A 53466-nucleotide genomic window follows, 5' to 3' on the forward strand; every position below is an offset into this window, starting at 1 on the left:
GGCCTGCACCTGCTTCTCGTCGGCGACGATGTCCTCGATCTGGTCGAGGAACCACGGGTCGATGAAGGACAGGCCGTAGACGTCATCGACGTTCATGCCGGCGCGGAAGGCGTCGCCGACGAAGAACAGGCGTTCCGGGCCGGGGGCCTTCAACTCGCGCTTGAGCGTGGTGATGTCGTCCTCGCTGGACAGGTCCAGCCCGGTCGGGTCCAACCCGATCTTGCCGGTTTCCAGCCCGCGCAGGGCCTTCTGCAGGGATTCCTTGAAGGTGCGGCCCATGGCCATCACCTCGCCCACCGACTTCATCTGCGTGGTCAGGCGCGCGTCGGCGGCCGGGAACTTCTCGAACGCAAACCGCGGAATCTTGGTGACGACGTAGTCGATGCTCGGCTCGAACGAGGCCGGGGTCAGGCCACCGGTGATCTCGTTCTTCAGTTCGTCCAGCGTGTAGCCCACCGCCAGCTTGGCCGCGACCTTGGCGATCGGGAAGCCGGTGGCCTTGGAGGCCAGCGCCGAGGAACGCGACACGCGCGGGTTCATCTCGATCACCACCACGCGGCCGGTGGTCGGGCTGATGCCGAACTGCACGTTGGAGCCGCCGGTGTCCACGCCGATCTTGCGCAGCACGGCGATGGAGGCATCGCGCAGGCGCTGGTATTCCTTGTCGGTCAGGGTCTGCGCCGGGGCGACGGTGATCGAGTCGCCGGTGTGCACGCCCATCGGGTCGAGGTTCTCGATCGAGCAGACGATGATGCAGTTGTCCGCGGTGTCGCGCACAACCTCCATCTCGAACTCCTTCCAGCCCAGCACCGATTCTTCCACCAGCACTTCGGTGGTCGGCGACAGTTCCAGGCCGCGGTTGACGATTTCGACCAGCTCCTCGCGGTTGTAGGCGATGCCGCCGCCGCTGCCGCCGAGGGTGAAGCTCGGGCGGATGATGGTCGGGTAGCCGACGCGGGTCTGGATTTCCAGCGCTTCTTCCAGCGTGTGGGCGACGGCGGCCTTCGGGCATTCCAGCCCGATCTCGCCCATCGCCACGCGGAACAGCTCGCGGTCCTCGGCCATGCGGATGGCCTCGCGCTTGGCGCCGATCAGCTCGACGCCGTACTTCTCCAGCACGCCGTTGTCGGCCAGGTCCAGCGCGCAGTTCAGCGCGGTCTGCCCGCCCATCGTCGGCAGCAGCGCGTCGGGCTTTTCCTTGGCGATGATCTTCTCGACCGTCTGCCAGTTGATCGGCTCGATGTAGACCGCGTCGGCCATCTCCGGGTCGGTCATGATCGTGGCCGGGTTGGAGTTGACCAGCACCACGCGGTAGCCCTCCTCGCGCAGCGCCTTGCACGCCTGCGCGCCGGAGTAGTCGAACTCGCAGGCCTGGCCGATGACGATCGGGCCGGCGCCGATGATGAGAATGGTCTTGAGGTCGCTACGCTTTGGCATGTCAGTTCTTCTCCATCAGCGCGACGAACCGATCGAACAGCGGCGCGACATCGTGGGGGCCGGGGGAAGCTTCAGGGTGACCCTGGAAGCTGAAAGCGGGGGCATCGGTACGCTCGATGCCCTGGATGGTCTGGTCGAACAACGAGCGATGGGTGACGCGGACGTTGGCCGGCAGCGTGGCCTCGTCGATGGCGAAGCCGTGGTTCTGCGAGGTGATCATCACCCGGCCGCTGTCGAGGTCCTGCACCGGATGGTTGGCGCCGTGGTGGCCGTGGCCCATCTTCATGGTGCGCGCGCCCGAGGCCAGGCCCAGCAGCTGGTGGCCGAGGCAGATGCCGAAGGTCGGGATCTTCTTCTCGACGAACGTCCTGATCGCGGCGATGGCATAGTCGCACGGCTCCGGGTCGCCGGGGCCGTTGGACAGGAACACGCCGTCGGGGTTCATCGCCAGCACCTCGGCGGCCGGGGTCTGCGCCGGCACCACGGTGAGTTCGCAGCCGCGCTCGGCGAGCATGCGCAGGATGTTGGTCTTCACGCCGAAGTCGTAGGCGACGACGTTGTATGTGCGTCCCGCACAAGAGCCCGCACTTCCATGTGCGGACTTCTCAATGCTTTTCGCGCCCAGACCGATGAACTCGTTCGTGTCGAGGTCAAGCTGGCCTTCACGCCACGGATAGGGCTTGTCGGTGCTGACCACCTTGGCCAGGTCCATGCCCTTCAGGCCGGGGAACTTGCGCGCCGCTTCCAGTGCCTTTTCCACGTCGATGTCGTCGCCGGCCATCAGCGCGCCGTTCTGCGCGCCACGCTCGCGCAGGAGGCGGGTCAGCTTGCGGGTATCGATGCCGGCGATGGCGACCACGCCGCGCTGGACCAGCCAGTCCGGCAGCGATTGCCGGTTGCGCCAGCTGCTCGGGCGGCGCGGCACGTCGCGCACGATCAGGCCGGCGGCCCAGACCCGCGACGCCTCGTTGTCCTGTTCGTTGGTACCGGTGTTGCCGATGTGCGGGTACGTCAGGGTGATCATCTGCCGCGTGTAGGACGAATCGGTCAGCATTTCCTGGTAACCGGTCATGGCGGTGTTGAACACCACCTCACCCACGGACAGGCCGGGCGCGCCTGCGGATTCGCCCTCGAATACGGTGCCGTCTTCGAGCACGAGGATTGCGGCTTGGGTCACGGGAATCTCACTTTGGCTACCGAGGGGGCTCCGAAGCCACGCCTGCGCTCACGGCAAAAACCGGTTGCAAAAAAGCGCGGACGGCGGTGTTAAACCGGTCCGGCTGACGTGATTCGGCGAGCGGGAATTGTAAAGGCAACGGCGGCCCCTGCGCCAGCGCCGCAATGCGGCGCATTCACTTCGTCATGCAACCATTTGAACCCGCGGGGGACGGCCGGCCGCTCAGGCGCCGACCAGGTCGCGCACCCGGTAGCGGCCGGGCGCACGGCCGGAGAGCTGGCGGGCCACGTGCAGCGCGCCGCGGGCGAAGATGTCGCGGTTGCTGGCGCGGTGGACCAGCTCCACCCGCTCGCCCAACCCGCTGAACTGGACGAAATGCTCGCCGATGATGTCGCCGGCGCGCAGGCTGGCGTAGCGCGGCTCGGCCCCGCCCTGCACCGCCGATTCGCCGAGGGTCAGCGCGGTGCCCGAAGGCGCGTCCTTCTTGTGCACGTGGTGCGATTCGACGATGTCGCAATCCCAGCCCGGCAGGCTGGCGGCCGCGCGTTCGACCAGCTCGGCCAGTACCGCCACGCCGAGGCTGAAGTTGGTCGCCCACACCAGCGGGATGCCGGCCGCCGCCGCGTCCAGCGCCGCCTGTCGGGAGGCGTCGATGCCGGTCGTGCCGGAGACGAAGCCGGCGCCGCGCGCCACGCACAACGCCAGCACCGGGTCGAAACCTTCCGGCAGGCTGAAATCGATGGCGACGTCGAACGGCGGCACGCCGGACAATTCGCTGGCGGCGAAATGCGGCACGCCGTCGATCACGCGCTGCGCGGGCGGCCTGCGCACCACCGCGGCCACCACCTGCAGCGACGGGTCTTCGGCCGCCAGCCGCAGCAGGGCCTGGCCCATGCGGCCGGAAGCACCGTGGATCAACAAACGCGTGGGGGTCTCGTCCATGCCCGGAACGCTACGTTCAAGCGCGCTGGAAAACAAGTAGTGCCGGCCGTTGGCCGGCATCCGCAAGGATGTCGGAAAGAAGGCCGGATATGCGGGGTTGCCGGCCAGCGGCCGGCACTACCGGGGCTTCGGTCCGCAGCCGTAGGCCGGGGTTACATCCCCGGCGCTTTGGATTCCCGCCGTCGGGGGGCGTAGCCCCGACCTGCCCATCGACGAGCCGCCGCCACGTCCCTCGGCGTCAATGCTGCTTGGGTGGACTCGGCCCGCAGCCGTCGCAGCCGCCGCAGGTGCTGTCGCCGCCCGATGCCGGCGGTGCCAGCCGCTGCCCAAGCGCCTGCAGGCGCGGCGAGCGCTGCGGTTTCAGCAGCCACAGCGCCAGCCTGCCGCGCAGGCGCCGCACCACACCGGGGAACTGCTTCTTCAGCACCACCCACGCACTGACCAGCACGGCCAGCGCGATGATCGCGTACTGCAGCAGCAGCCCCCGCTGCATCAGCCGCCTCCCAGCGCCACGGTCACCTGGTAGGTCACCAGCGAGGCCAGCCACGCCGCGGCGAACAGGTAGAAGGTGGCGAACGCCATCTGCTTCCACGAGTTGGTTTCGCGCTTGATGGTCGCCAACGTCGAGATGCACATCGGCGCGTAGATGTACCAGACCAGCAGCGACAGCGCGGTGGCCAGCGACCAGCCGTCGCTGATCAGCGGGGTCAGCGCCTGGGTGGCGGCATCGTCGTCGGCCGCCGACAGCGCGTACACCGTCGCCAGCGAGGCCACCGCCACTTCACGCGCGGCCAGACCGGGGATCAGCGCGATGCAGATCTGCCAGTTGAAGCCCAGCGGCGCGAAGAACACCGCCATCGCATGGCCGATCTGGCCGGCGAAGCTGTAGTCGATGGCCGGCAGCGTCGCGCTCTCCGGCGCGCCGGGGAACGACAGCAGGAACCACAGCAGGATGGTCAGCGCCAGGATGATGCCGCCCACGCGCTTGAGGAAGATCATGCCGCGCTCGTACAGGCCCACGGCCAGGTCGCGCGGGTGCGGCAGGCGGTAGGACGGCAGCTCCAGCAGCAGCGGGTGCTCGCTCTTGTCGCGGCGGAACTTCTTCATCGTCCACGACATCGCCAGCGCGCTGACGATGCCGGCCACGTACAGCCCGAACAGCACCAGCCCCTGCTGGTTGAACACGCCCCACACGGTCTTTTCCGGGATGAACGCGCCGATCAGCAGCGCATACACCGGCAGCCGCGCCGAACAGGTCATCAACGGCGCGACCAGGATCGTCGCCAGCCGGTCGCGCGGGTCCTGGATGCTGCGGGTGGACATGATGCCCGGCACCGCGCAGGCGAAGCTGGACAGCAGCGGGATGAACGAGCGCCCGGACAGGCCGGCGGCGGCCATCATCCTGTCCAGCAGGAACGCCGCGCGCGGCAGGTAGCCGGACTCCTCCAGCGCGAGGATGAAGAAGAACAGGATCAGGATCTGCGGCAGGAACACCACCACCCCGCCGACGCCGGCGATGATGCCGTCGGTGAGCAGGCTGGCCAGCGGCCCTTCCGGCAGGTGTTCGCCGACCATTTCGCCCAGCCAGCCGAACGCGGCCTCGATGCCGTCCATCAGCGGCGTGGCCCAGGCGTAGACCGCCTGGAAGATCAGGAACATCACCACCGCCAGGGTCAGCAGCCCGAACACCGGGTGCAGCAGCCAGCGGTCCAGCGCATCGTCGATCTTCGCCGTGCGGCTGGGCATCTTCACCGCGCTGGCGAGGATGTCGCGCACCTGCGCATGGTGGTCGGCGCCGGCCTCCACCGCCGGCGGTTGCATCGACGCCGGCTGCGGCATCAGCGCGTCGATGCGCCTGACCAGTTCGTTGGCGCCGTTGTAGCGCACCGCCACGGTTTCCACCACGGGCACGCCGAGCGCCTGTTCCAGCGCCGCCACGTCGATCTCGATGCCGCGGCGGCGCGCGGCGTCGACCATGTTCAGCGCCACGATCATTGGTTTTCCCAGCTCGCGCACTTCCAGCGCGAAACGCAGGTGCAGGCGCAGGTTGGTGGCGTCGATCACGCACACCAGCGCGTCCGGCGCGGCCTCGCCGGGGTAGAAGCCGCGGCACAGGTCGCGGGTGATGGCCTCGTCGAGGCTGGCCGGCTGCAGGCTGTAGGCGCCCGGCAGGTCGAGCACCGCGTATTCGCGGCCGGACGGCCCGCGCATGCGCCCTTCCTTGCGCTCCACGGTCACGCCGGCGTAGTTGGCCACCTTCTGGCGGCTGCCGGTGAGCTGGTTGAACAGCGCGGTCTTGCCGCAGTTCGGGTTGCCGACCAGGGCCAGCCGGGTCACCGCCGTCGCCGCGTTCATGCCGTGCCTCCGTTGCGTACCCGGATGCGCGCGGCCTCGCTGCGCCGGAGCGCGAAACGGGTGAAGCCGACCTGCACCAGCAGCGGTTCGCCGCCGAGCGGCCCCCGGGCCACCATGCGCACGTCCTCGCCACCGACGAAACCCAATTCGCGCAACCGCCGGGCGATCGCATCATTGGCATGCATGTCCTGCACTTCTTCCACCTGCGCGGCGGCGTGCAGCGGCAAATCCGACAACGTCACTGGATGGGCGCTCATGTTGCTAATCAAGAATGGTTATCAATAGTACCATCGCCGCGCCGCGTCATGGCGCCCGCCGGCCGCCCCGCTATCATTCGTTGCATTGCAAACAATCCGCGGAACTGCCTGATGAGCAATGCCTTGCGCGTGGACCACGACGGTGCGGTGGCCACGCTGCGCCTGAACCGGCCCGAGCTGCACAACGCCTTCGACGCCGGCCTGATCGCCAGCCTGACCGCCACCCTCGAAGCACTGGGCGCCGACCCGGCGGTGCGTGTGGTGGTGCTGGCCGGCGAAGGCCCCTCGTTCTCGGCCGGCGCCGACCTGCAATGGATGCGGGCAATGGCCAACGCCTCGCAGGAGGAGAACCGCCAGGACGCCCTCGCCCTTGCCCGGCTGATGCGCACCCTGGACGAATTGCCCAAGCCGACCCTCGCCCGCGTGCACGGCGCCGCGTTCGGCGGCGGCGTCGGGCTGGTGGCCTGCTGCGACATCGCCATCGCCGCCGAGGGCGCGCGCTTCGGGTTGACCGAAAGCCGCCTCGGCCTGCTGCCGGCGGTGATCTCGCCCTACGTCATCGCCGCCATCGGCCCGCGCCAGGCCCGGCGCTGGTTCGCCAGCGGCGAGCATTTCGACGCCGCCACCGCGCAGCGGATCGGGCTGGTGCACCAGGTGGTGGCCGCCGATGCGCTGGACGCGGCGGTGCAGGCGCAGCTGGCGCTGCTCGGCAAGGCCGGCCCGGTCGCCACGGCTTCGGCCAAGGCGCTGGTGCGTGACGTACTGGCGCTTGGTGCCGACCGCGATGCGCTGGACGGCGCCAACGCCGGCTTGATCGCCGCCCTGCGCGCTTCCGACGAGGGCCGCGAGGGTCTGTCGGCCTTCCTCGAAAAGCGCGCACCGCGCTGGATGGCGGCGCACTGACATGAGCGATTTCGTCCGCATTGTCGAGGTCGGCCCGCGCGACGGCCTGCAGAACGAGAAGCAGCAGGTCGCCACCGCCGACAAGATCACGCTGATCGACCGCCTCTCGGCCACCGGCCTGCGCAGCATCGAGGCCACCAGCTTCGTCAGCCCGAAATGGGTGCCGCAACTGGCCGACGCTGCCGAGGTCATGGCCGGCATCACCCGCCGCCCCGGCATCGCCTACCCGGTGCTGGTGCCCAACGAACAGGGCTACGCGCGCGCGGCGGCGGCCGGCGCCGACGAAGTGGCGGTATTCACCGCCGCCTCCGAGCAGTTCAACCGCACCAATACCAATGCCGGCATCGACGAATCGCTGCAGCGCTTCGCGCCGGTGCTGGAACGCGCCAAGGCCGATGGTGTCAAGGTGCGCGGCTATGTCTCCACCGTGCTGGGCTGCCCCTATCAGGGCGAGGTGCCGCTGGCCGACGTGGTGCGGGTGGCGCGTGCGCTGCATGAAAGCGGCTGCTACGAGATTTCGCTGGGCGACACCATCGGCGTCGGCACGCCGCTGAAGGCGCGCGCGATGCTGCGCGCGGTCGCCGCGGAAGTGCCGATGGCGGCGCTGGCGGTGCATTTCCACGACACCTGGGGGCAGGCGCTGGCGAACATCGCCGCCTGCCTGGAGGAAGGCGTGCGCGTTGTGGACTCGGCAGTTGGCGGCACCGGCGGTTGTCCGTATGCACGCGGCGCCAGTGGCAACGTTGCCAGCGAGGACGTGGTCTACATGCTGCATGGCATGGGCATGGACACCGGCATCGACCTGCCGGCGCTGGCGGAAACCGGGCGTTGGCTGGCCGCGGTGCTGGGGCGCGACAACGGCAGCAAGGTCGGCAAGGCGATGGCGGGGTGACGTGTCCTCCCCATTGCCACGGGGAGGAGAAGGTTTCTGGTAGGTCGGGGCTACGCCCCGACGGCTGTATGCATGAAGCGTCGGGGGCGTAGCCCCGACCTACGATCGGTAGCTCAGCATCACCGGCCCTCTCCGCGAAGGAGGGGGCTTTGAACCGCCATCGGCTAGAATTGCCGCTTTCATCCACCGCAGGATCGTCCCGATGCAGTTGTCCTCCGTCCGCGCCGTCGTCACCGGCGGTGTCTCCGGCCTCGGCCTTGGCGTGGCCCGCTTCCTCGTCGCCAATGGCGGCAAGGTCGCGCTGTTCGACCTCAACGAGGAGAAAGGCACGGCCGCGGTGGCCGAACTTGGCACGGGCAATGCCCGCTACTTCACCACCAACGTCACCGACGAGGCCGGCGTGGCCGCCAACTTGGCCGCCGCGCGCGAGTTCCTCGGCGGGCTGAACATGGTGATGAACTGCGCCGGCATCCTCGGCGCCGGCCGCGTGCTCGGCCGCGAGGCACCGATGCCGCTGGCCAATTTCCAGACCACGGTGATGGTCAACCTGGTCGGCAGCTTCAACGTCGCCAAGGCCGCCGCCGACCTGATGCAGCACAACGAGGCCAACGCCGACGGCGAGCGCGGGGTGATCGTCAACACCGCCTCGGTCGCCGCCTACGAGGGCCAGATCGGCCAGGCCGCCTACTCTGCCTCCAAGGGCGGCGTGGTCGGCATGACCCTGCCGATGGCGCGCGAACTGGCGCGCTTCGGCATCCGCATGATGACCATTGCGCCGGGCGTGTTCTGGACGCCGATGGTGGACGGCATGCCGGCCAACGTGCAGGAGTCGCTGGCCGCCTCGATCCCGTTCCCGTCGCGGCTGGGCCAGCCGGAGGACTTCGCCATGCTGGTCGGCCACATCATCTCCAACCCCTACCTCAACGGCGAAACCATCCGCCTGGATGGCGCCGTGCGCCTGGCGCCCAAGTAACCCACCCGCGGGCGCCCACAAGGCGCCCGTTTCAATTCACCCCTTACCCCAACCGACTTTCCAAGCATGAAAGCCTCCGACATCAAGAAAGGCAACGTCGTCGAATACAACAACGGCGTCTACCAGATCCGCGACATCGAGCGCAGCTCGCCACAAGGCCGCGGCGGCAACGTCCGCTTCCGTTTCATCATGTACAGCGTGCCGGGCGGCAACAAGCTCGACGCCAGTTTCGACGCCGACGACAACCTGCCGGAAGTCGAGCTGCTGCGCCGCCAGTCCACCTTCTCGTACATGGACGGCGACGCCTTCGTGTTCATGGACGACGAGGACTACACCCCGTACACGCTGGACGCGGACGTGGTCGGCGATGACGCCGGCTACATCACCGAGGGCCTGGCCGGGATCTACGTGCAGGTGATCGACGAGCAGCCGGTGGCGATCCAGTTGCCGCAGCACGTCACCCTGGAAGTGGTCGAGACCCCGCCGGAGCTGAAGGGCGGCACCGCGACCAAGCGCCCGAAGCCGGCCAAGCTCAATACCGGCATCGAGATCATGGTCCCGGAATACATCGCCAACGGCGAGCGCATCCTGGTCAACACCACCACCGGTGAGTTCGGCGGCCGCGCCGACTGATTTCCCGACGCAGGAAATCAAAGCCCCTCTCCCCTTGGGAGAGGGGTTGGGGAGAGGGTACGGGCGAAGCCTCGTGCAGCCCGATATCACTCACCTGCTCGCCCCGGCCGGGGGAAGAAGGAAGGACAGGCTGAAGGATTGCCCTTGCCCAGCCGATAAGCCGGCATGGCCCCGCCCCTCCGCCACCTGCTGCCGCTCCTGCTGGCCCCGGCCTTCGCCCCCGCCGTTGCCGCCGAGCCGCAGCCGGCGCAGGACCTGCGGCAGATGTTCGGCCAGGGCCGTGTGGACGCCAACCTGCGCGGCCTGTACTACGCTACCGGCAATGCCTTCTTCGCCGAAGGCGTCGATCGCGACACCGTCGCGGCCGGCGGCCGGCTCGGCTTCACCACCGCGCCGCTGCATGGCGTTTCGCTGCGCGCCAGCGGCTACCTGCAACGCAACCTGGTGCACGCCGGCACGGGCCGCGAACGCGACCTCGGCCGCAACCTCACCGTGATGGGCGAAACCTGGCTGCAATGGCAGGGCGAAAAACTGTCGCTGCGCGCCGGCAACCAAACCCTCGACGAGGTGCCCTTCACCGCCAGCTTCGATTTCCGCATCGTGCCGCAGCTCTATCAGGGCGTGCGCCTGCGCCTTGGCGAAGGTGGCAAGCATTTCACCGTGGTGCGCATGTTCCGCTACAAGTCGCGCATCGACGAATCGTTCTCGCGCAGCACCAACTACAACCGCCGCTTCTCGCTCCATCCGCCCAATGCCGGCGACGCCGCCACCGACGGCTTCTGGGCAATGGGCGGCGCAGGAAAGACCGCGCTGGGCGCGGTCGATGCCAGTGGCCAGATCTGGCTGATCCGCTACCTGGACTATGCCGACCTGTATTTCGGGCAGGCCGAGATGGCCGCCGGCCACGGTCTGCTGCGCCCGTTCGCGGCCGTGCAGTTCATTGCCCAGCACGAACAGGGCGCGGCCCTGCTGGGGCCGGTGGACAACCGCACCTATGGCCTGCGCGTGGGCGTGCGCAGCCCCCGGCTGACGGCCACGCTCAACCACAACCACATGCCGCACCGGGCCGGGGCCTTCCGCAATGGCGCGGTGGCGACGCCCTACGCCAGCTACCAGACCTCCGGGCCGCTGTTCGCCCAGCCTTACCTGACCAGCACCCAGGACCTGGGAACCGGCGATGCGTGGTCGCTGGACCTGGAGGTGGCGGCCAGCCGGCAACTGCGCTGGGGGGCACGCTGGTCGTACATGGACCTGAGCCCGGCCGCGGGCCAGCCGTCCATCGGCCAGCGCGAATACATGGTATTCGCCAGTTACCGCTTCGAGGGGGCATTGAAGGGCTGGAGCGTGCACAACGCCTTCGCGGTCCAGCAGCAACGCCGGCACCGTGTCGATTACCGGGAAAACCGGCTGACCCTTAACTACGACTATTGAGGCGGACCGCCCGGCGGCCCGCCTTTCACGCACGGCAAGCCGACCGCCGCAGGCCGGCTCAGGCCAGCGGACGGACCTGGATCACCGCCGGGTCGTCGGCATGTTCGAGCAGCAACCGGCGCACCCTGCCCTGCCAGACCCGGGCGAATTCGGCCCGGGTGGCGTCGCTGGCATCGTCGGCCAGCGCACTGGCCAGCAGCGGCCGCAGCGGCACGTCGGCCGGCACCCCGGACAGGTCCATGCCCACCTCCACCGCCGCGCCGCTGTCGGTGCGGGTGAAACGGGCCGTGTTGCCGCCCCCGGCGCCGTGACGCAGCAGGTTGTGGCGCGAAAATCGGCCGCCCACGCCCTGGAAGCCGTTGCCGGCCGCCGCACCGGTAATCAAGGTGAAGACCTGGGCGACGACGCCGGTGGTGCCGGCATCCTCGGCTTCGCCCATGTCCACCCGGACCCCGCCGCGCTCGGGCAACTGCCCGCGGTACAGCGCCTGCAGTGCCGCGCGCACCATCAGCCAGGCCCCGGCCACGGTCGGGCAGGAATGCCCGGCCAGCTTCACCGCATCGGCATAGCCGTATTCGATCCGGCCGTCGTCGCTGGCGCCGAGGAGGCGCGCCAGTGCGTCATGCACGGCGATGCGCGGGGCCTGCTCGAAGAACTCGGGGAAGGCCACGGCTCACTCCTCCGGCAGGCCCTGGATGCCGAAGTCGATCACCACCGCCTCCGGCCCGCGCTGCAGGTAGTTGATCGACAGGTGTTCGCCGAAGCGCTGGGTCAGCTGGCCCAGCAGGGGGATCGGGTCGTGGTCGTTGACGAAGCGCATGGTTTCGCCGTTGCGCAACGCGCCCAGCGCGCCAAAGATCGCGGAATGGCGGAAGCGGCGGGCCACGCCGCGGGCGTCGAAGACATGGACGTTGGGAGCGGGATCAAGCGAGGCATTCATCGGGAACTCCAATCGTGGGAAACGCGTTCCATGCTAGGCCGCGCTCCGGCCATCGCCCTGACCAAGGTCAAGAACGCCGCTGATGCCGCCCGTCCCCGGCCTCAGTCCGCCGCGGCGGCCAGTTGCCGCATGCGCGTGGCCAGCCACTGCACGCGCTGCCGAGCCTGCTCCAGTTCCAGCCGCTGCGCGCGCGGCAAGGCCTGTTCGGCGGCTTCGTGCAGGCCTTGCCAGCGCGCCTGCGCCTCCTCGCCGTGCCGGGCCAGTGCCTGTTCCAGCGCGGCCAGTTCCTCGGGCTGGACGATGCCGTAGCCTGCCGCCGGCAGCAGCGATGCCGGCGCGTCGAACAGGCCGCTGAAGTGTTGCCAGTCGGCCAGCCGTGCCTGCAGCTCTGGGGCGCCCTGCCCCAGCCGTCGCTTCAGCTGCGCGAGCGCGCGCAGCTCGGCCCGGCGCAGTGCGGCGGTTTCCAGCACCCACCACGCCGCGGTCGGCTGCAATGGCAGGTCCGGCGGCAGCGTGCCGCGTTGCCGTGCCGGGCTGTCCAGCCAGCGCTCCAGCGGCAGTGGCGGCGCCAGCCCGGCCTGTTGCAGGCCATGCAGCAGTTGCCGGTAATCCTCGCGGGCCGAAGCGAAATACAGGCCGTCCCCGCTGCGCGCCGATGGCGGTTGCACGTCGGCCAGGCCGGCAGCCTGCAGCCGATGCAACACGCCGCGCGGGGTGATGGCCTGCAAGCGCCGCCGTTGCGGCGTCAGCGCCAGATCCAGCAGTCGTCCGCTTTCCACCGCGCAGTTGTTGCCGATGAAGCGGTAGCGGCCGTCGTAACTCCAGTGCGCGCGGGCAGCCAGTTGCAGCAGCGCGTCGACCTGCGCCGACGACAAGGCCAGCGGCCAGGCCTGCAGGTCGCGCAGCTCGGTGCGGGTGTATTCCTCGATCACCTGGTCCAGCGGCAGCACGAACAACCGCGCCGGATAGGCACCGCTCAACCCGAGCCAGTTGGAAATCTGCACGTCGTTGACGAAGGCGCGGAAGGACAGCACCCGGTGGTAAGCCAGGTCCATCCGGCAGCGCGGGCCGGGAACGCGGCCCGGCGCGCAGACCACCAGCCGCAGCATGGCGTGGCCGAAGCGGCTCATCGCCGCGTCGCCGCTGCCGGCCAGCAGGTAATCCACCGCGTACACGCGGGCCGGGTCCAGTGTTTCCAGTTCCAGTTGCGCCGCGCCGGTGCCGGCCACCAGCAGCGGCAGCGCATCGGTGCAGGCCGCTTCCGGCAGCGGCGCCGGCCCCAATTGCTGGCGATACCACGCCGCCAGCGCCGGCCGCCGGCAGCGGTACTGCGGATCGAGCAGATACCACTCGAGGTTGACCGCGAACGCCTCGGCCGGGCTGTGGCGCTCGTAGTCGTCGGGGCTGCGCAATGCGTAGGGATTGGCGCCGCGCCGATCCCAGCCGGCAAGGCGGCGGAACTGCGCTTGCCGCGACCAGCCGCCGCCTTCGCCGCGGTCGAAGGCATGGGCGATTTCATGCAGCACGGTGGCGCGCGCCAGATCGTGCGTCTCGCCGGCGGGCGTCATTTGCAGCAGATTCGGCGACAGCCGCAGGTCGCCGCGCCGGTGCCTGCCGGCGACGTCGGCAGGCAGGTGTGGATCGAAATGCAGCGAAAAATGTCGCGGATCGGCGCGCCAGCGTTCAGGCAACGTCGCCTGCGCGCGCGCCAGCAAGTCGCTGGCCTGCCGTTGCTGGAGCGGGTTCAGGCCCGCCGGGTCCAGCCGCAATTCCAATGCATGGCCGCTGCCGCTGGCCAGCAGCAGCGCGACGGCCAGCCATGCGCTCAGGCGCATTTCAGCGGGCGAGGATCGCCCGCGCCAGTTCCATGTCGCTGGCAGTGGCGGCATCGGCATCGTGCTGGCGCAGGTGCAGCAGCGCCGCCTGCAGGCGCGCGCCGCGCAGTTGGCCATCGCTGGCAACGAAACCGGCGGCTTCCTCGCGTGCGGCCTGGACGACCTTGTCGTCGTCCGACGAACTGCTCGACCCCTGCGACGAGGCACCGCTGGCCGAGCCGGCGGTGGTGCCGGCGAAGCTGGAGGCCAGCAGCGGCAGCGGAGCGGAGGCGGCAAGCAGGGTGCAGAACAGGAGCGGACGGATCATCGGCGGTCGGGAATCGATGGGAAGGCAGGCAAGCGTAGCGGCTGCCGGCTCAATCGAACAGCTTGCACGGCCCAAGACGACGTCAAGCCTGCCCCGCCATTTCGATCGAGGCGGCAATGTCCGCCATCGAACGAAACAGCATCCACGGATCATCACGGGTCGCCACGAATCCACGCCGCCGCCAGAACGCGGCGGCCTCCTCGTCGATGGCATTCACCAGCAATGCCCGTCCACCCACCAGGATGGAAGCCGCCACGCAGCGCTGCAACGCATGTTTGAGCAGGCCGGTACCGATGCCCTGCCCGGCCCAACCGGTATCGGTGGCCAATTGCCCCAACAGCAGGCATGGCACCGGATCGGGTGGCTGCCCGGTGCGGATCGAACGCGGCAGCCGCCCCGGCACGATGGCGGTCGGGGCAAGGCCGTAATAGCCCACCACCCGCAGGCTTTCGTGAACCACCATTACCGCTGTGAAGCCCTTTTGCTGGTTGCCCAGCGCCCGCGTCCACAGCCAGTGGTCCAGCCCCGGCTTGCCACAGGAGAACGAAGCCATGTCATGGGCTTCGGTCAATGGCTCCGGCGCGGACAGCGCCACGCCTCAAGCCTCGTGCCCGGTTTCGCCCTGCCGTTCCCACGGCGCGGGCCGCTGCAGCACCTCCATCATCTCCGGCACCGCCTGTGCCGGGCTGGACAGCGTCTGGATGAACGCTTCGAAGCCTTCGGCGGTCATCCGTACCGGCATGGCTTCCATCAGCACTTCCTCGGCCGCACGCACCGCCGCCTCGCGCACGAAATCGGTACGCGAGCGCCCGCGTAGATAGGCGGCGCGGTCGATCACCGCGATATCGGCATCGGGCAGGCGCATCGACAAGGGGTGATCCCTGCGATCGGTGGCAAAGGACATGGCACGCTCTCCGGTGGATGACGAAATTGTAGCGCATTTTGCACTACATGCCGTGTTCGCTTGTGACAGCCCGCGCTTTACTCCTGCTCACGACGAAGTGAGGCAGTCGGACATCGAAATGCAGGGGGTTGGAAACTCAATCGAACAGCTTGCCCGGGTTCAGCAGCCCGTTCGGGTCGAACGCCTGCTTCACCCCGCGCATCAGCGCGATTTCCGCCGCGTCACGGGTGCTGGACAGGTAGGGCTTCTTGACCAGGCCGATGCCGTGCTCGGCCGAGATGCTGCCGTGGAAGCGCTGCAGCACCTGCGCCAGCAGCTTGGTGACGTGCTCGCACTGGCCGAGGAACTCGGCGTCGCTGGTGTCGTCGGGCTTGAGCACGTTGATGTGCAGGTTGCCGTCGCCGATGTGGCCGAACCAGACCACGTCGAAATGCGGGTAGGCATCGCCGATCAGTGCCTGCGTTTCTTCAAGGAACGCAGGCATCGCCGAGATGCGCACCGACACGTCGTTCTTGTACGGCTTGTAGCGCGCCAGCGATTCGGTGATGCCCTCGCGCAGGCGCCACAGCTGCTGCGCCTGCGCCTGGCTGGTGCTGATGACGCCATCGAGCACCCAGCCCTGCTCCATGCAGTGCTCGAACGCGGCCAGCGCTGCGGCTTCGCCCGCCTCGTCGGCCACCGCGTACTCGGTGACCACGTAGTACGGGTAGGTTTCGGCGAACGGGTATTGCGCGCCGTGGGCGGTGACGTGGTGCACCGCGCGGTCGGTGAAGAACTCGAACGCCTCCAACCGCATCCGCTCGCGGAACGCGGCGAACACCTGCATCAGCACCTCGAAGCTGGGCAGCGCCAGCAGCATCACGTTGCTGGCCGGCGGCGGGTCGGTGAGCTTCAGAGTTGCTTCCACGACGACGCCGAGCGTGCCTTCCGAGCCGACCAGCAGCTGGCGGAAGTCGTAGCCGCTGGAGTTCTTGATCAGGCCCTTGTTGAGTTCCAGCAGCTCGCCATTGCCGGCCACCACCTTCAACCCGGCGATCCACTCGCGGGTGTTGCCATAGCGGATCACGCGGATGCCGCCGGCATTGGTGGCGATGTTGCCGCCAATGGTGCAGGAACCGCGCGCGGCGAAATCCACCGGGTAGATCAGGCCGTGCTCCAGCGCCGCGTTGTGCACCGCTTCCAGCGGCATGCCGGCCTGTACGGTCAGGGTGCGGTCGACCGCGTCGAAGTCCAGCGCCTTGTTCATGCGCTCCAGGCTCAGCACCAGCTCGCCGTTGGCCGCCACCGCGCCGCCGGACAGGCCGGTGCGGCCGCCGGACGGCACCACCGCCACCTTGTGCGCGTTGGCCCAGCGCAGCACCGCCTGCACTTCCTCGACGCTGCCCGGCAATGCGATCGCCAGCGGCGCCGGCGTCCAGCGCCGGGTCCAGTCGCGGCCGTAATGCTCCAGGTCCGCCGGCTCGGTCTTCAGGCGCAGCCCGGGGCAGGACTGCAACAGGGTTTCCAGGCGCGGATCGGTCATGGCGGTGGCAGAGGCATGATGGGGGACCGGAAAGCCTGACAGCCACGACGCGGCACGTCCAGCAGCCGTAACCGGACGCAATCGATTCACCTGAAACCTTCGGGTTATCAAGACATTACCAACTGTCGCAGTGCACAAAACCCCTTCCCTTCTGGCATAGTCGGCAACTCCCTTCCCCCACCAAGCCGCCACTGCCATGTCGCCCAAGAAGACCTCGTTCCCGAAGCAGGACATCCGTGTTTTGTTGCTGGAGGGCGTCAGTCAGACGGCGGTGGATGCGTTCAAGGCGGCCGGTTATTCGCAGATCGAATACCACGCCAAGGCGCTGCCGGAAGACGAGTTGAAGGCGCGCATCGCCGAGGCGCACATCGTCGGCCTGCGCTCGCGCACCCAACTCACCGCCGAGGTGCTGGCACAGGCCAAGCGCCTGATCGCGGTGGGCTGCTTCTGCATCGGCACCAACCAGGTGGACCTGGAGGCGGCCGAGCTGGCCGGTATCCCGGTGTTCAACGCGCCCTACTCCAACACCCGCTCGGTGGCCGAGCTGGTGATCGCCGAGGCGATCCTGCTCACCCGCGGCGTGCCGCAGAAGAATGCCGAATGCCATCGTGGCGGCTGGTCGAAATCCGCCACCGGCAGCCACGAGGTGCGCGGCAAGACGCTGGGCATCGTCGGCTATGGCCACATCGGCACCCAGGTCGGCGTGCTGGCCGAGGCGATGGGCATGAACGTGATCTTCCACGACATCGAGGCCAAGCTGTCGCTGGGCAACGCGCAGGCGGCCGCCAGCCTGGACGACCTGCTTTCGCGCTCGGACATCGTCACCCTGCACGTGCCGCAGACCGCCTCCACGCAGTGGATGATCGGCGCGGCGCAGCTGGCGAAGATGAAGCCCGGCGCGCACCTGATCAACGCCGCGCGCGGCACCGTGGTGGTCATCGACGCGCTCGACGCGGCGCTGCGCTCGGGCCACCTCGGCGGCGCGGCGGTGGACGTGTTCCCGGTCGAGCCCAAGGGCAACGGCGACCGCTTCGAATCGCCGCTGACCGCGCACGACAACGTGATCCTGACCCCGCACGTGGGCGGCTCCACGCTGGAGGCGCAGGACAACATCGGCCTTGAAGTGGCCGCCAAGCTGGTGCGCTACAGCGACAACGGCAGCACCCTGTCGGCGGTCAATTTCCCCGAGGTCACGCTGCCCGAGCATGCGCAGAGCCAGCGCCTGCTGCACATCCACCGCAACGTGCCGGGCGTGCTGTCGAAGATCAACGAGGTGTTCTCGCGCCACAACCTCAACATCGACGGGCAGTTCCTGCGCACCGACCCGAAGCTGGGCTACGTGGTCATCGACATTGCCGCCACCGAGGAGCAGGCCAACGCGATCCGCGGCGAACTGGCGGCCATCGAGGGCACGCTGCGCACGCGCATCCTGTATTGAGCGTGGGGGCTTCTTGAAGGTGGCGCCCGGCCGTTGGCCGGGCGGTGCCGGCCAGCGGCCGGCACTACCGGTATCCCGCGCCGTCGGTTCAGCGGCGCCTGATCTCGAACTTGCCGAAGCCGATGCCCAGGTCCCAGCCGCGGCCGGTGCCGGCCAGCGCCAGCGAGATATCGCCCTTGGTCACCACCTGCGCGTTGCTCGAACGTGACGCGCCGGCATGCACCTCGGCGCCGCCGTAGGTGCCGATCAGGTCGTTCAGGCTGTAGGCGCCGGTGAACTTGCCGCGGCCGTTGATGACGTTGGACTTGCCTACGGTCAGGCCGCCGCCCTTGGCGCGGATGCTGACCGGGATCGACGCGCCGTTGTCGCAGGTGATGGTGCCCTGCCCGGAGGCAGTCTTGTAGAAGATCGACCAGCCGCTCAGGTTGAAGTTCAGTTCGCAGTCGATGTTGCCCGCCGCCTGCGCGGCCGGTGTCGCCAGCATCGCGGCCAGCACCAGCAGTGCCGTCGTTGTTCTCTTCATGGTTGCAACTCCCTTCGTCCGTCGAAGATGCGCCGAGCCTAGCAGCCCGCCGGTGCAGCGCATGCGATGGCGCGGCGCCGCGTCCGGATTCCGTTCAGCCGGCCGCGGGGCCGGCCAGTTCGAACGCGTCGGCGTCGAGCATCGCCGGGAAGCGCTCGCGGTGGGCGGCCAGTGCGGCGGCGGAAATGGTGGTGGTGACCACCTGCTCGCGCTCGCGGACCTCGACCTGCGGCTGGCCGAGGAAATCGATCACCGCGCTGTCGCCCGCGTAGTGCAGGCCGTTGCCATCGGTGCCGACGCGGTTGACCACCGCCACGTAGCTCAGGTTCTCGATCGCCCGCGCGCGGGCCAGCGTGCGCCACGCATGCGCGCGCACCGACGGCCAGTTGGCGACGAATATCTGCAGGTCGAAATCCATCTGTCCCGCCCGCTCCACGTCGAAGCGGTTGCGGCAGAACACCGGGAAGCGCAGGTCGTAGCAGACCTGTGGGTTGATCCGCCAGCCCTTCCACTCCACGCACAGGCGTTCACGGCCGGCGGCGTAGCGCTTGTGCTCGCCGGCATAGCGGAACAGGTGGCGCTTGTCGTAGTGCCGCAGCCCGCCGTCCGGCGTGGCCCACAGCAGGCGGTTGAACACCTCGCCACCGACGCGCAGCTGCACGCTGCCGGTGACCGCCGCGCCCAGCACGCGTGCCTGCTCGCGGATCCAGGCCACGGTCGGGCCGTCCATGTCCTCGGCCCTGTCGATGGCGTCGTTGGAGAAGCCACTGGTGAAGGTTTCCGGCAGGATCACCAGGTCGGTGCCGCCGGCCAGCGGCGCCAGCAGTGCGGCGTAGTGCTCGCGGTTGCCGGCTGGATCGTGCCAGCGGGTGTCGCCTTGCACGAGGGAAATGCGGAGGTCGTTCATGGAGGCCGTGATTCGTGATGGGTGATTCGTGATTTGAAAAATCCGGGTAGGTCGGGGCTATGCCCCCGACGCCGTGATGCACGGAGCGCCGGGGGTGTAACCCCGGCCTACGGGGATCAGAGCTTTTGCAGCCGCTCGATCGCCACGTCCAGCGTGGCCTCGTTCTTGGCGAAGCACAGCCGCACCAGCCGCTGCCCTTCCGGCGGGTTTTCGTAGAACGGCGACAGTGGGATCGCGGTGACGCCCTTCTCGATGGTCAACCACTTGACGAATTCGTGGTCCGGCAGGTCGCTGACCGCCGAGTAGTCCACCAGCTGGAAATAGCCGCCCGGCACCGGCAATGGCTGCAGCCGCGTGGTCAGCAGTTGTTCGCGGAAACGATCGCGCTTGCTCTGGTAGAACGCGCCCAGTTGCAGATGGTGTTCGGGCTCGTCGCGGATCATCGCCGCAAACCCATACTGCGCCGGGCCGTAGGTGGTGAAGGTGTTGTACTGGTGCACCTTGCGGAACTCGGCGCTCAGCGCCGGCGGCGCGATGGCGTAGCCGACCTTCCAGCCGGTGCAGTGGTAGGTCTTGCCGAAGCTGGAGATGACGAAGGCGCGCTCGCGCAGCTCCGGGTAGCGCAGCGCCGATTCGTGGCGGGCGCCATCGTAGACGATGTGCTCGTACACCTCGTCGGAGATCAGGTAGATGCCGGTGCCACGCAGCAGGTCGGCCAGCGCCTGCATGTCGGCCGCGCCGAGCATCGCCCCGGACGGGTTGTGCGGGGTGTTGACCATCAGCATGCGCGTCCTCGGCGTGATCGCCGCGCGAACCTTGTCCCAGTCCACCGCGAAGGTCCGCGGGTCCAGCGCCACGTGCACCGCGCGCGCGCCGGCCAGGTCGATGGCCGGTTCGTAGCAGTCGTAGGCCGGGTCGAGCACGATCACTTCATCGCCTGCGCGCACCACCGCGTGGATGGCGTTGAAGATCGCCTCGGTGCCGCCCGAGGTCACCGTGATTTCGCTGTCGGCATCGACCTGTGCGCCGTAGCAGTCCAGCACCTTCCGCGCGATGGCCTGGCGCAGCGGCGCCACGCCGGTCATCGGCGCGTACTGGTTCAGGCCCTCGCGCATGGCCTTGGCGGTTTCGTCGAGCAGCCGCTGCGGCGCCGGGAAATCGGGAAAGCCCTGGCCGAGGTTGACCGCGCCGTGCTCGGCGGCCAGTTGCGACATCACGGTGAAGATGGTGGTGCCCACCTTGGGCAGCTTGGTCTGCGGTTGCATCGTTGCGCGGGTGCCGGGGAAGGAGTGGCGAGTGTACGCAATGCCGGCCGCGCGGGCTGCGCGCACCTATAATGGCCGGCCCGATGCGCCAGCCAGCCCGCGCTTCCCCACCCGAGGACGGATGCGCCCGATCCGATGAGCCAGACCACGAACGCCCAGCCGCTGCTCGCCGCGCGCGCACTGCGCTTCACCCGCAACGACGACCCGGTGTTCGGCCCGCTCGACCTGCATGTCGATGCCGGCGAGGCACTGCTGGTGCAGGGCGGCAACGGCGTCGGCAAGACCACCCTGCTGCGGGTGCTGGCCGGGCTGCTGCGTGCGGACGAGGGGACGATCGAGATCGACGGGCGCCCGGCCGGGCACGAGGAGCGGTCGCGCTTCATCGCCTACCTCGGCCACCTCCCCGCGTTGAAACAGGACCTGGGTGCGCTGGAGAACCTGCACGTGCTGTGCGGCCTGCACGGGCGGCGCACGCGGCAGATGCCCGGTGACGCGCTGGCCATCGTCGGCCTGGCCGGCCACGAGGACGCGCTGGTGCGGCAGCTCTCGGCCGGGCAGAAGAAGCGGCTGTCGCTGGCCCGCATGTGGCTGTCGCCGGCGCCGGTGTGGCTGCTCGACGAGCCCTACGCCAACCTCGACCTGGACGGCATCAACCTGGTCAACCGGATGATTTCCGCGCACCTGCGCAGCGGTGGCGCCGCGCTGGTCACCACCCACGGCGCCTATGCCGCGCCGCCGGTGCGCAACCGCACCTTCACCCTCGGTCGCGCCGACGCGGCGGAGGCCGCGGCATGAACCTGCCCGGCCCGCGCCCTACCCTGGCCAGTGCCGCCACCGCGTTGCTGGCGCGCGACCTGAAACTGCTGTGGCGCCGCCGCGGCGATGCTGCGCAGCCGATCCTGTTCGCGCTGCTGGTGGTGGCGCTGTTCGCCCTTGCGTTGGGCGGCAACCCGGAACTGCTGCGGCGGGTGGCGTCGGCGGTGCTGTGGCTGTCGGTGCTGCTGGCCGGGCTGTTGTCGCTGGACACGCTGTTCCGCGGCGACGCCGAGGACGGTTCGCTGGAGCAGTGGCTGCTGTCGCCGGTGCCGCTGGCATGGCTGGTGGCGGTGCGGGTGTTCTCGCACTGGCTGACCACGGCATTCCCGCTGGTGCTGGTCAGCCCGTTGCTGGCCGAGCTGATGGGCCTGCCGCACGCGCAGCTGCCGGTGCTGCTGGCCTCGCTGGCGCTGGGCACGCCGCTGCTGAGCCTGCTCGGCGCGGTGGTGGCCGCGCTGACCGTGGGCATGCGCCGCTCCGGCATCCTGCTGGCACTGCTGGTGCTGCCGCTGTACGTGCCGGTGCTGGTATTCGGCGCCGGCGCGGTGGCTGCTTCGGCGCAGGGTTTCGATGCCAGCGGTGCGCTGCTGCTGCTCGGCGCCGGGCTGGTGGTCAGCGCATTGCTGGCGCCGCTGACCGCCGCCGCGGCGATCCGCATCGCCAATTCCTGAGCGGGACGGCCGCTTCGATCCCGCATGATGGGTAGGTCGGGGTTACATCCCCGATACTCAGCAGGAGCGTCGGGGGCGTAGCCCCGACCTACGCCCAATCCGCATGACACGATGACGAACCCGGTGGGTGCCGACCATTGGTCGGCACCATCGCCCGGCGTGCGGCAAGCCCCGCCCGACCAACGGTCGGGCGCTACCGTGGCTGGGTGCCTGCGACATTGCGTCACTTGCCTGCCGGCAACGCCGGTCGCAGCATTGTCTGCTGCCCGTTCACAGGGCAAACCCGTCGCAACAGGAGTCTTCCCATGTTCCGCAAACTGATGATCGCCTCCACCCTCGCCCTTGGCGCCGCCGGCGCCGCCCATGCCGCCGACGCCTGCTCGGTGAACGTGGAGGGCAACGACGCCATGCGCTACAACGTCGCCAACATCGACGTGCCCAAAAGCTGCGCCAACTTCACCATCAACCTGAAGCACGCCGGCAAGATGGCCAAAAACGTGATGGGCCACAACGTGGTGGTGGCCAGGACCGCCGACATGCACGGCATCGACACGGACGGCATCAAGGCCGGGCTGGCCGCCGACTACGTCAAGGCCGGCGACGCCCGCGTCATCGCCCACAGCAAGGTGGTGGGCGGCGGCGAAACCACCAGCGTCAGCGTGCCGGTCGCCAGGCTCGTCGCCGCCGGCGCGCCGCTGTCGTTCTTCTGCAGCTTCCCCGGCCACTCGGCGCTGATGAAGGGCACGGTCACCCTGAAGTAAGCGCCGCCCTGCGGCCCTCACGGCGCCGGCTGGCAGTGCCAACCGCGCCGTCTTCGGCTAATCTTCATGGGCTGCAAGCGCCCGTGCTTCGCGGTGCCCGGTAACCGGACGGTCGGGGTCCACCCCACCGTCGTTTTTCCCAGCGAGCGAGCGGATGTTCAAAGGTTTGGCAGGTTGGTTCCATCGGCTGGGTTCCCCGGCCCACTTCGATGCCTTCGCCGCCCGCTGGTCGCCCTGGTGCTACCTCGCCTCGCTGCCGCTGTTCGCCTTCGGCCTGTGGCAGGCGCTGGCGGTGGTCCCCGCCGATTACCAGCAGGGCGACAGCTTCCGCATCCTCTACATCCACGTGCCGTCGGCATGGATGAGCCTGTTCGTGTTCGGACTGATGGCGTTCTACGGCGCCATCGCGCTGGTCTGGCGGATCAAGCTGTGCGAAATCCTGGCGATGGCCTGCGCGCCGATCGGCGCGGCCTTCACCCTGATCACCCTGCTCACCGGCAGCATCTGGGGCAAGCCGATGTGGGGCACGTGGTGGGACTGGGACCCGCGCCTGACCACCGAGCTGATCCTGCTGTTCCTCTACCTGGGCGTGATGGGCCTGTACGGCGCCATCGACGACCGCCGCGCCGCCGCGCGCGCCGCCGCCCTGCTGTCCATCGTCGGCGTGGCGCTGCTGCCGATCATCCGCTACTCGGTGGTGTGGTGGAACTCGCTGCACCAGGGGCAGACCATCCGCCTGTTCGGCGAATCCAGCATGGACGGCAGCATGGTGCTGCCGTTGTGGCTGATGGTATTCGCCACCAAGTTCTGGTTCGCCGGCTCGCTGCTGTCGCGCGCGCGCGCCGACAACCTGCGCCGCGAGGCCGGCAAGGCCTGGGTACGCGAGCGCGTGGAGAAACTGTCGTGAGCTATTTCCAGTACGTGGCCCTGGCCTACGGCGTGTTCTTCGCCGTGCTGGCGTGGGATTTCGCCGTGCCGCGCCTGCAGGTGCGCCGGCAGCTGCGCGAGGTACGCAAGCGGCTGGCGCGGGCCCGGCGCCAGCAGGCGGCCGCGGCCGTTGCCGACGACGGAGAACTGAGCCGATGAGCCCCACCCAACGCAGGCGCCTGCTGCTGGTGCTGCTGGTCGTCGCGGTGGCCGGCATCGCCACCGCGCTGGTCGCCACCGCCCTGCAGCGCAACATCGCCTACCTCTACACCCCGGCCGAGGTGAAGGCCGGCAAGGTGGCACCGGATTCGCGCTTCCGCCTCGGCGGCATGGTCGCCAAGGGCTCGTTCAAGCGCGACCCCGGCGCGCTGCTGGCGCGCTTCGAGGTGACCGACGGCGACGCCGAGCTGCCGGTGACCTACGACAAGATCCTGCCGGACCTGTTCCGCGAGGGCCAGGCCGTGGTCGCCACCGGGCGCATGGTCGACGGCGTGTTCGTCGCCGAGGACGTGCTGGCCAAGCACGACGAGACCTACATGCCCAAGGAACTGGCCGACAAGATGGGCATGGCCCACGACAAGCACCAGGTGCCTGCCGCGCCCGCAACCACGGAAGCGCCCTGAGTGCTTGGCGAAACCGGACAGATCCTGCTGATCCTGGCGCTGCTGGCGGCCCTGCTGCAAAGCGCGCTGCCGCTGGTCGGGGCGCAGCGCAACCTGCCGTCGCTGGTCGCCGTGGCCCGGCCCGCGGCGCTGTTGCAACTGGCGATGGTGCTGGGCGCTTTCGTGGTGCTGACGCTGGCCTTCGTGCGCCAGGATTTCTCGCTGCGCTACGTCGCCGACAATTCCAACTCACTGCTGCCGGTGATCTACCGCTATTCGGCGGTATGGGGCGCGCACGAGGGCTCGCTGCTGCTGTGGGCGCTGGTGCTGGCGTTGTGGACCGCGGCGGTGGCCGCGTTCTCGCGGCACCTGCCGGCGGTGGTGGTGGCGCGGGTGCTGGCGGTGATGGGGCTGGTCAGCGTCGGCTTCCTCGCCTTCCTGCTGTTCACCTCCAATCCGTTCGAACGGCTGCTGCCGGCGCCACTGGAAGGCCACGACCTCAACCCGCTGCTGCAGGACCCGGGGCTGATCCTGCACCCGCCGATGCTGTACCTGGGCTACGTCGGCTTCGCGGTGCCCTTCGCCTTCGCCATCGCCGCGCTGCTGGACGGCCACATCGACGTGCGCTGGCTGCGCTGGACGCGGCCGTGGACCAACGTGGCCTGGGCGTTCCTGACCCTGGGCATCGCGCTGGGCAGCTGGTGGGCCTACTACGAGCTGGGCTGGGGCGGCTGGTGGTTCTGGGACCCGGTGGAGAACGCCAGCTTCATGCCGTGGCTGGCTGGCGCGGCGCTGCTGCATTCGCAGGCGGCCACCGAGAAGCGCGGCGTGTTCATCGGCTGGACCCTGCTGCTGGCCATCGCCGCGTTCGCGCTGTCGCTGCTGGGCACCTTCCTGGTGCGCTCGGGCGTGCTGACCAGCGTGCATTCGTTCGCCGCCGACCCGGCGCGCGGGCTGTTCATCCTCGTGTTCCTGGCGCTGGTGATCGGCGGCTCGCTGCTGCTGTATGCGCTGCGCGTGCCCGGCCTCGGCGGCAACACCGGCGACGCGCGCCGCGGCTATGCGCTCAATTCGCGCGAAGGGCTGCTGCTGGCCAACAACCTGCTGCTCAGCTGCGCCTGCGCGATGGTGCTGCTGGGCACGCTGTACCCGCTGCTGGCCGATGCGCTGGACCTGGGCAAGGTGTCGGTCGGCCCGCCCTACTTCGGCACCCTGTTCCTGCTGTTGATGGCGCCGCTGGTGCTGCTGCTGCCGTTCGGCCCGCTGACCCGCTGGCAGCGCGAGCAGGGCCTGCGCCCGCTGGCGCTGCTGGCGCCGTGGGCCGGGCTGGCGCTGCTGCTGGGCGTGGTGGCGTGGTTCATGGCGCCGCAGGGCAGGCTCAAGACCGCCGCCGGCATCGCTGCCGCCGTGTGGGTGGCGGCGGGCACGCTGTACGTGCTGTGGCAGCGCCTGCGCGGAAGCGGCCGGCCCAGTGCGGAAACCACCGGCATGCTGCTGGCGCACTTCGGCATCGCCGTGTTCGTGGTCGGCGCGCTGCTGGTGGAGGCGCTCAGCATCCAGCACGAAGTGGCGCTGGCGCCGGGCAAGTCGGTGCAGGCCGGCCCGTACGAACTGCGTTTCGAGGGCGTGGATGCCAGCAACGGCCCCAACTACCACTCCGACCGCGGCCACGTGCGGGTGCTGCGCAACGATGCCGAAATCGCGCTGCTGCACCCGGAAAAGCGCACCTACGCCAGCGGCGGCATGCCGATGACCGAGGCCGGCATCCACCCCGCGCTCGGCGGCGACATCTACGTCGCGCTGGGTGAACCGCTGGGCGACGGCGCTTGGGCGGTGCGCGTGCAGGTCAAGCCCTTCGTCCGCTGGATATGGCTGGGCGCGATCCTGATGGCCCTGGGTGGCTTCGTCACCGCCGTCGATCGCCGCTTCCGCAAGTTGCCCGGGAGATCATGATGTCCGACTCGAACCCCACCCCGCCCCGCCGCCTGCCACCGGTCGCCGTCTTCATCGGCGCCCTGTTCTTCTTCGGCCTGGTCGCGCTGATGCTCTATGGCGTGGCGCGCTCGGACCGGCCGGACCGCGACACCCTGCCCTCGGCCCTGATCGGCAAGCCCGCGCCCAGCTTCGTGCTGCCGGTGCTGCACGACCCCAACGTCAAGGTGAAAAGCACCGAGCTGCTCGGCGCCCCCTACCTGCTCAACGTCTGGGGCAGCTGGTGCCCCACCTGCCGCGACGAACACCCCATCCTCACCCGTTTCGCCGAGACCAAGCGCGTGCGCGTGATCGGCTACAACTGGAAGGACGATCGCGCCGACGCGCTGCGCTGGCTGGAGCAGCTGGGCAACCCGTACATGCTGGTGCTGGCCGACGAGGAAGGCCGCACCGCGCTGGACTGGGGCATCGCCGCCGCGCCGGAAACCTTCCTGGTCGACGACCACGGCATCGTGCGCTGGAAGTACAGCGGCGCCATCACCCAGGACGTGCTCGACCGGCAGCTGATCCCGGCGCTGAAAAAGATCGAAGCCGCCGGCAAAGGGAAGGCGCAGCGATGATGAAACGGCTGGCCGCGCTGCTGCTGTCGCTGTGCCTGCCGCTGGCCGCGCCGGCGCAGCCGATGGGCGACCCGACGCCGCTGCAATACCGCGACCGCGCCGAGGAAGCCCGCTTCCACGCACTGACCGCCGAGCTGCGCTGCGTGCAGTGCCAGAACCAGTCGCTGGCCGACTCCAACGCGCAGATCGCCCACGACCTGCGCCGCGAAGTGCTGGTGCTGATGCACGAAGGCCATAGCGACGCGGAGATCAAGCAGTTCCTGGTCGAGCGCTACGGCGAGTTCGTGCTGTACCGCCCGCGCATGCAGGGCAGCACCCTGCTGCTGTGGCTGACCCCCGGCGTGTTGCTGCTGGCCGGCACCGCGCTGCTGGTCGTGCAGGTGCGCAGGCGCCGGCACGCCGCGCCGCTGCCCGCGGCCGAAGACGCCAGCCAGGAGGACCGGCAATGGTGAGCACGCCGGTGTTCATGGCGCTGGCCGGGCTGTTGGCCGCGGTGGTGGGCGGCGTCACCCTGCTGCCGTTGCTGCGCGCCGGCAAGCGCGGCATCTGGGGCACGCTGGTGGCGGCGATGGTGGTCGCCACGCTCGGCCTGTACCAATGGCGGGGCACGCCGGCCGCATTGCAGGTGCAGTCCATTCCGGTGCCGGCCAGCCTCGCCGAGGGCATCGAGCAATTGCAGGAAGCCATGCGCAGGAACCCGGACCGCGTCGATGGCTGGGTGCTGCTGGCGCGCTCGCAGCAGGAGCTGGGGCGCATGGCCGATGCCGCCACTTCCTACGAACACGCCCTGCAACTTGCCCCCGACGAACCCGGCCTGCTGGTCGAGGCCGCGCAGGCCCGCGCCCAGGCCGATCCCAAGCTGCTGTTCGACGACACCGGCCTGCAATGGCTGCAACACGCCCGCGAACTGGCCCCGGACAACGAACGCGCCATCTGGCTGATCGGCATCGTGCAGCGCCAGCGCGGGCAAGCCGAAGCCGCCGCGCATACGTGGGAGACCCTGCTGCCGCGCCTCAAGGATGGCGCCGCCACCGCGCTGCGCGAGCAGATCGACGCCGCCCGCGCCGACGCCGGCCTGCCGCCTTCCGCGCCTGCTGCCCCGGCTGCGACCGGCACCACCCTCACCGTGCGGGTGACGCTGGCGCCGGCCCTGCAGGCGCGCGTGGCCTCGGGCACGGACACCCTGTTCGTCATCGCCCGCATTCCCGGCGGCCCGCCGATGCCGGTCGCGGTCGAGCGCCACCCCGCGCAGGCCGAACCGCTTACCGTCACCCTCGACGACGCCGACAGCCCGATGCCGACGCAGAAGCTCTCGGCGTTGCCGGAAGTGGAAGTGTTCGCGCGCCTGTCGGCCAGCGGCAACGCGATGCGGCAGGACGGCGACGTCGAATCGACACCGGTGCAGGTCAAATTGCCGGCGGGCAAGCCGCTGGAAATCACCCTCGGCCCCTCGTAAGAGCACCGCCCAACACGCAATGCCATCACCGTAGGTCGGGGCTACGCCCCCGACGCTTTCCGCAGGCATTTCGGTGCAGGGCGTCGGGGGCGTAGCCCCGACCTACGTTTCGTGCCCTGCTTATGCCTCCATCGCATGACGCACTCTCTGCTGCACTTCGAACACCCGCAAGGGAATAGCGAGATAACCCCGCATCATCACGCAGCGGCCACACCATGTCGTTGCGCCGCTAGAATCGGCGGATGACCGAATTCATCCCCGAGGGCAGCCGTTTCCACGCGCTGTCTTCGCCTTTCCCGATGAAGCGTGGCGGCCAACTGCACGGCGCACGCATCGCCTATGAAACCTGGGGCACGCTGGCCGCCGACGCCGGCAACGCGATCCTGATCGTCACCGGCCTGTCGCCCGACGCGCATGCCGCCAGCCATGCCGGCAACCCCGCGCCGGGCTGGTGGGAACCGATGCTCGGCCCCGGCAAGCCGATCGACACCGAGCGCTGGTTCGTCGTCTGCGTTAATTCACTGGGTAGTTGCAAGGGCTCCACCGGCCCGGCCTCGCCCGATCCCGCCAGCGGCCAACCCTACCGCCTGTCGTTCCCCGAACTGTCGGTGGAGGACATCGCCAACGCCGCCGCCGAGGTGGTGCGTGCGCTGGGCATCGGGCAACTGGCCTGCCTGATCGGCAACTCGATGGGCGGCATGACCGCGCTGGCCCTGCTGCTGCACCACCCGGGCATCGCCCGTGCGCACATCAACATCTCCGGCAGCGCGCAGGCCCTGCCCTTCTCCATCGCCATCCGCTCGCTGCAACGCGAGGCGATCCGCCTCGACCCGGCGTGGAACGACGGCACCTACGACGAAGCCCATTACCCGGAATCGGGCATGCGCATGGCGCGCAAGCTCGGCGTCATCACCTACCGCTCGGCGCTGGAATGGGACGGCCGCTTCGGCCGCGTGCGGCTGGATTCGGAACAGAACGGCGACGACCCGTTCGGCCTCGAATTCCAGGTCGAAAGCTACCTGGAAGGCCATGCGCGCCGCTTCGTGCGCAACTTCGACCCGAACTGCTACCTGTACCTGGGCCGGGCGATGGACTGGTTCGACCTGGCCGAATACGGCGGTGGCGAGGCGATCGCCGGGCTGGCGAAGATCCGCGTGCAGCGGGCGCTGGCCATCGGCGCCAACACCGACATCCTGTTTCCGGTCGAGCAGCAACAGCAGATCGCCGATGGCCTGCGCGCAGGCGGCGCACAGACGCAGTTCATCGGCATGGATTCGCCGCAGGGCCATGACGCCTTCCTCGTCGACTACGACCGCTACGGCCCGGCCGTGCGCGGTTTCCTCGACACGCTGCCGCCGCATTGAGCGGCGGCGCCGTGCCATCGTCCCCATGCGCGGGCCGTTCAGTTTCGAGCAAGCTATCGCGGCGCCATCCCGCTAGCCTTCGCGCCTCCCTCCACGGCCGGCCCTTCCCTTGAGCGAACCCTCCTCCCTGCAGCACTCGCGTGCCGCGGTGCCGCTGGCGCCTGCGCTGGACACGACGCTTTTCGATGCGCGCATGCCACGCCGCTTCCGCCCGCTCGACCGCCGGGTGCTGTGGATCGTCGCCGTCGCCGTGGTGCTGGCCGGCGTGGTCGGCGTGGTCGCGCGCCTGCTGACCGCGCTGATCGGCCTGGTCACCAACCTCGTGTACTACGGCACGGTCGACGCGACGCTGCGCAGCCCGGCCGACCACCACCTCGGGGCATGGGCCATCCTGCTGCCCGTGGCCGGCGGGCTGGTCGTCGGCGTCATGGCCCGCTTCGGCTCGCGCGCGATCCGCGGCCACGGCATTCCCGAGGCGATGGAGCAGGTGCTGCGCAACGAAAGCCGCATCCCGCCGATCATCACCTGGCTGAAGCCGGCCTCCTCGGCCGTGGCGATCGGCACCGGCGGCCCGTTCGGCGCCGAAGGCCCGATCATCGCCACCGGCGGCGCGATGGGCTCGCTGTTGGCGCAGCTGATGCACGTCACCGCGGACGAACGCAAGACGCTGCTGGCGGCCGGCGCGGTGGCCGGCATGTCGGCCATCTTCGCCACGCCGATCGCCGCGGTGCTGCTGGCGATCGAGCTGCTGCTGTTCGAGCGCAAGGCGCGCTCGCTGATCCCGGTGGCCACGGCGGCGATGATCGGCGCGGCGGTGCATGCCTGCTTCGAGGGCGTCGCCCCGGTATTCCCCATGCCGGCGCTGGCCGCGGCCCCGGTCGGCGCGCTGGCGGCCTACGTGGCGATGGGCGCGGCCGCCGGGCTGGCGGCGGTGGCCATCACCCGGCTGACCTACGGCATCGAGGACGCCTTCGAGCGACTGCCGGTGCACTGGATGTGGTGGCCCGCCATCGGCGGGCTGGCGGTGGGCATCGTGGGCTGGTTCATGCCGCGCACGCTCGGCGTCGGCTACGACAACATCACGTTGGTGCTGGGCGGCGGCCTCGGCCTGGCCGGCCTGCTGGCGCTGGGCCTGATGAAGCTGTGTTCCTGGTCCATCGCCTTGGGCAGCGGCACGTCCGGCGGCACCCTGGCGCCGATGTTCACCATCGGCGGCGCCTTCGGCGGGGCGCTGGGCCTGTTGGTCGCCTCCGCCTTCCCCGAACTTGGCGTCGATCCGCGGATGGCGGCGCTGGTGTGCATGGCGGCGGTCTTCGCCGGGGCGTCGCGGGCGTTCCTCACCTCGGTGGTGTTCGCCTTCGAGGCCACCCAGCAGGTGCACGGGCTGCTGCCGTTGCTGGGCGCCTGTGCCGCCGCCTACCTGATATCCGGCCTGCTGATGCGCAACACGATCATGACCGAGAAGATCGTGCGCCGCGGCGTGCGCGTGCCCTCGGACTACAGCGCCGACCACCTCGATTCGGTCCACGTCCGCGACGTGTGCACGCAGGATCTGGCCTGTTTCCTGGGCGAGGAACGCCTTGCCGACGCCTGCAAGGCGCTGGAGGGCGGGAACCCGCAATTCGACCACCACAGCTTCCCGGTGCTGCGTGCCGATGGCGTGCCGTGCGGGCTGGTGGCGCGCCGCGACGTGCTGGCCCGCGCCGGTGAGGACGGGCTATGCATCCGCGACGTCATGCAGCCATCGCCCGCGGTGATCGGCGGCGACCACTCGTTGCGGGATGCGGCCGACCACATGGTCGAGTGCGGCGTAGGCCGGCTGCTGGTCATCGACGAAGCCGCCGCGGGGCAACTGCTCGGCATCGTGACCCGCGCCGACCTGCTCGACGCCCACCGCGGCCGGCTGCGCTCCGCGCGCCAGGCCGGGCGCCACCTCCGCTTCAACCTCGCCCCGGTCAAGCCGGAGTCCCCGCCTCCCGCCACCGGGCGGCATTGACCGACGGCGCCGCGTCGCCACGTCCTACCGGCGACTGCGCCCTGCGCTGATCGCACGGCAGCGCGGGCATGCGCAGGCTGGCAGTTCCCACCGCATGGAGCTGCCATGTCACGCCTGACGATGCTGCTGTGCCTGTTGCTGCTGCCATTGCTGGCCACGGCCGCGGCGCCACCGCCGGTGATGCTGGCAGGCCAATGGCATGACGGCGCGGAGGTTTCCCGTTACTGGGTCAGCGAGAAGCTCGACGGCGTGCGCGCCCGCTGGGACGGGCAGGCGCTGTGGACGCGCGCCGGCAACCGCATCGCGGCGCCCGCGTGGTTCACCCGCGGCTGGCCGCGGCAAGCGCTGGATGGTGAGCTGTGGGGCGGGCGCGGCAGTTTCGAAACCACCAGCGGCACCGTGCGCAGCCACCCGGCCGACGACGACGGCTGGCGGCGGCTGCGCTTCATGGCCTTCGACCTGCCCGGTCATGCCGGCACGTTCAGCCAGCGTCTGGCCGCCATGCAGGCGCTGGTCGGGTCCGGTACGCCGGCGACGCTGGCGGTGATCCCGCAACGGCGGATCGCCGATACCGCCGCCCTGCACCGCCACCTGCAAGCCATCGTCGCCGCGGGTGGCGAAGGCTTGATGCTGCACCATCAGGACAACCGCTACGGTGCCGGCCGCAGCGACGGCCTGCTCAAGCTCAAGCCGTGGGATGACGCCGAAGCCCGCGTGGTTGCGCACCTGCCGGGAAAGGGCAAATACGGGGGCATGCTCGGCGCCCTGTTGGTCGAGCGCGACGACGGCGCCCGCTTCCGCATCGGCAGCGGCTTCAAGGATGCCGAGCGCGCCATGCCGCCTGCCATCGGCAGCCTCGTCACCTATCGCTACAACGGCCTCACCGCCAAGGGACTGCCACGATTCGCGCGATTCCTGCGGGTGCGGGATGAGGCACCACCACCGGAGCCGGTGCGACACGCGCAATGACATTCGACGTCCACGGCGGCGCGCTCGGCAGGAGCTGTCTCCGTAGAGCGGGGCTTGCCCCGCTGGAGCATTCCCAGCCAAGCCTCAGCGGGGCAAGCCCCGCTCTACAACGGCGTTACGGGCGCAGGAGCGCCAACCTGCCCTGCTGCAACCGGTACTCGCGCTGCACCACGCCCTCGGGCAGGTGGCCGTGGCTGATCATCAACAGGCTGCGCGGGCCCAGCGCGGCGGCCAGGTCGGTCAACAGGGCGTTGGCGGTATCCACGTCCAGGCCCTCGGTGGGTTCGTCGAGCACCAGCAGCGGGGCATCGCGCAGCAGGGCGCGGGCCAACGCCAGGCGCCGCGCCTGCCCGGCCGACATCGTGGCGCCGTTCTCGCCGAGCCAAGCCGACAGGCCGCCCTGCTGCCATGCCCAGCCGGTCAGCCTGACCTGCTCCAGCACCGCCCACATCCGTTCCTCGCCGGCCACCGGATCGCCCAGTCGCAGGTTGTCGGCGATGCTGCCGGCGAACACCGGCGCGCCCTGCGGCAGCCAGGCGATGCGGCGGTGCCAGTCGTCCTGCGCCACGTCGCGCAGGTCGATGCCGCCATAGCGCACCGCGCCTTGCCGCGGGTCCCACAAGCGCAGCAGCAGCGCCGACAGCGTGCTCTTGCCGCAGCCGCTGTCGCCGCGGATGGCGATGCGCTCGCCGGGCCGCAACTGCAGGTCGATGCCGTCGAGCAGGCGCCGGGGTTCGCCCGGCCAGCCGAACACCACTTGCTCGAACGACACGGTGGCGGCCTGCGCCGGCAGCGCCGCGGGCTGCACCGGGTCGGCCACGGCCGGCGGCTGTTCGACGATGGCCTGCAGGCGCGCGGCCGATACCCGCGCCGATTGCAGCGCCTGCCATGCTTGGCCGCAGCCGGCGGCGGCTTCCAGCAGGGCCACGGTGAGGAACAGCAGTGTGGCCGCCAGCGGTGCGGCCAGCGCACCGGCCTCGAACGCGGGCAAAACCAGCCACAGCATCGCCAGCAGGCCGAGCCCGGCGCAGGCCGAGTGCAGCACGTTGCCGGCAACCAGCCGGGCGCGGCGGCGATGGTCGCTGCCCGCCACCTGCCGGGCGGCGGCATCGACGCGGGCGATCCAGCCGTCGCGCGCATCCAGTGCGGTCAGGTCGGCGGCACCTTCCAGCCCTTCGTAGGCCAGCGTGCGCAGGTCGGTGCGATGGCGCGCGCGTGCGGCTTCGCCGGCATCGCCGTGGCGTACCGCCAGCACCGGCACGCCGATGCCGACCAGCAGCGACAAGCCCAGCAGCACCAGCGCCGCCGGCCAATGGATCAGGGCCGCGGCCAGCACCGTCGCCAGCATCGCGCCGGCCAGCGCCAGCAGCGGCCCCAGTGCGCGCACCATCAGGCCATCGACCTCGCCGATGTCGGTCATCAACCGCGCCAGCAATTCGCCGGTACGGCTGCTGCCCAGGCGCGCCGGTGCCAATGGCAGGGCGCGGCGGAAGAACCACACGCGCAGGTCGCGGGCGATGCGCAGGGTGGCGTCGTGGCCGACCAGCTTCTCGAAATAGCGCGAGCCGATGCGTGCCAGCGTCAATGCGCGGATGCCGGCCGATGGCGAGAAGAAGTTGAACGTGGCCCCCGCGCCGAGCGCGCCGGCCAGCGCCGCGGCGGTGAGGAAACCGCCGGCCAGCCCCAACAGGCCGATGCCGGCCAGCATCGTCAGCAACAACAGGGCCACCGCCAGCAGCAGGCGCCAGCGGTGGCGGGCAAACACCTCGCGCAGGGTGTCGACGCGGTTCATGCGCAGGCCTCGCTGCCGGCGTGGGCCGTGCCGGCATGCAGCCGCACGATGTCGTCGGCCCAGCGCATCGCCGCTTCGCTGTGCGTGGCCATCAGCACGCTGCGGCCGCGCGTGAACGCGGCCAGCGCCTGCAGCAGATCGGCCTCGGTCTGCGGATCGAGGAAGGCGGTGGGCTCGTCCAGCAGCAACAGGTCCGGATCGCGCAGCAGCAGCCGCGCCAGCCCGATGCGGCGCGCTTCGCCGCCGGACAGGCCGAAGCCGCGCTCGCCGATCACCGTGTCCAGCCCCTGCGGCAGTTGCCGTGCGAAACGCATCACCTGCGCGACCTCGGCCACCGCGTGCAGGCGCGCGTCGCTGGCGGCCGGGTCGGCCAGGCGCAGGTTGTCGGCGATGGAGCCGTGGAACAGGTAGGGCCGCTGCCCCGCATAACCGACGCGCACGCCATCGCGCAGCACGATGCGCCCGCCGCGCGGCGGCAGCCAGCCGGCCAGCGCTTCGAGCAGGGTGCTCTTGCCACTGCCGCTGGGGCCGACCAGCGCCAGCCGCTGGCCGTCGGCGACGTGCAGCGAGAAATCCGCCACCACATCGTGGTTCGCCCCGTTGGGCCGCAGCCGCAGCGATTCGGCCACCAGCAATGGGGCGTGCGCCTGTGCCGGTTCCGGCGCGCGGACCGGCGCCACCGGTGCAGGAACGTATTCCGTTCCCCCCTCCAGCAGGCGCTCCACTTCCGTGGCGGCGGCCAGCGCATTGGCGCGGTCGTGGTAGTGCGCGGCGAAACGGCGCAGCGGCGCATAGAACTCCGGCGCCAGCAGCAGGCAGAACACGCCGGTGCCCAGCGTCGGCGCGCTGGCGTGCAGCGACAACATGCCGAGGTAGCCCAGCCCGAGGTACAGCGCCACCATCGCCACACTCACCGAGGCGAAGAATTCCAGCACGGTCGAGGAAAGGAAAGCGATGCGCAGCACCTTCATCGAGCGCAGTCGCACGCCTTCGGCAGCGGCGCCGATGCCGGCCAGCTCGTCGTCGCCACGTCCATAGAGCCGCAGCAGGCCCAGCCCCTTGATGCGGTCGGCGAAGTGCCCGCCCATGCGCGCCAGTTCCTGCAATTGCTCGCGGCCGGCGTTCTCCGCGCCCATCCCGACCAGCATCATGAACAGCGGCACCAGCGGTGCGGTGCACAGCAGCACCAGCGCCACCACCCAGTCCACCCAGGCCACGGACGCGGCGATCAGCAGCGGCACCACCACCATTTCCACCCGCACCGGCTGGAAGCCGGCGTAATAGCCCTCGATGGCGTCGCCGTGGGCCAGCAGCAATTCGCCGAGTTCGCCGCTGCGCTGCCGCCGCAGCCACAGCGGGCCCTTGCCCAGCAGGCGTCGGTAGACTTGCTCGCGCAACGCCAGCCGCGCTGCGTCGGCTACATCGCCCGCCGCCTTCTGCGCGAGCCCGCCCAATACGCTGCGCGCCAGCAGCACCAAGGCCAGCACGGCGAACACCTGCCCGGCCTGCGCCAGCGGCCGCTGTTCGACGAACACGCCTTGAAGCAGCCACGCGATGGCCCAGGCCTGCACCACCAGCAGGCCGCCGGACACGCACACCGCGATGGCCGCCAGCCGCTGCCGCGAACGCGCCGCATGCACCAGCCCGGCCAGCCACTGCTGTTGCCTGCGGCGCCGTTGACGCGGCGTTTCGGCAGGATGTGGAACATCACTCAAGGCGGCGGGCTCTGCTGGGCATGGGACGGCGTGATTGTAGGCCGGCGGCGGATTGCGCAGCCATGCGGACTTTTGCCGCTGCGACAGTCCGTCACATTGATCCACGTCATGGACAGGCGCAGCATGATCGCAGGCGTTGCCGATGGCGCCTGCCCACAACCGAGGTAACCGGCCATGATCGATACGACCGTCGTGGACCTGTCGCGCCTGCAGTTCGCGCTGACGGTGATGTACCACTTCCTGTTCGTCCCGCTGACACTGGGACTCTCCTTCCTGATCGCGATCATGGAGAGCGTCTACGTCATGACCGGCAAGGAGGTCTGGCGGCGGATGACGCTGTTCTGGGGCGTATTGTTCGGCATCAACTTCGCGATGGGCGTGGGCACCGGGCTGGTGATGGAGTTCCAGTTCGGCATGAACTGGTCCTACTACAGCCACTATGTCGGCGACGTGTTCGGTGCGCCGCTGGCCATCGAGGGACTGATGGCGTTCTTCCTCGAAGCGACCTTCATCGGCCTGTTCTTCTTCGGCTGGAGCCGGCTGTCGAAGGTGCAGCACCTGACCATCACCTGGCTGATGGCGCTGGGCACCAACCTGTCGGCGCTGTGGATACTGATCGCCAACGGCTGGATGCAGCACCCGGTGGGCGCGGTGTTCAACCCGGAGACCATGCGCATGGAGGTGACCGACTTCATGGCGGTGGTGTTCAACCCGGTGGCGCAGGCCAAGTTCGTGCACACGGTCAGCGCCGGCTACATCACCGGCGCGGTGTTCGTGATGTCGGTCAGCGCGTTCTACCTGCTGCGCAACCGCCACCTCGACGTGGCACGGCGCTCGTTCGCGGTGGCCGCCGCGTTCGGCCTGCTGTCCTCGGTGTCGGTGGTGGTACTGGGCGACGAGAGCGGCTACGCCGCCAACGAGCACCAGAAGATGAAGCTGGCCGCGATCGAGGCGATGTGGGAAACCGAGCCGGCGCCGGCCGATTTCACCGCCTTCGGCATACCCAACCAGCAGACCCACCGCAACGATTACGCGATCAAGGTACCCTACCTGATGGGCCTGATCGCCACCCGCTCGCTGCACCAGCCGATCCCCGGCATCCTCGAACTGGTCGAGCGCGCCGAGCACCGCATCCGCGGCGGCCAGCTGGCCTATGCCGCGCTGGAACGCATCCGTGCCGACAAAAGCGACCGCGAGGCACGCGAGATGTTCGACCGCCACTGGCAGGACCTTGGCCACGGCCTGCTGCTCAAGCGCTACCGCGCCGACATCCTCGACGCCACGCCGCAGGAGATTTCGCAGGCGGCGATGGACACGGTGCCGACGGTGCTGCCGCTGTTCTGGACGTTCCGCATCATGGCCGGGCTCGGCTTCTACCTGATCGCGTTCTTCGCGGTGGCGTTCTACTACTCGTGCCGGCACAACTTCGAGCACAAGCGCGGCTTCCTGAAAGTGGCGCTGTGGACGCTGCCGGCACCGTGGATCGCCATCGAATGCGGCTGGTTCGTCGCCGAATACGGCCGCCAGCCGTGGGCGGTGGACGGCGTGCTGCCCACGTTCTACGCCGCCTCCGGGCTGGCGCTGCACCAGATACTGCTGACGCTGTGCGGCTTCGTCGCGCTCTACACCGTGCTGATGGTCATCGAGATCAAGCTGATGCTCAAGGCCATCCGCAAGGGCCCCGACGAGATGCTGCCGAGCCTGCAGCAACCGGCATCCGACTCCGCCGCGCAACCGGCCTGACGCAGGAGAACCCGCATGGACTTCATCCTTCTGGACTACACCACGCTGCGCCTGGTCTGGTGGCTGCTGCTGGGCGTGCTGCTGATCGGCTTCGCGGTGATGGACGGCTTCGACCTCGGCATCGGCACCCTGCTGCCGTTCGTGGCGCGCACCGACGAGGAGCGCCGGCTGGTCATCAACACCGTCGGCCCGGTATGGGAAGGCAACCAGGTATGGCTGGTGCTGGGCGGCGGCGCGATCTTCGCCGCATGGCCGCCGCTGTACGCGGTGAGCTTCTCCGGCTTCTACCTGGCGATGTTCCTGATCCTGTTCGCGCTGATCCTGCGCCCGGTCGGCTTCAAGTACCGCGGCAAGCTGCCCGGCCAGCGCTGGCGCGACAACTGGGACCGGGCGCTGTTCGTCGGCGGCTTCGTGCCGGCGCTGGTGATGGGCGTGGCGATGGGCAACGTGCTGCTGGGCGTGCCGTTCCATTTCGACGACAGCCAGCGGGTGTTCTACACCGGCGGCTTCTTCGGCCTGCTGACCCCGTTCGCGCTGCTCGCCGGCCTGCTGGCGGTGGCGATGTTCGTCGCTCACGGCGCGGCGATGCTGGTGCTCAAGACCGACGGCGCGGTGGCCGAGCGCGCGGCCCGCTATGGCAGCGTCGCCGCGCTGGCGGGGTTCGCCCTGTTCGCCGCCGGCGGCATCTGCGTGGCGTTGCTGCTGCCCGGCCACGCCATCACCTCGCCGCTGGCCACCGACGGCGCCAGCAACCCGCTGCTGAAGACCGTGCAGGTCACCGCTGCCGGCGGCTGGATGTACAACTACAGCGCGATGCCGGCCACGCTGCTGGCGCCGGCCGCGGGCCTGCTCGGCGCGCTGGCCGCGGCGCTGCTGCTGCGCGCGCGCCGTGGCGGGCAGGCCTTCGTCGCCTCGGGCGTCTCCATCGCCGGCATCATCCTCACCGTGGGCCTGGCGATCTTCCCGTTCCTGCTGCCCTCCTCCACCCAGCCCGGCGCCGGCCTGACCGTGTGGGACGCCTCCTCCAGCCGCCTGACGCTGTGGGTGATGCTGCTGGTCACCGCGGCGCTGCTGCCCATCGTCATCGCCTACACCAGTTGGGTCTACCGCGTGCTCAAGGGCAAGACCACGCTGGAAGAAATGGGTGGCAACCCCAACGCCTATTGACCCACCACGACAGCCAAGGAGTCAACGCATGTGGTACTTCGCCTGGATACTCGGTGCCGGCCTGGCCTCCACCGTCGCCATCCTCAACGGCATGTGGTTCGAGGCCCGCGAACAACGCCGGACCGAAGCACGCCGATGACGCATTCCGCGCTTGCCAGAAACGCGGGCCGGGAGTATCTTTCCGCCTCCTTCGCGGGGTGTAGCTCAGTCTGGTAGAGCGCTACGTTCGGGACGTAGAGGTCGCAGGTTCGAATCCTGTCTCCCCGACCAAGGTCGAAATCCGGAGCCCGGCAGGCGCATGCGCCTGCCGGGTTTTTTCGTGGCTGCGTGACAAGGACTGCGCGCCCTGATCCGTACAAACCCGGCCGTAGATGCGGGGCTTGCCCCGCATGAGGCCGTATCGGCAGGCCCCCGTGCCGGGCAAGCCCGGCACCTACGAGAGCGCGGCCGTCAGCGCACGATCAGGTCGATCAACCACTGCGCCTTCTTGTAGGGCGGCTTCAGCAGGTCGCCACCGGTGCGGCGTGCCTGCCACAGGACCGGCAACTGCTTGCTCATCGCGTCGAAACCGATGCGGCCATGGTAGGCGCCCATGCCGCTGGGGCCGATGCCGCCGAACGGCAGGTTGTTGATGGCGAAGTGGAACAGCGTGTCGTTGACCGAGACGCCGCCGGCCAGCGTGCCGCGCAGGATCTTCTCCACGCTGCCGCGGTCGTGGCTGAACGGGTACAGCGCCAGCGGGCGGTCGTGGGCGTTGACGTAGGCGATGGCCTCGTCCAGCGAACCCATGCTGCGGATCGGGAACACCGGGCCGAAGATTTCCTCCTGCATCACCTTCGCGTCGTCGCCCGGCTCCAGGACCAGGGTCGGCGGGAACAGGCGCTGCGCCGGGTCGGCCTCGCCCAGCGCGATCACCTCCAGCCCGCGCGCGCGGGCGTCGTCCACGTAGCCCTGCAGGCGCGCGTACTGGCCGTCGTTGACGATGCGGCTGTAGTCGCCGGTATTGGCGAAATCCTCGCCATAGCGTGCGCGTACCTGCTCCCGCAGCGCCTGCACCAGCGCGTCGCGGCGCGCGGCGCCGACCAGCACGTAGTCCGGCGCGATGCAGGTCTGCCCGCAGTTGAACCACTTGCCGGTCGCCAGCCGCGCCGCGGCCTGCTGCAGCGGATAGTCGTCGCAGACGATGGCCGGCGACTTGCCGCCCAGCTCCAGCGTCAGCGGGGTCAGGTTCGGCGCGGCGGCGGCCATCACCTTGCGCCCGACCGCGGTGGAGCCGGTGAACACCAGATGGTCGAACGGCAACGCGGCGAATGCGGAAGCCACCTCCGCGCCGCCCTCGGCGACGGCGACGCGGTCGGCGGGGAACACTTCGGCCAGCAGTTCGCGCAGGAAGGCGCTGGTGCGCGGGGTGTGCTCGGAAGGCTTCAGGTAGACGTGGTTGCCGGCGGCGATGGCGGTCGCCAGCGGGATCAGCGCGAGGTTGACCGGGTAGTTCCACGGTGCGATGACCCCGACCACGCCGACCGGCTCGGGGCGGATCTCCGCGCGTGCCGGCCAGAAGCGCCAGCCCACGCCGACGCGGCGGGGCTTCATCCAGCCGCGCAGGTGCCGGCGCAGGTGGTCGATCTCGTTGAGCACGGTCATGCCGTCGGCGATGCGCGATTCGTGCGGCGAGCGATGGCCGAAGTCGGCGGCGATGGTCCGTGCCATTTCGTCGAGCCGCCGCTTCAGTGCCTCGCGCAGGCGCAGCAGGTCGGCGCTGCGCTGCGCGCGGTCGGGCTTGCGCGCCTGCCAGGCGGTGCGCAGGCGCTCCAGGGTCGGGCGCAGTTCGGGAACGGGCGTGGTGGTGTCCATGCGATGAAGTTTATGCGGTGTAATCGAATCCGACGTTGAATACGGCCCGTGCATTCACCGTAGATGCGGGGCTTGCCCCGCATGGGGCTTCATCGGGAAAGCTCCTGCCTGTCCCGAAAAGGGATGCAAGCACAAGCCCGGCAGCTACGGGAGATGTGGCACTGGATCAGAACCGGTACATCAGCTCCATGCCGTAGAAGCGCGGCTCGCTGATGCCGGCGGCGGTGCTGCCGACCACGGTGGTGCCATAGGTGTGCAGACCGTTCACGTAGCGGTTGTCGAACAGGTTGTTGACGTAGGCGGCCACGCTCCACTGCGTGGACGGCGAGCGCCAGCGCAGGTACAGGTCGGTGCGGTTGCGCTCCTCGCCGATGGTGAAGTTGGCATAGCGCCCGCAGGTGCCCTGGCTGGACGAGCCGGAATTGCAGCGGTTGCGGCCGGTGTAGGAATGCCGCGCCGAGAAGGTCAGGTCGCCGTGCCCGGCCAGCGGCAGCGTGTAGGCGGCGCCGGCGGCGAACGACCAGTCCGCCTCGCCGGTCGGCTCGCCGCCGAGGTCGATGCCGTCGGGGGTGACGAAGTCCTTGTAGGTCGAGTCGATCCACTCGGTGGCGAAGTCGATGCTGAGGCGGTCGCTGGCCTGCCAGCGCGCACTGAAGTCCACGCCGCGCGCGGTCAGGTCGCTGGTGCTGATCACGTAGCGCGGGATGTCCGCCGTGGTGTCCAGGCGGATCGCCTGGCGGTTGTCGTAGACGTAGTAGAACGCCGAGGCCTCGTACTGGATGCGCAGGTCGCGCAGGTCGCGCTTGATGCCCGTCTCGAAGTTCCACACGCCCTCGTTGTCGAAGCTGGCGCCGGGCGAGAACACGTTGTAGCCGCCGGCCTTGTAGCCCTTGGCCACCGAGGCGAACAGCATGGTGTCATCGGACGGGTGGTAGTCGACGACCAGGCGCGGGCTCCAGTCGCTCCATGCGTTCTTCGCGCGGTTGGTGACGCCCTTGTTGGCCATCGAGATCGGGTCGCTAAAGGCCAGGTCGAAGCCGGCCAGGAACGCCGCGTCGAGCGGGATCAGGCCGTCGCCGTCCTCGTCGATGGCGCACAGGCCCAGCGCATCGCACGGCACCGGCTGCGGCAGCACGCCGTACTGTTCCAGCGTCTGCAGCGCCTGGTTCAGCACGTCGGCACGGTGGTAGTCGTTGAACCAGGTGAATTTCTTCTCGTCCCGCGTATAGCGCAGGCCGAAGGTCAGGTTCAGCTTGTCGGTGGCGTGCCAGATCACGTCGCCGAACACCGCGTAGGCGGTGGAATCCACGGTGTTGTCGTAGGACTCGCGCCACGGGTTGCCGAACAGCTGCACCGGGATGCCGTAGAAATCCGCCGCGTCCTGCAGCATGCCGAACAGCGGCATGCCGTACAGGCCAGCCGCGGCGGTGTTGATGCTGTCGCTGGTCAGGTCGACCACGCTGGACTGGCTTGCCTCCTCCTTGAACCAGCTGGCACCGGCCACCCAGTCCAGCCGTTCGGTGTTGCCGCTGAACTTGAACTCCTGGTACCAGGTGCGGTTGTCCTCGATGTTGATGGTATCCAGGTACAGGTCGCGGCGGTTGCTGCCGTCTTCCTCGGCGCGGTTGTAGGTGTCGAAATCGCGCCATGCGGTCATCGAGCTCAGGTGGCCCCATTCGAAGGCATGGTCGAGGATCAGCGTCGCGCCGTCGAACCGGCGCGTCTCGTCGTTGTCCGGCACGTCGGTCCAGGCAGCGCGGCCGATCGGGTTCTGGTACTGCGCAGGATCTGCGGGCACCGGTGGCAGGCCCGGCGCCGGCGGCAGCTCGACGATGCCGATGGTCGGGTGCGAGCGCTGGTCCAGGTCCTCGTGGTCCCAGCTCAGCAGCATCTGCGTGTTGTCGCCGATGTCCCAGCGGAACGCCGCGCGCGTGGCCCAGTTGCGGCCGTCGTTGAGCGACTTGCCGGTGGCCGCGTCGTCCAGCCAGCCATCGGTGCTGCTGCTCATGGCGTTGATGCGCAGCGCGGTGGTCTCGCCGGTCGGCAGGTTGAGCATGCCGTCGAAGTACTGCTTGCCGTAGTTGCCCACGCGCAGCCGCGCGCGGCCTTCGAGGTGGTCGCTCGGGCGCTTGGTCACGATGGACACCGCGCCGGCGGCGGTGTTGCGGCCGAACAGCGTGCCCTGCGGGCCCTTCAGCACCTCGATGCGCTCCACGTCGAGGAACGGCAGCACGGTGCCGCCGCCGCGGCCGGCATAGACGCCGTCGACATACACGCCGACGGTCGGGTCGGTACCGATGCCGAAGTCGCCTGTGCTCAGGCCGCGCAGCTTGAAGCCGGCCTGCGTGGGCTGGTTGTCGTCGATCGCAAGGCCGGGGACGAAGCTGTCGAGGTCGCCGAGGTTCTCGGCCATCGTCTGCTCGATGACGTCCTCGCCGACCACCTGCAGGGCGATGGGCACGTCCTTGAGCTCCTGCTCGCGGCTCTGCGCGGTGACCACGATCCGGTCCAGTTCCACCGCCGCCGGCCCGTCCGGCGGCTGCTGGGCCTGCGCGGCCAGCGCCGGCGATCCCAGCAGCGAAGCCAACAGCGCATTGCGGATGCCGCAGGTCAATCTGTTGTATGTCATCGAGTGCCCCCTAGCCATTGCGTTCCCCTTGAGTCGTCGGTTTCGCGCGGCGGTGCCCAGGCCGCGCCTTTCCATTCCCTGCCCGCGCTATGCGCCGCACTCCTGCGCGGACATGGCGGCGATCCACTGCCTTATCAGTTCCACGCCCTCCTCGTGGACGATGCTGCGCCCCAGCTCCGGCATCATCACGCCCGGGTCGGTGCTCTCGATCCGGTAGGTCAGGATCGAATCGTCCGGGGCGCCGGGCATGATGTCCCAGGCCCGGTTGCCGGTGCCCTGCCCGGCGGCGATCGGCAGCTTGCAGCGGCCCAGCCGTAGCGGGTCGTGGGTATTGGCATCCAGCCACATGCCCGACGTGCGCGCTGCGCCCTTCTGGCTGTGGCAATGCCCGCAGTTGATGTCCAGGTACGAACGGGCGCGCGCTTCCAGCGGTGCCTGCGCGTCGTTCCAGGCGGCGTTGCGCGGCAGTTCGCCTTGCGGCACCTCGCCCAGGTAGCCGATCCGCTGCCAGTGGTCCAACTGGTTGGCCGGGCCGTCGGCGTAGGCGAAGTCGTGGTTGAGGTGCCGCGCCTTCGGCCCGATCGGGAAAATCTGCCTGGACTTGAGGTCGGTGCCGTGGCAGCCGGCGCACTGGTTCTCGTCCGGCACCATGTACTCCACCTGCTCGTGCTTGCCGTCCGTGCCTGCGAGGGTCAGTGGCACCAGTTCGCCGGTGCGCATCAGTCGCGCCTCGTCCTGTTCGGCGTTCCACACATACGGCAGCGCGATCCAGCCGGCCTCGCGGCGCACCAGCAGCCGTGTCTCCACCAGCCGCACCTTGCCCAGCGTCAAGCCGCCGTCCGCTTCCGGGCCGGCGTCGTCGCTGCGCAGCACCGTATCGCCTTCGCCGCGAGGGTAATAGAAGGTCTTGCTGATGATGGTGCCGACCGGGAAATCCAGCGCCTCGTCCGGCTGGTAGCGCGCGGAGGTGCCGGCCGGCATCCATACCGTGCGCAGCTTGTGCGCGTAGTCGGTGAACAGCGCCGTGTCCAGGTCGTAGGGTTGCACCTGCGCGTTGAGCCGCAACCTGCCGTCGTCCACGTACAGCACGTTCCAGTCGGACAGTCGTTCGGGCATGCCTTCGGCGAAGAAATGCACCGGCCCCGGCGTCCGCGTGCCGGAACAGGCGGCCAGCGCCAGCAGTGCGGCCATTCCCATCAGCCATCGATGCAGCGACATGCGCGCCACCTCAACCGCGCTTCAGGTCGATCGCGGGCAGCGACGGCAGCGTGCAGTCGTAGGGTTTGGTGTCCTTGCTCGGATTCTTGTAGCCGCCGGGGCCATCGGCGTTGAGCACGCCGGACACGTCGCGCAGGCAGATCTGCGGGCCGTCCTTGCGCTGCGGGTTGACGTAGCCGTCGAACAGCACGTCGGGGAAGCTGCCGCGCAGGCCATACATCGCCACCTTCAGCGCCTTGAAGTCCATGCGGTCGGGCGAGTCGCCGCCGCCGGACAGGCGGTTGCCGTGCACATGGATGCGTTCCGGGTACGGGTCGAACTCGCCCGAGGCCTTGTCGTCCTTGTAGCCGGTGGAATACACGCTGGAGACGATGATGTTGGCGGTGCGGTTGTCGGCGATGTCGTTGTCGAAGATCTCGATGTTGTCGTTGGAGTTGATCACCACGCCGCTGCCGGCCGGCACGCTGGCCACCGGCGTGCCCTTGGCGCCGAAGTTGCCGTGGTTGTTCTCCACCACCTTGTTCCTGAACACGCGGATCGCGTCGCCCTGCTGGGTCAGCGCCGGCATGTTGAACACCAGGATGCCGCCGGTGTTGCCGGTAGCCACGTTGTCGTGGACGTCGGCGTTGATGGTGTTCTCGATCTCGATGCCGGCCACGTTGCGCTCGGCGCGGTTGTTGCGCACGATCACGTCGCGCGACTGGCCGACGTAGATCCCCGAATCCGAGGCGCCGATCGCCACCGAGTCCTCGATCAGCACATTGCGACACAGCACCGGGTACAGCCCGTAGCCGCCGTTGCTGGTCTTCGGCCCGCCGGTCCATTCCACGCGCACGCCGCGGATGGTGACGTTCTCCGACTCGCTGATCTTGAAGCCGTCGCCCTTGCTGTCTTCGATCGCCAGGTTTTCCAGGGTGAAGCCGTTGGCGTTCACCAGCAGGCCCTCGGCGCCGGCCTTCTGCCCCTTGAAGCTGAGGATGGATTTGTCCATGCCCTGCCCGCGCAGGGTGACGTCGTCAACCCGCAGGCTGAGGCTGCGGTCGAACTGGAAGGTGCCTTCCGGCACCTCGATCACGTCGCCGGGCTTGGCGTCCAGCAGCCGCTCCTGCAGGGTCCGGGCGAAGCCGGCATCGCCCGCCGACGGTGCCGGCGCGTCGGCGGACTGCTGCTGGCAGGCGGACAGGAGGAGCGCAAGAGCGCCGATCGTGCCGACAAAAATGCTGCGTTGCATGAATTCTCTCCCGTACGTGCTCGCCAAGTCTGCGTCGCAGTCTGGTGCGCGCCGATGCGTTGCGCGAAGGGCGGAAGCGGCATACAAAGGGGGGCAAAACGGACAATCGGGAGAAGTTCGGATGCGTTTGAACACCGCAATCGGCGATCGTCTGTCCGTCGCCGACCGGCCCACCAACATCCTCTGCGGGCTGATGCAGCTGGCCGCCGAGATGGAGGTGGACTGCGATGGCTGGTTCGCCGGAACCCGCCTGCAACCGGCGGAAATCAGCAATCCCGACACCCGCATGTCCTACCGGCAGGCCAGCACCGTGATCCGCCGCGCCCTGCACGCCCTGCCCGTCGAGGGCCTGGGGCTGGTGCTGGGCGACCGGCAGAACCTGGGCAATTTCGGCCTGCTCGGGCTGGCGATGAAGACCGCCCCCGATTTCGGCGAAGCGGTACGCATCGGCATGGCCTACCAGCGCAACAGCGGCGCGCTGATGGACATGTCGCTGACCGAGCGCGACACCGACTGCCTGGCCGCGGTCGCCACCGCGCCGGACGAAGCCTGTGACCTGCTGCCATTCCTGTGCGAGGAACTGTTCTCCAGCGTGTTGAAGCTGATCCACGAGCTGGTCGGCCCCGAATTCCGGCCCCTGCGCCTGGAACTGGGCTACCCGGCGCCGCCCTACGCGCGGCGCTACCGCGACCTGTTCGGCTGCGAGGTGCGCTTCGGCCAGCCGCGGCACGCGATGGTGATCGAACGCTGCTGGCTGGAACTGCCGTTCGCCAGCTACAACCCGGTGACCTCCAACCAGGTGCTGACCCTGTGCCGCATGCAGCTCGATGCCCAGCCGGCCTGCGGCGAAACCACCGCCGCGCTGGAAAATCACCTGCGCATGCGCCTGCGCGACAACCCGCAGATGGCCGAAATGGCCGCCGAGCTGCACCTGAGCGAGCGTACCCTGCGCCGACAGCTGGCCGAGGAAGGCACCTCGTTCAGTGCGGTCCACGACCGCGTGCGCACCAACCACGCGATGGAGCTGCTGCGCGACCCGAAGCTGAGCATCCTCGCCATCGGCGGCCAGCTGGGTTTCAACGACGCCCGTGAATTCCGCCGTGCATTCAAGCGCTGGACCGGGCGCGCGCCGAGCGAGGCGCGGCGCTCCAGCGGCTGACCGCCTTCCCGTAGATGCGGGGCTTGCCCCGCATGAAGCATTCCCGGTAAAGCCCCAGCGGGGCAAGCCCCGCTCTACAAGGCATATCGGCGAAGGGGCAAACAAAACGCCGCGCATCACTGCGCGGCGTTCGTCGTTGCCCCCGTCGCGCCGGTCAGGCGCGCAGCAGCGCCAGCGCCTCGCGCGTCATCGGGTCGGCGATCTCCACCGCCTCGCCCTGCAACGCCGGCAGCAGCTGGTTGGCCAGCTGCTTGCCCAGTTCCACGCCGAACTGGTCGAAGGCGTTGATGCCCCACACCAGCGACTGCACGTAGACCGCGTGCTCGTACATCGCGATCAGCGCGCCCAGCGCCTGCGGAGTCAGCGCGTCGAGCAGGATCAGCGTGCTCGGGCGGCCGCCGGGGTACTGGCGGTGCGGGTCGCTGCTGTCCTGCCCGTTCGCCAATGCCTCGGTCTGCGCCAGCAGGTTGGCCAGCAGCGCTTGGTGGTTGACGGTGTACGGGTCGTCGTTGTGCACGCAGCCGATGAAATCGGCCGGCACGATGCTGGTGCCCTGGTGCAGGGCCTGGAAGAAGCTGTGCTGCACGTCGGTGCCCGCCCCGCCCCACCACACCGGCACGGTGTCGCCGTCCACCGGGCTGCCATCGAGCTTGACCCGCTTGCCGAGACTCTCCATTACCAACTGCTGCAGGTAGGCCGGCAGCAGCGCCAGGCGCTGGTCGTAGGTCATCACCGCGTGGGTGGCGCAGCCGAGTACGTTGCGGTTCCAGATGTCGGTCAGCGCGTGCAGCACCGGCAGGTTGCGCTGCAACGGCGCGCTGGCCGCGTGCGCGTCCATTTCCGCCGCGCCGGCCAACAGTTGGCCGAAGCGCTCGAAGCCGATTGCCAATGCGATCGGGAAGCCCACCGCCGACCACAGCGAATAGCGGCCGCCCACCCAGTCCCACATCGGCAGCACGCGCGCGGCGGCGATGTCGAACGCCTTGGCGGCGCGCTCCGGGTTGGCGCTGACCGCGTACAGGCGCTCGCTGCCACCCAGCCAGTCGCGCAGGATCGCGCCGTTGAGCAGGGTTTCCTGGGTGCCGAAGGTCTTGGAGATCAGGATGCCGGCGGTGGTCGCCGGGTCCAGCGCGGCCAGCGTGCGCTGCATCGCCGCGCCATCGACGTTGGAGACGAAGTGCACGCGGAAGCGCGCGCCGCTGGCCGGGCGCAGCGCGTCGGCGACCAGCCGCGGGCCGAGGTCGGAACCGCCGATGCCGACGCTGACGATGTCGGTGACGGCGCTGGTTTCCAGCGCCTCGACCAGCTTGCCCATGCGCTGCTGCACGGCCACCGCTTCGGCATGCTCGGCCGCCGCCTTGGGGCTGGCGTCGCCGCGCAGGGCGCTGTGCAGTACCGCGCGGCCTTCGGTGATGTTGATCTTTTCACCGCCGAACAGGCGCGCGAAGCCGCCGGCGACGTCGCGCGCGGCGGCCAGCTCCAACAACGCATCGAGCGCGGCGCGGTCGTATTTCTGCCGCGCGAAGTTCACGTACAACGGACCGACCTTGAGCGCCAGGGTTTTCACCCGGTCCGGCTCGGCGGCCAACAGCGAGGGAATACCCGTGCCCTGCAGACGCTGGGCGTGGGCGTGCAATGCGGTCAATCCGTTGTTCGTGGTCATGCGGCCTGTGTGGGGATGGAGTGGTTGGTGTGGGTGATGCGGTTGTTGCCATCGACGTAGACCAGCTTAGGCTGGAACGCGTCGGCCTCGGCTTCGCTCATGCTGGCGAAGGCGGCGATGATGACCACGTCGCCCACCTGCACGTGGCGCGCGGCGCCGCCGTTGAGCGAGATGATGCCGCTGCCGGCTTCGGCGCGGATGGCATAGGTGGAAAAACGCGCGCCGTTGGTCACCACCCAGATGTTCACCTGCTCGAACTCGCGGATGCCGGTGGCTTCCAGCAGGTCGCCATCGATCGCGATGGAGCCTTCGTAGTTCAGCTCCGAATGGGTGACGGTGGCGCGGTGGATCTTGGTCTTGAGCAGGGTGAGTTGCATGACGGTGCCGATACTGCGTGATGAAAGTACGCAGTCTAGCACCCGTGCGGGGCTTTGCTTGCACTGCAACATGGGCGACCGGCCAATCCGGATGGGCAGCAAAATGGCGCCACGAGGGCGCCATCGCATGTCGTTTCCGGGGTGCGGCAGGACAAGGTGAAGACCCGTGCCTGCGGAGCGGAGCCCCCTGTCCCGCGGAACCCGCCGCCGTCAGAACTCGATGTTGTCGATCAAGCGGGTGCTTCCCAGCTTGGCCGCCACCAGCGCCACGCGGGCGCCGGCCTCGCCCTCGCCCGGCTCGCCCAGGTCCGGCAGCCGCACCACCGCGTAGTCCACATGGAAACCCGCCGCCTGCAGCTGCGCGACGCCGTCGGCCTCGACCTTCGCCCGTGGCGTGCCCGCCAGGCTGGCATCGCGCATGCCCAGCAGCACGCGCCGGATCGTCGCCGCCTGCGGGCGGGTTTCGGCGGTGAGGTACTGGTTGCGCGAACTCATCGCCAGGCCGTCGCCCTCGCGCACGATCTCGCCGCCGACGATCTCGATCGGGAACGCCAGGTCGGCCACCATCTGCCGGATCACCGCCAGCTGCTGGTAATCCTTGCGCCCGAACGCGGCCATGTCCGGCTGCACCTGGTTGAACAGGCGCGTGACCACGGTGCACACGCCGTCGAAGTGGCCGGGACGATGCGCCCCTTCCAGCAGCGCGCTCACGCCCGGTACGTGGACATTGGCGGCCAGCTCGACGCCAAACGGGTACATGGATTCGACCGTGGGCAGCCACAGCACGTCGCAGCCGGCCTGCTCCAGGCCGGTGGTGTCGGCCTCGGGCGTGCGCGGGTAGCGGGTGAAGTCCTCGTTCGGGCCGAACTGGGTCGGGTTGACGAACACGCTGGACACCACGCGGTCAGCGTGGCGCCGCGCCAGGGTCACCAGCGAATAGTGGCCGGCATGCAGGTTGCCCATCGTCGGCACGAAGCCCACGCGCAGGCCCTCGCGCTTCCAGCCGGCGACGATGGCGCGCAGCCGGGAAAGTTCGGTGACGGTCTCGATCATGATGCGTACGCATGCTCCGCGTCGGGGAAGGTGCCGGCGCGCACGGCGTCGGCGTAGGCGCGCACGGCGCCGGCCACCGAGCCGCCCTCGGCAAGGAAATCCTTGACGAACTTGGGCCGGCGGTGGCCGCTGTCGAGGCCGAGGAAATCGTGCATCACCAGCACCTGGCCGTCGCAGCCGGCGCCGGCGCCGATGCCGATGGTCGGCACCGGAATGTCGGCGGTGACCTGCGCGGCCAGCGGCGACGGCACGCATTCGAGCACCAGCAGCGACGCGCCCGCTTCGACTACCGCGCGGGCATCGGCGCGCAGGCGTTCGGCCGCTTCGCCACGGCCCTGCACCTTGAAGCCACCCAGCGTCAGCACCGACTGCGGGGTCAGGCCCAGGTGCGAGCAGACCGGGATCTCGCGCTCGACCAGATGGCGGATCACGTCCAGCTTGAAGCCGGCACCTTCGATCTTGACCATCTCCGCGCCGGCCTGCAGCAGTCGCAGCGAGGCCTCGAACGCGCGTTCGGGGGTGGCGTCGGCGCCGAACGGCAGGTCGGCCACCAGCAGCGCACGCTGCAGCACCCGCGCCACCGCGGCAGTGTGGTAGGCGATGTCGGCCACGGTGACCGGCAGCGTGGAATCGTGCCCCTGCACCACCATGCCCAGCGAATCGCCGATCAGGATCAGGTCGACGCCGTTGGCGTCGAAGGCGCGGGCAAAGCCCGCGTCGTAGGCGGTCAGCATCACCAGCTTGCGGCCGTCGCGCTTGGCCTCGGCCAGGGCCGGGACGGTCCAGGGTTTGCTGTCTGCATGGGTGCTCATGAGAAAACGACGCTCGGTGATGAGCCGCGCATTATCCGCCTATCGGCTCGATGCCGCAGGTTTTCATCGCCGCCAGTGCGCCACGCACCGTTCCACGGCCGGGAATCACCGCTTCCGGCGCGACCTCGGCCAGCGGCAGCAAGGCGAAGGCACGCTCGTGCAGGTGCAGGTGCGGTACTTTCAGCTGTGGCAGGTCGATGACCTGTTCGCCATACAGCAGCAGGTCGAGGTCGAGCGTCCTCGGCCCCCAGCGCTCGTCGGGCAGGCGCACGCGGCCGAAGTCCTGTTCGGTCCGCAGCAGGTGTTCGAGCAGGGTTGGCGCCGGCAGTCCGGTTTCCAGCGCCACCGCGGCATTGATGAAGTCCGGTTGGTCCTCGTTGCCCCAGGCCGGCGTGCGGTACAGCCGCGAGGCGGCCAGCAGGCGGCAATCGGGCAGCCGTGCCAGCGCCTGCATCGCCGCGCGCACGGTGGCCGGCGCATCGCCGAGGTTGGCCCCCAGCCCGATGCAGGCCACGACCATGCGCTTCATTCGCCCGCGGCGGTGCCGCTGCGCCGGCGGCGACGGCGACGCCGCCGGGGGGCTTCATCCTCCATGCCTTCGGCATGCGCCGCGTCCAGCGCCGATTCCAGTTCGTGGCCGGACTGCTGCTGCGCCTCGCGCCAGAACGCGATGTCGGCCTCGTGCTCGCTGGAGGCCACCTGGCGCAATACGAGGAAGTCGAACGCGGCACGGAAGCGCGGATGGGTCAGCGTGCGCAGCACGCGCTTGCGCTGGCGCGAGGCGAAGCGAGACTGCAGCAGCCAGATTTCCTGCATCGGCAGCGAGAACCGGCGCGGCAGCGCAATGGTGGTGAGCTGGTGCAGCGTGACCCGGTCGGCGGCGCGGCGCTGCGCCTCCTCCGGCGCCAGGCCCTGCCGTTGCAGCGCGATCAGCGCACGGCAGAACGCCGGCCACAGCAGCAGCGCGAACAGGAACGCCGGCGATACCGGTTCGTCGTTGGCCACGCGCGCATCGGTGCTGCGCAGGCCTTCGACCACGAACCGGCGCAGGGCGCCGCTGCGGTTGCTCTTCAACGCCGCCGCGCTCTCCGGGAACAGCGCCGGCAGCAGGCCATGCCGCTCCAGCCCCTCGAAGCTGGCCACGCCGTGGCCGGACAGGAACAGCTTGAGTACTTCCTCGAACAGCCGCGCCGGCGCCGCTTCGTCGAGCAACCCGGCCAGCCGCGGGATCGGCGCGGCGGTGGCCGGCTCGATGTCGAACTTCAGTTTGGCCGCCAGCCGCACCGCGCGCAGCATGCGCACCGGGTCCTCGCGGTAGCGCTGCTCGGGGTCGCCGATCAGCTTCATGCGCCGTGCCAGCACGTCCTCGAAGCCGCCGGTGTAGTCGCGCACCGAGAAGTCCTCGATCGCGTAGTACAGGGCGTTGCAGCTGAAATCGCGGCGCACCGCGTCGTCCTCGATGCTGCCGTAGACGTTGTCGCGCACCAGCATGCCGTTCTCGACCTCGCGGTCGCCGCTGCCGTCGTCGCTGTTGGCGCGGAAGGTGGCGACCTCGATGATCTCGCGGCCGAACACCACGTGCGCCAGCCGGAAGCGGCGGCCGATCAGCCGGCAGTTGCGGAACAGCTGCTTGACCTGTTCGGGCGTGGCGTCGGTGGCCACGTCGAAATCCTTGGGCCGCCCGCCCACCAGCAGGTCGCGCACCGCGCCGCCGACCAGGTAGGCACCGAAACCGGCTTCGCGCAGGCGGTAGAGCACGCGCAGCGCGTTCGGGCTGATGTCCTTGCGCGAAATGGTGTGCTGGTCGCGCGGAATGACGCGCAAGGTGAATGGCGTTGCAACTGGGGAGTTGATGGTGGCGATTCCGGTTGGTGATACGGGATTGCCGAACGGCAAACAGGCGCCTATACTAGCGCGCTCGCCGGACAGCGACAAAACGCTCCCTTCGTCTAGTGGTTAGGACGTGGCCCTCTCAAGGCTAAAACAGGGGTTCGAGTCCCCTAGGGAGCGCCAACTCAAGTCCGCGAATCAAAACACCCCGCATCCGCGGGGTTTTTTGTTGCCGCCGTCCATGGCGGCAACCCTCCGGGCCATCGACAAGCGATGTCAAAAACCGCTCCCGGCGGTTTTTTGTTGTCCGCATGAATCACTGCAGGAGCGACGCGAGTCGCGACCGAGCTTTCCCGGTGAAGCCTCGGTCGCGACTCGCGTCGCTCCTGCGGACCTGTCTCTTCTACACCTCTTACCCTGCCGACGATCTGCAGTGTGTAGATATCGATGGTCGCGCACTCAATAAAA

General features: G+C 69.3%; 51 protein-coding genes and 2 tRNA genes. 25 read left to right on the top strand and 28 right to left on the bottom strand.

Annotated features, from left to right (window positions below; translation table 11 throughout):
- From carB to ABB34_RS03195, 6 genes are all read right to left on the bottom strand, one after another.
- The coding region (carB, locus tag ABB34_RS03170; RefSeq protein WP_083490036.1) for a carbamoyl-phosphate synthase large subunit at window positions 1–1437 on the bottom strand (1437 nt) is incomplete at its 3' end.
- Between the two features lies 1 nt (window position 1438).
- Window positions 1439–2614, bottom strand: a complete 1176-nt coding sequence (gene carA, locus ABB34_RS03175) for a glutamine-hydrolyzing carbamoyl-phosphate synthase small subunit (protein ID WP_057639803.1) — start codon at window positions 2612–2614, stop codon at window positions 1439–1441.
- Window positions 2615–2836: 222 nt separating this feature from the next.
- Window positions 2837–3556 (bottom strand): 4-hydroxy-tetrahydrodipicolinate reductase, encoded by a 720-nt coding sequence (gene dapB / locus ABB34_RS03180; RefSeq protein WP_057639804.1) that lies wholly within the window; start codon window positions 3554–3556, stop codon window positions 2837–2839.
- Window positions 3557–3794: 238 nt separating this feature from the next.
- A complete protein-coding gene (locus tag ABB34_RS03185) occupies window positions 3795–4049 on the bottom strand; it encodes a DUF6587 family protein (RefSeq protein WP_057639805.1) in 255 nt (84 codons plus the stop codon).
- Window positions 4049–5911: a ferrous iron transport protein B gene (gene feoB / locus ABB34_RS03190; protein ID WP_057639806.1), complete on the bottom strand. Its 1863-nt coding sequence runs from the start codon at window positions 5909–5911 to the stop codon at window positions 4049–4051. The genes ABB34_RS03185 and feoB overlap by 1 nt, the downstream gene beginning before the upstream one ends.
- Entirely contained in the window at window positions 5908–6153 is a 246-nt protein-coding gene (locus ABB34_RS03195) for a FeoA family protein (RefSeq protein WP_057639807.1), read from the bottom strand. Before ABB34_RS03195 ends, feoB begins: the two co-directional genes overlap by 4 nt.
- 126 nt (window positions 6154–6279) lie before the next feature.
- On the opposite strand from ABB34_RS03195, the gene ABB34_RS03200 reads away from it, so the two are divergent.
- From ABB34_RS03200 to ABB34_RS03220, 5 genes are all read left to right on the top strand, one after another.
- A complete protein-coding gene (locus ABB34_RS03200) occupies window positions 6280–7071 on the top strand; it encodes an enoyl-CoA hydratase-related protein (RefSeq protein ID WP_057639808.1) in 792 nt (263 codons plus the stop codon).
- A gap of 1 nt (window position 7072) precedes the next feature.
- Window positions 7073–7963: a hydroxymethylglutaryl-CoA lyase gene (locus tag ABB34_RS03205; protein ID WP_057639809.1), complete on the top strand. Its 891-nt coding sequence runs from the start codon at window positions 7073–7075 to the stop codon at window positions 7961–7963.
- A gap of 202 nt (window positions 7964–8165) precedes the next feature.
- Window positions 8166–8936 (top strand): SDR family NAD(P)-dependent oxidoreductase, encoded by a 771-nt coding sequence (locus ABB34_RS03210; protein ID WP_057639810.1) that lies wholly within the window; start codon window positions 8166–8168, stop codon window positions 8934–8936.
- Between the two features lie 66 nt (window positions 8937–9002).
- The gene (gene yeiP / locus ABB34_RS03215; protein ID WP_057639811.1) at window positions 9003–9569 is read left to right on the top strand and encodes an elongation factor P-like protein YeiP; all 567 of its coding nucleotides are present in this window, start codon (window positions 9003–9005) and stop codon (window positions 9567–9569) included.
- A gap of 165 nt (window positions 9570–9734) precedes the next feature.
- Complete coding sequence (locus ABB34_RS03220; RefSeq protein ID WP_057639812.1) at window positions 9735–11000, top strand: hypothetical protein; 1266 nt, start codon at window positions 9735–9737, stop codon at window positions 10998–11000.
- Window positions 11001–11058: 58 nt separating this feature from the next.
- On the opposite strand, the gene ABB34_RS03225 is transcribed toward ABB34_RS03220, so the two are convergent.
- The 7 genes from ABB34_RS03225 to ABB34_RS03255 form a co-directional block, all read right to left on the bottom strand.
- On the bottom strand, window positions 11059–11670 hold the full coding sequence (locus ABB34_RS03225) for a hypothetical protein (protein ID WP_057639813.1): 612 nt from the start codon (window positions 11668–11670) through the stop codon (window positions 11059–11061).
- 3 nt (window positions 11671–11673) lie between these two features.
- Window positions 11674–11940 carry a DUF2249 domain-containing protein gene (locus ABB34_RS03230; protein WP_057639814.1) on the bottom strand — a complete coding sequence of 89 codons (267 nt, stop codon included), beginning with the start codon at window positions 11938–11940 and terminating at the stop codon, window positions 11674–11676.
- 101 nt (window positions 11941–12041) lie between these two features.
- Window positions 12042–13775, bottom strand: a complete 1734-nt coding sequence (locus tag ABB34_RS03235) for a DUF7844 domain-containing protein (RefSeq protein WP_057639815.1) — start codon at window positions 13773–13775, stop codon at window positions 12042–12044.
- 1 nt (window position 13776) lies between these two features.
- Window positions 13777–14082 (bottom strand): DUF2388 domain-containing protein, encoded by a 306-nt coding sequence (locus tag ABB34_RS03240; RefSeq protein WP_057639816.1) that lies wholly within the window; start codon window positions 14080–14082, stop codon window positions 13777–13779.
- Window positions 14083–14164: 82 nt separating this feature from the next.
- Window positions 14165–14677 (bottom strand): GNAT family N-acetyltransferase, encoded by a 513-nt coding sequence (locus tag ABB34_RS03245; RefSeq protein ID WP_057639817.1) that lies wholly within the window; start codon window positions 14675–14677, stop codon window positions 14165–14167.
- 3 nt (window positions 14678–14680) lie between these two features.
- The gene (locus tag ABB34_RS03250) at window positions 14681–14986 is read right to left on the bottom strand and encodes a type II toxin-antitoxin system TacA family antitoxin (RefSeq protein ID WP_057639818.1); all 306 of its coding nucleotides are present in this window, start codon (window positions 14984–14986) and stop codon (window positions 14681–14683) included.
- Window positions 14987–15122: 136 nt separating this feature from the next.
- On the bottom strand, window positions 15123–16508 hold the full coding sequence (locus ABB34_RS03255) for an FAD-binding oxidoreductase (RefSeq protein WP_057639819.1): 1386 nt from the start codon (window positions 16506–16508) through the stop codon (window positions 15123–15125).
- A gap of 196 nt (window positions 16509–16704) precedes the next feature.
- Between ABB34_RS03255 and serA the strand changes: the two genes are divergently transcribed.
- Window positions 16705–17946, top strand: coding sequence for a phosphoglycerate dehydrogenase (gene serA / locus ABB34_RS03260; RefSeq protein ID WP_057639820.1), 1242 nt, complete (start codon window positions 16705–16707; stop codon window positions 17944–17946).
- An 88-nt stretch (window positions 17947–18034) separates the two neighbouring features.
- On the opposite strand, the gene ABB34_RS03265 is transcribed toward serA, so the two are convergent.
- The 3 genes from ABB34_RS03265 to ABB34_RS03275 form a co-directional block, all read right to left on the bottom strand.
- A complete protein-coding gene (locus ABB34_RS03265) occupies window positions 18035–18469 on the bottom strand; it encodes a hypothetical protein (RefSeq protein WP_057639821.1) in 435 nt (144 codons plus the stop codon).
- Between the two features lie 94 nt (window positions 18470–18563).
- Entirely contained in the window at window positions 18564–19376 is an 813-nt protein-coding gene (locus tag ABB34_RS03270; protein ID WP_057639822.1) for an amidohydrolase, read from the bottom strand.
- Between the two features lie 116 nt (window positions 19377–19492).
- Entirely contained in the window at window positions 19493–20641 is a 1149-nt protein-coding gene (locus ABB34_RS03275) for a pyridoxal phosphate-dependent aminotransferase (protein ID WP_057639823.1), read from the bottom strand.
- A 135-nt stretch (window positions 20642–20776) separates the two neighbouring features.
- Between ABB34_RS03275 and ccmA the strand changes: the two genes are divergently transcribed.
- From ccmA to ABB34_RS03340, 13 genes are all read left to right on the top strand, one after another.
- Window positions 20777–21436 (top strand): heme ABC exporter ATP-binding protein CcmA, encoded by a 660-nt coding sequence (gene ccmA, locus ABB34_RS03280; RefSeq protein WP_057639824.1) that lies wholly within the window; start codon window positions 20777–20779, stop codon window positions 21434–21436.
- Entirely contained in the window at window positions 21433–22128 is a 696-nt protein-coding gene (ccmB, locus tag ABB34_RS03285; RefSeq protein WP_057639825.1) for a heme exporter protein CcmB, read from the top strand. The genes ccmA and ccmB overlap by 4 nt, the downstream gene beginning before the upstream one ends.
- A gap of 305 nt (window positions 22129–22433) precedes the next feature.
- Window positions 22434–22889 carry an azurin gene (gene azu, locus ABB34_RS03290; RefSeq protein WP_057639826.1) on the top strand — a complete coding sequence of 152 codons (456 nt, stop codon included), beginning with the start codon at window positions 22434–22436 and terminating at the stop codon, window positions 22887–22889.
- A 154-nt stretch (window positions 22890–23043) separates the two neighbouring features.
- Window positions 23044–23796 carry a heme ABC transporter permease CcmC gene (ccmC, locus tag ABB34_RS03295; RefSeq protein ID WP_057639827.1) on the top strand — a complete coding sequence of 251 codons (753 nt, stop codon included), beginning with the start codon at window positions 23044–23046 and terminating at the stop codon, window positions 23794–23796.
- Window positions 23793–23975, top strand: coding sequence for a heme exporter protein CcmD (gene ccmD / locus ABB34_RS03300; RefSeq protein WP_057639828.1), 183 nt, complete (start codon window positions 23793–23795; stop codon window positions 23973–23975). The genes ccmC and ccmD overlap by 4 nt, the downstream gene beginning before the upstream one ends.
- Window positions 23972–24439 carry a cytochrome c maturation protein CcmE gene (gene ccmE, locus ABB34_RS03305; protein ID WP_057639829.1) on the top strand — a complete coding sequence of 156 codons (468 nt, stop codon included), beginning with the start codon at window positions 23972–23974 and terminating at the stop codon, window positions 24437–24439. The genes ccmD and ccmE overlap by 4 nt, the downstream gene beginning before the upstream one ends.
- On the top strand, window positions 24440–26371 hold the full coding sequence (locus ABB34_RS03310) for a heme lyase CcmF/NrfE family subunit (protein WP_057639830.1): 1932 nt from the start codon (window positions 24440–24442) through the stop codon (window positions 26369–26371).
- Entirely contained in the window at window positions 26371–26970 is a 600-nt protein-coding gene (locus ABB34_RS03315; protein WP_057639831.1) for a DsbE family thiol:disulfide interchange protein, read from the top strand. Before ABB34_RS03310 ends, ABB34_RS03315 begins: the two co-directional genes overlap by 1 nt.
- Window positions 26970–27422, top strand: coding sequence for a cytochrome c-type biogenesis protein (locus ABB34_RS03320; RefSeq protein WP_057639832.1), 453 nt, complete (start codon window positions 26970–26972; stop codon window positions 27420–27422). Before ABB34_RS03315 ends, ABB34_RS03320 begins: the two co-directional genes overlap by 1 nt.
- Complete coding sequence (locus ABB34_RS03325) at window positions 27416–28426, top strand: tetratricopeptide repeat protein (protein WP_057639833.1); 1011 nt, start codon at window positions 27416–27418, stop codon at window positions 28424–28426. The genes ABB34_RS03320 and ABB34_RS03325 overlap by 7 nt, the downstream gene beginning before the upstream one ends.
- A gap of 242 nt (window positions 28427–28668) precedes the next feature.
- On the top strand, window positions 28669–29790 hold the full coding sequence (gene metX / locus ABB34_RS03330; RefSeq protein WP_057639834.1) for a homoserine O-acetyltransferase MetX: 1122 nt from the start codon (window positions 28669–28671) through the stop codon (window positions 29788–29790).
- A gap of 109 nt (window positions 29791–29899) precedes the next feature.
- Window positions 29900–31786: a chloride channel protein gene (locus tag ABB34_RS03335; protein WP_245625397.1), complete on the top strand. Its 1887-nt coding sequence runs from the start codon at window positions 29900–29902 to the stop codon at window positions 31784–31786.
- A gap of 105 nt (window positions 31787–31891) precedes the next feature.
- Window positions 31892–32755, top strand: coding sequence for a DNA ligase (locus ABB34_RS03340; RefSeq protein WP_057639835.1), 864 nt, complete (start codon window positions 31892–31894; stop codon window positions 32753–32755).
- A gap of 115 nt (window positions 32756–32870) precedes the next feature.
- On the opposite strand, the gene cydC is transcribed toward ABB34_RS03340, so the two are convergent.
- Window positions 32871–34553: a thiol reductant ABC exporter subunit CydC gene (gene cydC / locus ABB34_RS03345; protein WP_211258148.1), complete on the bottom strand. Its 1683-nt coding sequence runs from the start codon at window positions 34551–34553 to the stop codon at window positions 32871–32873.
- Complete coding sequence (cydD, locus tag ABB34_RS03350; RefSeq protein ID WP_057639837.1) at window positions 34544–36262, bottom strand: thiol reductant ABC exporter subunit CydD; 1719 nt, start codon at window positions 36260–36262, stop codon at window positions 34544–34546. The genes cydC and cydD overlap by 10 nt, the downstream gene beginning before the upstream one ends.
- Before the next feature lie 174 nt (window positions 36263–36436).
- On the opposite strand from cydD, the gene ABB34_RS03355 reads away from it, so the two are divergent.
- From ABB34_RS03355 to ABB34_RS03370, 4 genes are all read left to right on the top strand, one after another.
- Window positions 36437–38005 carry a cytochrome ubiquinol oxidase subunit I gene (locus tag ABB34_RS03355; protein WP_057639838.1) on the top strand — a complete coding sequence of 523 codons (1569 nt, stop codon included), beginning with the start codon at window positions 36437–36439 and terminating at the stop codon, window positions 38003–38005.
- 15 nt (window positions 38006–38020) lie between these two features.
- The gene (gene cydB / locus ABB34_RS03360; protein ID WP_057639839.1) at window positions 38021–39172 is read left to right on the top strand and encodes a cytochrome d ubiquinol oxidase subunit II; all 1152 of its coding nucleotides are present in this window, start codon (window positions 38021–38023) and stop codon (window positions 39170–39172) included.
- A gap of 28 nt (window positions 39173–39200) precedes the next feature.
- Window positions 39201–39311: a cytochrome bd-I oxidase subunit CydX gene (gene cydX / locus ABB34_RS03365; protein ID WP_057639840.1), complete on the top strand. Its 111-nt coding sequence runs from the start codon at window positions 39201–39203 to the stop codon at window positions 39309–39311.
- Window positions 39312–39365: 54 nt separating this feature from the next.
- Window positions 39366–39442 (top strand) — tRNA-Pro (locus ABB34_RS03370).
- Window positions 39443–39622: 180 nt separating this feature from the next.
- Here the strand turns inward: ABB34_RS03370 and ABB34_RS03375 are convergent.
- From ABB34_RS03375 to ABB34_RS03390, 4 genes are all read right to left on the bottom strand, one after another.
- Window positions 39623–41026 carry a coniferyl aldehyde dehydrogenase gene (locus ABB34_RS03375; protein WP_057639841.1) on the bottom strand — a complete coding sequence of 468 codons (1404 nt, stop codon included), beginning with the start codon at window positions 41024–41026 and terminating at the stop codon, window positions 39623–39625.
- A gap of 166 nt (window positions 41027–41192) precedes the next feature.
- Window positions 41193–43655, bottom strand: a complete 2463-nt coding sequence (locus ABB34_RS03380; protein WP_152979489.1) for a TonB-dependent receptor — start codon at window positions 43653–43655, stop codon at window positions 41193–41195.
- Window positions 43656–43742: 87 nt separating this feature from the next.
- On the bottom strand, window positions 43743–44873 hold the full coding sequence (locus ABB34_RS03385) for an SO2930 family diheme c-type cytochrome (RefSeq protein ID WP_057639852.1): 1131 nt from the start codon (window positions 44871–44873) through the stop codon (window positions 43743–43745).
- 10 nt (window positions 44874–44883) lie between these two features.
- On the bottom strand, window positions 44884–46104 hold the full coding sequence (locus tag ABB34_RS03390; RefSeq protein ID WP_057639843.1) for a parallel beta-helix domain-containing protein: 1221 nt from the start codon (window positions 46102–46104) through the stop codon (window positions 44884–44886).
- 121 nt (window positions 46105–46225) lie between these two features.
- Here ABB34_RS03390 and ABB34_RS03395 point away from each other — a divergent pair, with 121 nt between their 5' ends.
- On the top strand, window positions 46226–47263 hold the full coding sequence (locus ABB34_RS03395; protein ID WP_057639844.1) for an AraC family transcriptional regulator: 1038 nt from the start codon (window positions 46226–46228) through the stop codon (window positions 47261–47263).
- 154 nt (window positions 47264–47417) lie between these two features.
- Here ABB34_RS03395 and pgi read toward each other — a convergent pair whose 3' ends face one another.
- The 6 genes from pgi to pcnB all read right to left on the bottom strand — a co-directional run bounded on the left by pgi (window position 47418) and on the right by pcnB (window position 53064).
- Entirely contained in the window at window positions 47418–48926 is a 1509-nt protein-coding gene (gene pgi / locus ABB34_RS03400) for a glucose-6-phosphate isomerase (protein WP_057639845.1), read from the bottom strand.
- Window positions 48923–49303 carry an aspartate 1-decarboxylase gene (gene panD / locus ABB34_RS03405; protein ID WP_057639846.1) on the bottom strand — a complete coding sequence of 127 codons (381 nt, stop codon included), beginning with the start codon at window positions 49301–49303 and terminating at the stop codon, window positions 48923–48925. Before panD ends, pgi begins: the two co-directional genes overlap by 4 nt.
- Before the next feature lie 210 nt (window positions 49304–49513).
- Complete coding sequence (gene panC / locus ABB34_RS03410) at window positions 49514–50356, bottom strand: pantoate--beta-alanine ligase (RefSeq protein WP_057639847.1); 843 nt, start codon at window positions 50354–50356, stop codon at window positions 49514–49516.
- Window positions 50353–51168 (bottom strand): 3-methyl-2-oxobutanoate hydroxymethyltransferase, encoded by an 816-nt coding sequence (gene panB, locus ABB34_RS03415; protein ID WP_057639848.1) that lies wholly within the window; start codon window positions 51166–51168, stop codon window positions 50353–50355. The genes panC and panB overlap by 4 nt, the downstream gene beginning before the upstream one ends.
- A gap of 31 nt (window positions 51169–51199) precedes the next feature.
- A complete protein-coding gene (gene folK / locus ABB34_RS03420; protein ID WP_057639849.1) occupies window positions 51200–51688 on the bottom strand; it encodes a 2-amino-4-hydroxy-6-hydroxymethyldihydropteridine diphosphokinase in 489 nt (162 codons plus the stop codon).
- 5 nt (window positions 51689–51693) lie between these two features.
- Window positions 51694–53064 carry a polynucleotide adenylyltransferase PcnB gene (pcnB, locus tag ABB34_RS03425; RefSeq protein WP_057639850.1) on the bottom strand — a complete coding sequence of 457 codons (1371 nt, stop codon included), beginning with the start codon at window positions 53062–53064 and terminating at the stop codon, window positions 51694–51696.
- Between the two features lie 42 nt (window positions 53065–53106).
- On the opposite strand from pcnB, the gene ABB34_RS03430 reads away from it, so the two are divergent.
- A tRNA-Glu gene (locus ABB34_RS03430) sits at window positions 53107–53181 on the top strand.
- Window positions 53182–53466 lie beyond the last annotated feature (285 nt).

This window comes from Stenotrophomonas daejeonensis, assembly GCF_001431505.1.
Classification (GTDB): Bacteria; Pseudomonadota; Gammaproteobacteria; order Xanthomonadales; family Xanthomonadaceae; genus Stenotrophomonas; species Stenotrophomonas daejeonensis.

Coding starts and splice junctions, on each gene's coding strand:
- dapB (WP_057639804.1), bottom strand. CDS start 3,556: ATGGACGAGACCCCCACGCGTTTGTTGATCCACGGTGCTTCCGGCCGC.
- ABB34_RS03185 (WP_057639805.1), bottom strand. CDS start 4,049: ATGCAGCGGGGGCTGCTGCTGCAGTACGCGATCATCGCGCTGGCCGTG.
- feoB (WP_057639806.1), bottom strand. CDS start 5,911: ATGAACGCGGCGACGGCGGTGACCCGGCTGGCCCTGGTCGGCAACCCG.
- ABB34_RS03200 (WP_057639808.1), top strand. CDS start 6,280: ATGAGCAATGCCTTGCGCGTGGACCACGACGGTGCGGTGGCCACGCTG.
- ABB34_RS03205 (WP_057639809.1), top strand. CDS start 7,073: ATGAGCGATTTCGTCCGCATTGTCGAGGTCGGCCCGCGCGACGGCCTG.
- ABB34_RS03210 (WP_057639810.1), top strand. CDS start 8,166: ATGCAGTTGTCCTCCGTCCGCGCCGTCGTCACCGGCGGTGTCTCCGGC.
- yeiP (WP_057639811.1), top strand. CDS start 9,003: ATGAAAGCCTCCGACATCAAGAAAGGCAACGTCGTCGAATACAACAAC.
- ABB34_RS03220 (WP_057639812.1), top strand. CDS start 9,735: ATGGCCCCGCCCCTCCGCCACCTGCTGCCGCTCCTGCTGGCCCCGGCC.
- ABB34_RS03230 (WP_057639814.1), bottom strand. CDS start 11,940: ATGAATGCCTCGCTTGATCCCGCTCCCAACGTCCATGTCTTCGACGCC.
- ABB34_RS03235 (WP_057639815.1), bottom strand. CDS start 13,775: ATGCGCCTGAGCGCATGGCTGGCCGTCGCGCTGCTGCTGGCCAGCGGC.
- ABB34_RS03240 (WP_057639816.1), bottom strand. CDS start 14,082: ATGATCCGTCCGCTCCTGTTCTGCACCCTGCTTGCCGCCTCCGCTCCG.
- ABB34_RS03250 (WP_057639818.1), bottom strand. CDS start 14,986: ATGTCCTTTGCCACCGATCGCAGGGATCACCCCTTGTCGATGCGCCTG.
- ABB34_RS03255 (WP_057639819.1), bottom strand. CDS start 16,508: ATGACCGATCCGCGCCTGGAAACCCTGTTGCAGTCCTGCCCCGGGCTG.
- serA (WP_057639820.1), top strand. CDS start 16,705: ATGTCGCCCAAGAAGACCTCGTTCCCGAAGCAGGACATCCGTGTTTTG.
- ABB34_RS03265 (WP_057639821.1), bottom strand. CDS start 18,469: ATGAAGAGAACAACGACGGCACTGCTGGTGCTGGCCGCGATGCTGGCG.
- ABB34_RS03270 (WP_057639822.1), bottom strand. CDS start 19,376: ATGAACGACCTCCGCATTTCCCTCGTGCAAGGCGACACCCGCTGGCAC.
- ABB34_RS03275 (WP_057639823.1), bottom strand. CDS start 20,641: ATGCAACCGCAGACCAAGCTGCCCAAGGTGGGCACCACCATCTTCACC.
- ccmA (WP_057639824.1), top strand. CDS start 20,777: ATGAGCCAGACCACGAACGCCCAGCCGCTGCTCGCCGCGCGCGCACTG.
- ccmB (WP_057639825.1), top strand. CDS start 21,433: ATGAACCTGCCCGGCCCGCGCCCTACCCTGGCCAGTGCCGCCACCGCG.
- azu (WP_057639826.1), top strand. CDS start 22,434: ATGTTCCGCAAACTGATGATCGCCTCCACCCTCGCCCTTGGCGCCGCC.
- ccmC (WP_057639827.1), top strand. CDS start 23,044: ATGTTCAAAGGTTTGGCAGGTTGGTTCCATCGGCTGGGTTCCCCGGCC.
- ccmE (WP_057639829.1), top strand. CDS start 23,972: ATGAGCCCCACCCAACGCAGGCGCCTGCTGCTGGTGCTGCTGGTCGTC.
- ABB34_RS03315 (WP_057639831.1), top strand. CDS start 26,371: ATGTCCGACTCGAACCCCACCCCGCCCCGCCGCCTGCCACCGGTCGCC.
- ABB34_RS03320 (WP_057639832.1), top strand. CDS start 26,970: ATGAAACGGCTGGCCGCGCTGCTGCTGTCGCTGTGCCTGCCGCTGGCC.
- ABB34_RS03325 (WP_057639833.1), top strand. CDS start 27,416: ATGGTGAGCACGCCGGTGTTCATGGCGCTGGCCGGGCTGTTGGCCGCG.
- metX (WP_057639834.1), top strand. CDS start 28,669: ATGACCGAATTCATCCCCGAGGGCAGCCGTTTCCACGCGCTGTCTTCG.
- ABB34_RS03340 (WP_057639835.1), top strand. CDS start 31,892: ATGTCACGCCTGACGATGCTGCTGTGCCTGTTGCTGCTGCCATTGCTG.
- ABB34_RS03355 (WP_057639838.1), top strand. CDS start 36,437: ATGATCGATACGACCGTCGTGGACCTGTCGCGCCTGCAGTTCGCGCTG.
- cydB (WP_057639839.1), top strand. CDS start 38,021: ATGGACTTCATCCTTCTGGACTACACCACGCTGCGCCTGGTCTGGTGG.
- cydX (WP_057639840.1), top strand. CDS start 39,201: ATGTGGTACTTCGCCTGGATACTCGGTGCCGGCCTGGCCTCCACCGTC.
- ABB34_RS03375 (WP_057639841.1), bottom strand. CDS start 41,026: ATGGACACCACCACGCCCGTTCCCGAACTGCGCCCGACCCTGGAGCGC.
- ABB34_RS03380 (WP_152979489.1), bottom strand. CDS start 43,655: ATGACATACAACAGATTGACCTGCGGCATCCGCAATGCGCTGTTGGCT.
- ABB34_RS03385 (WP_057639852.1), bottom strand. CDS start 44,873: ATGTCGCTGCATCGATGGCTGATGGGAATGGCCGCACTGCTGGCGCTG.
- ABB34_RS03390 (WP_057639843.1), bottom strand. CDS start 46,104: ATGCAACGCAGCATTTTTGTCGGCACGATCGGCGCTCTTGCGCTCCTC.
- ABB34_RS03395 (WP_057639844.1), top strand. CDS start 46,226: ATGCGTTTGAACACCGCAATCGGCGATCGTCTGTCCGTCGCCGACCGG.
- pgi (WP_057639845.1), bottom strand. CDS start 48,926: ATGACCACGAACAACGGATTGACCGCATTGCACGCCCACGCCCAGCGT.
- panD (WP_057639846.1), bottom strand. CDS start 49,303: ATGCAACTCACCCTGCTCAAGACCAAGATCCACCGCGCCACCGTCACC.
- panC (WP_057639847.1), bottom strand. CDS start 50,356: ATGATCGAGACCGTCACCGAACTTTCCCGGCTGCGCGCCATCGTCGCC.
- panB (WP_057639848.1), bottom strand. CDS start 51,168: ATGAGCACCCATGCAGACAGCAAACCCTGGACCGTCCCGGCCCTGGCC.
- folK (WP_057639849.1), bottom strand. CDS start 51,688: ATGGTCGTGGCCTGCATCGGGCTGGGGGCCAACCTCGGCGATGCGCCG.